Origin of the sequence: Micromonospora sp. NPDC005203, assembly GCF_042872705.1 — a bacterium.
GTDB lineage: Bacteria > Actinomycetota > Actinomycetes > Mycobacteriales > Micromonosporaceae > Micromonospora.
In genome coordinates, this window is the sequence record NZ_JBIAKV010000002.1 from 664659 (window position 1) to 720255 (window position 55597).

General features: G+C 70.4%; 55 protein-coding genes and 1 pseudogene (2 of these 56 only partly in view). 19 read left to right on the top strand and 37 right to left on the bottom strand.

Annotated elements, in window-relative coordinates:
• Positions 1-539, top strand: partial view of a DUF6350 family protein gene (locus ACFYPM_RS08390; RefSeq protein WP_387192569.1) — the 3' end only. It extends 751 nt beyond the left edge of the window; only the last 539 of its 1290 coding nucleotides appear in the window; the start codon falls outside the window, past its left edge; it ends in the stop codon at positions 537-539.
• A 145-nt stretch (positions 540-684) separates the two neighbouring features.
• Here the strand turns inward: ACFYPM_RS08390 and ACFYPM_RS08395 are convergent, their stop codons facing one another.
• Positions 685-1302, bottom strand: coding sequence for a DUF4190 domain-containing protein (locus ACFYPM_RS08395; protein WP_387192573.1), 618 nt, complete (start codon positions 1300-1302; stop codon positions 685-687).
• 289 nt (positions 1303-1591) lie between these two features.
• Between ACFYPM_RS08395 and purN the strand changes: the two genes are divergently transcribed.
• Positions 1592-2212, top strand: coding sequence for a phosphoribosylglycinamide formyltransferase (purN, locus tag ACFYPM_RS08400; protein ID WP_387192576.1), 621 nt, complete (start codon positions 1592-1594; stop codon positions 2210-2212).
• Positions 2209-3780 (top strand): bifunctional phosphoribosylaminoimidazolecarboxamide formyltransferase/IMP cyclohydrolase, encoded by a 1572-nt coding sequence (gene purH / locus ACFYPM_RS08405; protein WP_387192579.1) that lies wholly within the window; start codon positions 2209-2211, stop codon positions 3778-3780. Before purN ends, purH begins: the two co-directional genes overlap by 4 nt.
• 140 nt (positions 3781-3920) lie before the next feature.
• On the opposite strand, the gene ACFYPM_RS08410 is transcribed toward purH, so the two are convergent.
• From ACFYPM_RS08410 to ACFYPM_RS08430, 5 genes are all read right to left on the bottom strand, one after another.
• Positions 3921-4958 carry an ABC transporter ATP-binding protein gene (locus ACFYPM_RS08410; RefSeq protein WP_387192582.1) on the bottom strand — a complete coding sequence of 346 codons (1038 nt, stop codon included), beginning with the start codon at positions 4956-4958 and terminating at the stop codon, positions 3921-3923.
• Positions 4939-5970, bottom strand: a complete 1032-nt coding sequence (locus ACFYPM_RS08415; RefSeq protein ID WP_387192585.1) for an ABC transporter ATP-binding protein — start codon at positions 5968-5970, stop codon at positions 4939-4941. Before ACFYPM_RS08415 ends, ACFYPM_RS08410 begins: the two co-directional genes overlap by 20 nt.
• 65 nt (positions 5971-6035) lie before the next feature.
• Positions 6036-6992: an ABC transporter permease gene (locus ACFYPM_RS08420; protein WP_387192588.1), complete on the bottom strand. Its 957-nt coding sequence runs from the start codon at positions 6990-6992 to the stop codon at positions 6036-6038.
• Positions 6993-7064: 72 nt separating this feature from the next.
• A complete protein-coding gene (locus ACFYPM_RS08425; protein WP_387192591.1) occupies positions 7065-8003 on the bottom strand; it encodes an ABC transporter permease in 939 nt (312 codons plus the stop codon).
• A 192-nt stretch (positions 8004-8195) separates the two neighbouring features.
• Positions 8196-9797 carry an ABC transporter substrate-binding protein gene (locus ACFYPM_RS08430; protein ID WP_387192594.1) on the bottom strand — a complete coding sequence of 534 codons (1602 nt, stop codon included), beginning with the start codon at positions 9795-9797 and terminating at the stop codon, positions 8196-8198.
• 441 nt (positions 9798-10238) lie between these two features.
• Here ACFYPM_RS08430 and ACFYPM_RS08435 point away from each other — a divergent pair, with 441 nt between their 5' ends.
• Together ACFYPM_RS08435 and ACFYPM_RS08440 are read left to right on the top strand one after the other, a co-directional pair.
• Entirely contained in the window at positions 10239-11099 is an 861-nt protein-coding gene (locus ACFYPM_RS08435; protein ID WP_357247009.1) for a bifunctional methylenetetrahydrofolate dehydrogenase/methenyltetrahydrofolate cyclohydrolase, read from the top strand.
• A 139-nt stretch (positions 11100-11238) separates the two neighbouring features.
• Positions 11239-12189 (top strand): malate dehydrogenase, encoded by a 951-nt coding sequence (locus tag ACFYPM_RS08440; protein WP_357247006.1) that lies wholly within the window; start codon positions 11239-11241, stop codon positions 12187-12189.
• A 377-nt stretch (positions 12190-12566) separates the two neighbouring features.
• Here ACFYPM_RS08440 and ACFYPM_RS08445 read toward each other — a convergent pair whose 3' ends face one another.
• Positions 12567-13364 (bottom strand): MBL fold metallo-hydrolase, encoded by a 798-nt coding sequence (locus ACFYPM_RS08445; RefSeq protein WP_387192597.1) that lies wholly within the window; start codon positions 13362-13364, stop codon positions 12567-12569.
• 136 nt (positions 13365-13500) lie between these two features.
• Here ACFYPM_RS08445 and ACFYPM_RS08450 point away from each other — a divergent pair, with 136 nt between their 5' ends.
• Complete coding sequence (locus ACFYPM_RS08450) at positions 13501-14718, top strand: NADP-dependent isocitrate dehydrogenase (RefSeq protein WP_357247000.1); 1218 nt, start codon at positions 13501-13503, stop codon at positions 14716-14718.
• 303 nt (positions 14719-15021) lie between these two features.
• Here the strand turns inward: ACFYPM_RS08450 and galT are convergent, their stop codons facing one another.
• The 3 genes from galT to cysC form a co-directional block, all read right to left on the bottom strand.
• Positions 15022-16098 carry a galactose-1-phosphate uridylyltransferase gene (gene galT, locus ACFYPM_RS08455; protein ID WP_387192600.1) on the bottom strand — a complete coding sequence of 359 codons (1077 nt, stop codon included), beginning with the start codon at positions 16096-16098 and terminating at the stop codon, positions 15022-15024.
• Positions 16095-16919, bottom strand: a complete 825-nt coding sequence (locus tag ACFYPM_RS08460; RefSeq protein ID WP_387192603.1) for a DeoR/GlpR family DNA-binding transcription regulator — start codon at positions 16917-16919, stop codon at positions 16095-16097. Before ACFYPM_RS08460 ends, galT begins: the two co-directional genes overlap by 4 nt.
• Before the next feature lie 110 nt (positions 16920-17029).
• On the bottom strand, positions 17030-18559 hold the full coding sequence (cysC, locus tag ACFYPM_RS08465) for an adenylyl-sulfate kinase (RefSeq protein WP_387192606.1): 1530 nt from the start codon (positions 18557-18559) through the stop codon (positions 17030-17032).
• A gap of 395 nt (positions 18560-18954) precedes the next feature.
• On the opposite strand from cysC, the gene ACFYPM_RS08470 reads away from it, so the two are divergent.
• The 5 genes from ACFYPM_RS08470 to ACFYPM_RS08490 all read left to right on the top strand — a co-directional run bounded on the left by ACFYPM_RS08470 (position 18955) and on the right by ACFYPM_RS08490 (position 23128).
• Entirely contained in the window at positions 18955-19869 is a 915-nt protein-coding gene (locus ACFYPM_RS08470) for an ABC transporter ATP-binding protein (RefSeq protein ID WP_387192609.1), read from the top strand.
• Positions 19862-20767 carry an ABC transporter permease gene (locus ACFYPM_RS08475; RefSeq protein ID WP_387192612.1) on the top strand — a complete coding sequence of 302 codons (906 nt, stop codon included), beginning with the start codon at positions 19862-19864 and terminating at the stop codon, positions 20765-20767. Before ACFYPM_RS08470 ends, ACFYPM_RS08475 begins: the two co-directional genes overlap by 8 nt.
• Positions 20767-21678: an ABC transporter ATP-binding protein gene (locus ACFYPM_RS08480; RefSeq protein WP_357246986.1), complete on the top strand. Its 912-nt coding sequence runs from the start codon at positions 20767-20769 to the stop codon at positions 21676-21678. The genes ACFYPM_RS08475 and ACFYPM_RS08480 overlap by 1 nt, the downstream gene beginning before the upstream one ends.
• 1 nt (position 21679) lies before the next feature.
• Positions 21680-22390, top strand: coding sequence for an ABC transporter permease (locus ACFYPM_RS08485; protein WP_357246983.1), 711 nt, complete (start codon positions 21680-21682; stop codon positions 22388-22390).
• 93 nt (positions 22391-22483) lie between these two features.
• Complete coding sequence (locus ACFYPM_RS08490) at positions 22484-23128, top strand: hypothetical protein (protein WP_387192616.1); 645 nt, start codon at positions 22484-22486, stop codon at positions 23126-23128.
• A gap of 51 nt (positions 23129-23179) precedes the next feature.
• On the opposite strand, the gene ACFYPM_RS08495 is transcribed toward ACFYPM_RS08490, so the two are convergent.
• The 9 genes from ACFYPM_RS08495 to ACFYPM_RS08535 form a co-directional block, all read right to left on the bottom strand.
• Positions 23180-24109, bottom strand: coding sequence for an endonuclease/exonuclease/phosphatase family protein (locus ACFYPM_RS08495; RefSeq protein WP_387192619.1), 930 nt, complete (start codon positions 24107-24109; stop codon positions 23180-23182).
• Between the two features lie 79 nt (positions 24110-24188).
• Positions 24189-26753, bottom strand: coding sequence for a valine--tRNA ligase (gene valS / locus ACFYPM_RS08500; protein ID WP_387192622.1), 2565 nt, complete (start codon positions 26751-26753; stop codon positions 24189-24191).
• Positions 26754-26808: 55 nt separating this feature from the next.
• Complete coding sequence (locus ACFYPM_RS08505; RefSeq protein ID WP_387192625.1) at positions 26809-28689, bottom strand: ABC transporter ATP-binding protein; 1881 nt, start codon at positions 28687-28689, stop codon at positions 26809-26811.
• On the bottom strand, positions 28686-30542 hold the full coding sequence (locus ACFYPM_RS08510; RefSeq protein ID WP_387192628.1) for an ABC transporter ATP-binding protein: 1857 nt from the start codon (positions 30540-30542) through the stop codon (positions 28686-28688). Before ACFYPM_RS08510 ends, ACFYPM_RS08505 begins: the two co-directional genes overlap by 4 nt.
• A 36-nt stretch (positions 30543-30578) precedes the next feature.
• The gene (locus ACFYPM_RS08515; protein WP_387192631.1) at positions 30579-31088 is read right to left on the bottom strand and encodes a methylated-DNA--[protein]-cysteine S-methyltransferase; all 510 of its coding nucleotides are present in this window, start codon (positions 31086-31088) and stop codon (positions 30579-30581) included.
• A complete protein-coding gene (locus ACFYPM_RS08520) occupies positions 31085-32611 on the bottom strand; it encodes a DNA-3-methyladenine glycosylase 2 family protein (protein ID WP_387192634.1) in 1527 nt (508 codons plus the stop codon). Before ACFYPM_RS08520 ends, ACFYPM_RS08515 begins: the two co-directional genes overlap by 4 nt.
• A gap of 78 nt (positions 32612-32689) precedes the next feature.
• Positions 32690-34069: an FAD-binding oxidoreductase gene (locus ACFYPM_RS08525; protein ID WP_387192637.1), complete on the bottom strand. Its 1380-nt coding sequence runs from the start codon at positions 34067-34069 to the stop codon at positions 32690-32692.
• A 231-nt stretch (positions 34070-34300) separates the two neighbouring features.
• Positions 34301-34810, bottom strand: coding sequence for a hypothetical protein (locus ACFYPM_RS08530; protein WP_387192640.1), 510 nt, complete (start codon positions 34808-34810; stop codon positions 34301-34303).
• Positions 34807-35316 (bottom strand): SigE family RNA polymerase sigma factor, encoded by a 510-nt coding sequence (locus ACFYPM_RS08535; RefSeq protein WP_387192643.1) that lies wholly within the window; start codon positions 35314-35316, stop codon positions 34807-34809. The genes ACFYPM_RS08530 and ACFYPM_RS08535 overlap by 4 nt, the downstream gene beginning before the upstream one ends.
• A 141-nt stretch (positions 35317-35457) precedes the next feature.
• Between ACFYPM_RS08535 and ACFYPM_RS08540 the strand changes: the two genes are divergently transcribed.
• Both ACFYPM_RS08540 and ACFYPM_RS08545 read left to right on the top strand, forming a co-directional pair.
• Positions 35458-35949, top strand: coding sequence for a hypothetical protein (locus ACFYPM_RS08540; protein ID WP_387192646.1), 492 nt, complete (start codon positions 35458-35460; stop codon positions 35947-35949).
• Between the two features lie 135 nt (positions 35950-36084).
• Positions 36085-36819 (top strand): Type 1 glutamine amidotransferase-like domain-containing protein, encoded by a 735-nt coding sequence (locus ACFYPM_RS08545; protein WP_387192649.1) that lies wholly within the window; start codon positions 36085-36087, stop codon positions 36817-36819.
• A 36-nt stretch (positions 36820-36855) separates the two neighbouring features.
• Here ACFYPM_RS08545 and ACFYPM_RS08550 read toward each other — a convergent pair whose 3' ends face one another.
• Positions 36856-37425, bottom strand: a complete 570-nt coding sequence (locus tag ACFYPM_RS08550; RefSeq protein WP_387192652.1) for an exonuclease — start codon at positions 37423-37425, stop codon at positions 36856-36858.
• A 97-nt stretch (positions 37426-37522) separates the two neighbouring features.
• On the opposite strand from ACFYPM_RS08550, the gene ychF reads away from it, so the two are divergent.
• Positions 37523-38608: a redox-regulated ATPase YchF gene (ychF, locus tag ACFYPM_RS08555; RefSeq protein ID WP_387192655.1), complete on the top strand. Its 1086-nt coding sequence runs from the start codon at positions 37523-37525 to the stop codon at positions 38606-38608.
• Between the two features lie 53 nt (positions 38609-38661).
• Here the strand turns inward: ychF and ACFYPM_RS08560 are convergent.
• Positions 38662-39159, bottom strand: a pseudogene (locus ACFYPM_RS08560) (nucleoside monophosphate kinase); the annotation flags it as partial.
• Positions 39160-39213: 54 nt separating this feature from the next.
• On the opposite strand from ACFYPM_RS08560, the gene ACFYPM_RS08565 reads away from it, so the two are divergent.
• Positions 39214-39408 carry a hypothetical protein gene (locus ACFYPM_RS08565; RefSeq protein ID WP_387192658.1) on the top strand — a complete coding sequence of 65 codons (195 nt, stop codon included), beginning with the start codon at positions 39214-39216 and terminating at the stop codon, positions 39406-39408.
• A gap of 62 nt (positions 39409-39470) precedes the next feature.
• Here the strand turns inward: ACFYPM_RS08565 and ACFYPM_RS08570 are convergent, their stop codons facing one another.
• The 6 genes from ACFYPM_RS08570 to ACFYPM_RS08595 all read right to left on the bottom strand — a co-directional run bounded on the left by ACFYPM_RS08570 (position 39471) and on the right by ACFYPM_RS08595 (position 44627).
• Positions 39471-40481 carry a hypothetical protein gene (locus ACFYPM_RS08570; RefSeq protein ID WP_387192661.1) on the bottom strand — a complete coding sequence of 337 codons (1011 nt, stop codon included), beginning with the start codon at positions 40479-40481 and terminating at the stop codon, positions 39471-39473.
• Entirely contained in the window at positions 40478-41062 is a 585-nt protein-coding gene (locus ACFYPM_RS08575) for a PadR family transcriptional regulator (protein ID WP_387192664.1), read from the bottom strand. Before ACFYPM_RS08575 ends, ACFYPM_RS08570 begins: the two co-directional genes overlap by 4 nt.
• 351 nt (positions 41063-41413) lie before the next feature.
• Positions 41414-41755 (bottom strand): hypothetical protein, encoded by a 342-nt coding sequence (locus ACFYPM_RS08580; protein ID WP_387192667.1) that lies wholly within the window; start codon positions 41753-41755, stop codon positions 41414-41416.
• Between the two features lie 166 nt (positions 41756-41921).
• The gene (locus tag ACFYPM_RS08585) at positions 41922-42578 is read right to left on the bottom strand and encodes a phosphotransferase (protein WP_387192670.1); all 657 of its coding nucleotides are present in this window, start codon (positions 42576-42578) and stop codon (positions 41922-41924) included.
• A gap of 107 nt (positions 42579-42685) precedes the next feature.
• Positions 42686-43492, bottom strand: a complete 807-nt coding sequence (locus ACFYPM_RS08590) for a hypothetical protein (protein ID WP_387192673.1) — start codon at positions 43490-43492, stop codon at positions 42686-42688.
• Positions 43493-43547: 55 nt separating this feature from the next.
• On the bottom strand, positions 43548-44627 hold the full coding sequence (locus ACFYPM_RS08595) for a helix-turn-helix domain-containing protein (protein ID WP_387192676.1): 1080 nt from the start codon (positions 44625-44627) through the stop codon (positions 43548-43550).
• Between the two features lie 112 nt (positions 44628-44739).
• On the opposite strand from ACFYPM_RS08595, the gene ACFYPM_RS08600 reads away from it, so the two are divergent.
• Positions 44740-44901, top strand: coding sequence for a hypothetical protein (locus ACFYPM_RS08600; RefSeq protein WP_387192679.1), 162 nt, complete (start codon positions 44740-44742; stop codon positions 44899-44901).
• On the top strand, positions 44891-46081 hold the full coding sequence (locus ACFYPM_RS08605; protein ID WP_387192682.1) for a helix-turn-helix domain-containing protein: 1191 nt from the start codon (positions 44891-44893) through the stop codon (positions 46079-46081). Before ACFYPM_RS08600 ends, ACFYPM_RS08605 begins: the two co-directional genes overlap by 11 nt.
• Positions 46082-46105: 24 nt before the next feature.
• On the opposite strand, the gene ACFYPM_RS08610 is transcribed toward ACFYPM_RS08605, so the two are convergent.
• Positions 46106-46480, bottom strand: coding sequence for a VOC family protein (locus ACFYPM_RS08610; RefSeq protein ID WP_387192685.1), 375 nt, complete (start codon positions 46478-46480; stop codon positions 46106-46108).
• A gap of 172 nt (positions 46481-46652) precedes the next feature.
• On the opposite strand from ACFYPM_RS08610, the gene ACFYPM_RS08615 reads away from it, so the two are divergent.
• On the top strand, positions 46653-46967 hold the full coding sequence (locus ACFYPM_RS08615) for an ArsR/SmtB family transcription factor (protein WP_387193404.1): 315 nt from the start codon (positions 46653-46655) through the stop codon (positions 46965-46967).
• On the opposite strand, the gene ACFYPM_RS08620 is transcribed toward ACFYPM_RS08615, so the two are convergent.
• From ACFYPM_RS08620 to ACFYPM_RS08640, 5 genes are all read right to left on the bottom strand, one after another.
• Positions 46951-48222, bottom strand: coding sequence for an MFS transporter (locus ACFYPM_RS08620; protein WP_387192688.1), 1272 nt, complete (start codon positions 48220-48222; stop codon positions 46951-46953). The genes ACFYPM_RS08615 and ACFYPM_RS08620 overlap by 17 nt on opposite strands.
• A 76-nt stretch (positions 48223-48298) precedes the next feature.
• Entirely contained in the window at positions 48299-48499 is a 201-nt protein-coding gene (locus tag ACFYPM_RS08625) for a hypothetical protein (protein WP_387192690.1), read from the bottom strand.
• A 113-nt stretch (positions 48500-48612) separates the two neighbouring features.
• Positions 48613-49344, bottom strand: a complete 732-nt coding sequence (locus ACFYPM_RS08630) for a class I SAM-dependent methyltransferase (RefSeq protein ID WP_387192693.1) — start codon at positions 49342-49344, stop codon at positions 48613-48615.
• A 234-nt stretch (positions 49345-49578) separates the two neighbouring features.
• Positions 49579-49941, bottom strand: a complete 363-nt coding sequence (locus tag ACFYPM_RS08635) for a PH domain-containing protein (protein WP_282256748.1) — start codon at positions 49939-49941, stop codon at positions 49579-49581.
• A 51-nt stretch (positions 49942-49992) separates the two neighbouring features.
• Positions 49993-50301 carry a pterin dehydratase gene (locus ACFYPM_RS08640; protein ID WP_387192697.1) on the bottom strand — a complete coding sequence of 103 codons (309 nt, stop codon included), beginning with the start codon at positions 50299-50301 and terminating at the stop codon, positions 49993-49995.
• Between the two features lie 183 nt (positions 50302-50484).
• On the opposite strand from ACFYPM_RS08640, the gene ACFYPM_RS08645 reads away from it, so the two are divergent.
• The gene (locus tag ACFYPM_RS08645) at positions 50485-50925 is read left to right on the top strand and encodes a (deoxy)nucleoside triphosphate pyrophosphohydrolase (protein ID WP_387192700.1); all 441 of its coding nucleotides are present in this window, start codon (positions 50485-50487) and stop codon (positions 50923-50925) included.
• Positions 50926-51125: 200 nt separating this feature from the next.
• On the opposite strand, the gene ACFYPM_RS08650 is transcribed toward ACFYPM_RS08645, so the two are convergent.
• From ACFYPM_RS08650 to ACFYPM_RS08665, 4 genes are all read right to left on the bottom strand, one after another.
• Positions 51126-52190, bottom strand: coding sequence for a succinate dehydrogenase/fumarate reductase iron-sulfur subunit (locus ACFYPM_RS08650; RefSeq protein ID WP_387192703.1), 1065 nt, complete (start codon positions 52188-52190; stop codon positions 51126-51128).
• Entirely contained in the window at positions 52187-54115 is a 1929-nt protein-coding gene (locus ACFYPM_RS08655) for a fumarate reductase/succinate dehydrogenase flavoprotein subunit (protein WP_387192706.1), read from the bottom strand. The genes ACFYPM_RS08650 and ACFYPM_RS08655 overlap by 4 nt, the downstream gene beginning before the upstream one ends.
• A gap of 12 nt (positions 54116-54127) precedes the next feature.
• Positions 54128-54934, bottom strand: coding sequence for a hypothetical protein (locus ACFYPM_RS08660; RefSeq protein ID WP_357377893.1), 807 nt, complete (start codon positions 54932-54934; stop codon positions 54128-54130).
• Between the two features lie 223 nt (positions 54935-55157).
• Positions 55158-55597, bottom strand: partial view of a TldD/PmbA family protein gene (locus tag ACFYPM_RS08665; RefSeq protein WP_387192709.1) — the 3' portion only. The gene runs 967 nt beyond the window's last position; the window shows 440 of its 1407 coding nt (coding positions 968-1407); its start codon lies beyond the right edge, outside the window; its stop codon occupies positions 55158-55160.

The window sequence follows — 55597 nt, forward strand, 5'->3', positions numbered from 1 at the left end:
CGTACCGGACCGGGGTCGCCGGGCAGGCCGGGATCACCCTGGTCAGCGCCGCGTACGCGCCGAACGCGGCGATCTGGTCGGCCAGCTACCTGCTGGGGCCGGGTTTCGCGGTCGGCATCGACACCGCGGTCCGCACCAGCGAGGTGTCGGTCGGCGCGTTGCCGGCCGTGCCACTTCTCGCCGGTCTGCCGCGAGGTCCGGTGGACGGTCTCGGCGCTCTCCTGCTCGCGGTGCCCGTGCTGGCCGGGATGGTCGCCGGCTGGTTGCTCGCCCGCCGGGTGGCTCGACTCGCCGGGCCGGAGCGGGCCCCGCAGCGCTGGGCCGAGGTGCTGGTGCCGGCGGCGCTGGCCGGGCCGGTGGCCGGAGTGTTGCTCGGCGTGGCCGCCGCGGTGTCCGGCGGGTCGCTCGGCGCCGGCCGGCTGGCGCTGGTCGGGCCGGTGGGCTGGCAGGTCGGAGCGGTGGCGGCAGGTGTGATCGCGGTCGGCGCACTGCTCGGTGCCGCGGCCACCCGAGCGCTCACCCGCGCCCCGGCCCAGTAGGGGCGCTCAGCCCTGCCCCGGCCCAGTAGGAGCGCTCACCCGCGCCCCGGCCCGGGAGGCCAGGCCCCGGCCGCGTCCTCGTGCGGGTGAACGAGCGCGGGGCGCCCCGGACGAATCCGGAGCGCCCCGTCGACAGCGAGCCTGGTCAGGGCTGGCCGGGCAACGTCACCTGTGCCACGACGGACACGATGATCACAACGATGCCGAGCCCGACGGCGACCGCGCCGCAGATCAGGCCGGCCTTGGCCTGCCCGGCGTTGCTGGCCTGGCCCTGGGCGACCTTCTTCCGGGCGAGGTAACCGGTGACCACTGCCGCGATGCCGACCGGGATGCCCAGGGAGAAGCAGCAGAGCAGCGGGATCGCCGCGATACCGAGGATCATCGACACCAGGCCGAGGGTGTTGTTCTGCCCCTGCGCCTGCGGGTACCCGGCGTTCGGGTACCCGGGGGCGCTGCCGTACTGGGGCTGCTGCTGGCCGTACGGGTCCTGGTACGCCGGCGGCTGACCGTACGGCTGGCCCGAGGTGGGCTGCTGGCCGTACGGGGGCTGCGGTGCGCCGTACGGGTCCTGCTGACCGTAGGGCTGGCCGGAGGTGGGCTGCTGGCCGTACGGGGGCTGCGGTGCGCCGTACGGGTCCTGCTGACCGTAAGGCTGGCCGGAGGTGGGCTGCTGGCCGTACGGGGCGGCGGGCGGCGGGGGTGCGGTCGGGTCCTGGTTGGGCTGCTGGCCGTACGGGTCCTGACCGGGGTTACCGGGCTGCATTCGAAGAGCTCCTTGGACTGGTTCCGTCAGTTACTGCTGTGTGTTTCCATCCATGATCGCGTTCAGTCCTCCCGATGCCCAGTGCGGCAACCGGTAGACATTCTTCCCGAAGCGCAGGAAAAGGCAGTTCTTGCTCAACTCCGCGGGTCGGGCCAGCGCCGTGGCGCGGGTGGCGGGACGTTCGGCCCGAGCGAGCGGCAGCGTACCGGGTCGATGCACGTCGACGCTGTCGAAGATCGGCGCACCGCCCAGCGGAGGGGCATCCTGACCTGCCCGATAGGGTGACCCGGTGACCGAGCCCGCGCCTGTCGCCCGCATCGTCGTCCTCATCTCCGGCTCCGGGAGCAACCTTCAGTCGCTGCTGGATGCCGCCGCCGACCCCGCGTACGGCGCACAGGTCGTCGCGGTCGGCGCGGACCGCGACGGCATCGCGGGCCTGGACCGGGCCGACGCGGCCGGGGTGCCGACCTTCGTCGAGCGGGTCCGCGACCACGGCACCCGGGAGGACTGGGACGCCGCGCTCACCGCGCACGTCACGAAGCACCAACCCGACCTGGTCATCTCCGCCGGCTTCCTCAAGCTGGTCGGCCCGCACTTCCTCGCCGCCTTCGGTGACCGCTACCTGAACACCCACAACACCCTGCTGCCGGCGTTTCCCGGCATCCACGGTCCGCGGGACGCCCTCGCCTACGGCGTGAAGCTCACCGGGGCCACCCTCTTCTTCGTCGACGCCGGCATGGACACCGGGCCGATCGTCGCGCAGGTCGCGGTGCCGGTGCTCGACGACGACGACGTCGACACGCTCACCGAGCGCATCAAGGAAGCCGAGCGGCGCCAGCTCGTCGAGCAGGTCGGTCGCCTGGTCCGCGAAGGCTGGACCATCACCGGAAGGAAGGTCACGGTTCCGTGAGTCCCACTCAGGACGGGCGCCGCCCGATCAGGCGGGCGCTGGTCAGCGTCTACGACAAGACCGGGCTGGTCGAGCTGGCCCAGGCCCTGCACGCGGCCGGCGTGGAGATCGTGTCCACCGGCAGCACGGCGGGCACCATCGCCGCCGCCGGGGTGCCGGTGACGCCGGTGGAGACGGTGACCGGATTCCCCGAGGTGCTCGATGGTCGGGTGAAGACCCTGCACCCCAAGGTGCACGCGGGTCTCCTCGCCGACAGACGCAAGGACACGCACGTGGCGCAGCTCGACGAGCTGGGGGTGGCGGCGTTCGACCTGCTGGTCTCCAACCTCTACCCGTTCCAGGCGACCGTCGCGTCCGGCGCCGGCGTCGAGGAGTGCGTGGAGCAGATCGACATCGGTGGCCCGGCCATGGTGCGGGCCGCCGCCAAGAACCACGCCTCGGTCGCTGTGCTCACCGACCCGGCCGGTTACCCGGCGCTGCTCGGTGCGCTCAGCGAGGGTGGCTTCACCCTGGCCCAGCGTCGGGCGCTGGCCGCCCGGGCGTTCGCCGACATCGCCGAGTACGACGTCGCGGTGGCCCAGTGGTGTGCCCAGGAGCTGGCGCCAGCCGACGACTCCTGGCCGCAGTTCGCGGGGCTGGCGCTGCGCAAGTCGACCGCGCTGCGGTACGGCGAGAACCCGCACCAGCCGGCGGCTCTCTACACCGACCCGGACGCCCCCGCCGGGCTGGCCCAGGCCGAGCAGCTGCACGGCAAGGAGATGTCGTACAACAACTACGTCGACGCGGACGCCGCCTGGCGGGCCGCGAACGACTTCGCCGACCAGCCGGCGGTGGCGATCATCAAGCACGCCAACCCGTGCGGCATCGCGGTGGGCGCGGACGTGGCCGAGGCGCACCGTAAGGCGCACGCCTGCGACCCGGTGTCGGCGTACGGCGGGGTGATCGCGGTCAACCGGCCGGTCTCGGTCGAGCTGGCCCGGCAGGTCGCCGACATCTTCACCGAGGTCGTGGTCGCGCCCGGCTTCGACGAGGGTGCGGTCGAGGTGCTGCAGGGCAAGAAGAACATCCGGCTACTGCGGGCGCCGGCCTGGACCCCGGCGCTCGTGGAGGTGCGGCAGGTGACCGGAGGCGTACTGGCCCAGGTCGCCGACCGGGTGAACGCCCCCGGCGACGACCCGGCGAACTGGCAGTTGGCGACCGGCGAGGCTGCCGACGAGGAGCTGTTGCGGGACCTCGCGTTCGCCTGGCGGGCGGTCCGCGCAGTGAAGAGCAACGCGATCCTGCTCGCCAAGGACGGCGCCACTGTCGGCGTCGGCATGGGTCAGGTCAACCGGGTCGACTCGGCGCAGCTCGCGGTCACCCGTGCCGGTGCCGACCGGGCCCGGGGCTCGGTCGCCGCCTCGGACGCGTTCTTCCCGTTCGCCGACGGCCCGCAGATCCTCCTCGACGCCGGCGTCCGCGCCATCGTGCAGCCGGGAGGCTCCATCCGCGACGAAGAGGTCATCGAAGCGGCCAAAAAGGCGAACGTGACGATGTACCTAACGGGAACCCGCCACTTCTTCCACTAAGCCCACCCCCGCCGGCCCCGCCGGGCTGCCTCAAGCGTTGATCATGGAGTTGTTGTCCCGACACGGTCGGACCGGCAATAACTCCATGATCAACAGCGACCGGCGACCGGCGACCGGCGAGGCCGGTCCGGCCGGTCGGGTTAGGCCGGGAGGGTTGGGCGGAGTTCCGCGAAGTGGCAGGCCGACGGGTGCGGGTCGGCTGCTCTCGGGACCGTTTGCGGGTCTTGGGTGGCGCAGATGTCCTGGGCCTTCCAGCACCGCGTCCGGAAGTGGCATCCACTCGGCGGGTCGGCCGGGCTCGGCACGTCGCCGACCAGCCGGATCATGTTGCGCTGATCGCGGGCCTCCGGGTCCGGCACCGGCACCGCAGAGAGCAGAGCCTGGGTGTACGGGTGGGTGGCCCGCTCGTAGATCTCGTCCTCGGTGCCGATCTCCACGATCCGGCCGAGGTACATCACCGCCACCCGGTCGGCGATGTGCCGCACCACGGACAGGTCGTGGGCGATGAAGATGTACGAGAGCCCCAACTCGTCCTGGAGCTGCTTCAGCAGGTTGATCACCTGAGCCTGGATGGAGACGTCCAGCGCCGACACCGGCTCGTCACAGACGATCACCTCGGGCCGCAGGGCGAGCGCGCGGGCGATGCCGATGCGCTGCCGCTGGCCGCCGGAGAACTGGTGCGGGTACCTGTTGATGTGCTCCGGGTTGAGCCCGACCAGGTCGAGCAGCTCCTGGACCCGCTTGGCCTTGCTGCCCTTCGGCGCGGCATCCGTGTGGATCTCGAACGGCTCGCCGATGATGTCGCCGACGGTCATCCGCGGGTTCAGCGACGTGTACGGGTCCTGCATCACCATCTGCATGTTGCGGCGTACCCGACGCAGCTCGCCCCCGGAGGCCTTGAACAGGTCGCGACCTTCCAGGGTGGCCCGGCCGGAGGTGGGCGTCTCCAGCCGCATCAGCAGTCGGGCGAGGGTGGACTTGCCGCAGCCGGACTCACCGACCACACCCAGCGTCTCGCCCCGACGCAGCTCGAAGCTCACCCCGTCGACGGCCTTGACCGCGCCGATCTGCCGCTGGAACAGAACGCCCTGAGTGATCGGGAAGTGCTTCACCAGGTTGTCGACGGAGAGGATCGTCTCGCCGCGGACCTTCGTGGGGTTAGCGGGGGACGCTGTCATCACGGACCTCCTGCGCGAAGTGGCAAGCGCTGGTCCGGCCGTCGCCGAGGACCAGGTCGTGCGGTACGACGTCCACGCAGACCTGCTGGACGTACGGGCACCGGGGGTGGAACGGGCAGCCGGACGGGATCCGCATCAGGTTCGGCGGCAACCCCTTGATCGTCGACAGTTCCGCGCCGCGGACGTCGAGGCGCGGGATCGACTCCAACAAACCCTTGGTGTACGGGTGGGCGGGTGCCTTGTACAGCGAGCGGACGTCGGCGTGTTCGACGATCCGGCCGGCGTACATGACCGCGATCCGGTCCGCGACACCGGCGACCACACCCAGGTCGTGGGTGATCAGGATCATCGCCATGTTGCGTTCCCGGCGCAGGTCGGCCAGCAGGTCCATGATCTGGGCCTGGACCGTCACGTCGAGCGCGGTGGTCGGCTCGTCGGCGATCAGCACCTTCGGGTCCAACGCCAGCGCCATGGCGATCATGACGCGCTGCCGCATGCCGCCGGAGAACTGGTGCGGGTAGTCCCCGATCCGCTTGGCTGCCCCCGGGATCTTGACGAGGTCCATCAGCTCGATGGCGCGACGTCGGGCGTCGGACCGGGACATGCCGGCGCGCTGACGCAGCGTCTCGCCGATCTGCCAGCCGACCGGGAACACCGGGTTCAGGGCGGAGAGCGCGTCCTGGAAGATCATCGCGATCTCCTGGCCGCGGATCTGCCGGCGCTGTTCCTCGGAGCGGGTGAGCAGGTCCTGACCCTGGTAGAGGATCTGCCCGGAGCGGACGAACGCCGGCGGGGTGTCCAGGATGCCCATGATCGCCTGGGCGGTGACGGACTTGCCCGAGCCGGACTCGCCGAGCACGGCAAGCGTCTCGCCGGCGTCCAGGTGGTAGGAAACGCCGTTGATCACCCGGGCGACGCCCTCGTTGGTGCGGAACTCGACGTGCAGGTCCCGCAGTTGCAGCAGGTGGCCGCCCTCGGGCGTGGCGGAGGCGGGCGTCGGTTGAACGGTCATGGCTGTGCCTGCCTTTCGCTCGCGACCGCGGGGCTCGCTTGACTCACTCCTCGCGCTCGCATGAGTCACCGCAGCTTCGGGTCGAAGGCGTCACGGATCGCGTCGCCGAGCATGATGAACGCCAGCACGGTCAACGCGAGGAATGCCGACGGGACGATCAGCGGTGTGGCCGCCTCCCGCATGTGGATACGGCCGGTGTCGATGTCCTGACCCCACGAGATGGTCGGGGCCTTCAGGCCGATGCCCAGGAAGGACAGCGTCGCCTCGGCCGCGATGAACGAGCCCAGCGCGATGGTCAGCACAACGATGACCGGGGCCAGCGAGTTCGGCAGGATGTGCCGCCACATGATCCGGCTGTTGCCGGCGCCGAGCATCCGGGCCGCCGAGACGTAGTCCTGCTCCTTGGCGGTGATCACCGAGGACCGGACCACGCGGGCGGCGGTGGTCCAGCCGAGCAGGGCCAGCACGAAGACGACAGCGCCGATCCGGGCCCACTGGCTGTCGCTGGACACCCGCTTGAGCAGCACAATCGCGGCCAGCAGCAGCGGGATGCCGAGCACCACGTCGATCACCCGGGACAGCACCGCGTCGACCCAGCGGCCGAAGTAGCCGGCGAGCATGCCGATCACCAGCGCGATGATCCCGGTGCCGAGCGCGGCGAGCGCACCGACCAGCAGCGAGGCGCGGGTGCCGTAGACCGCCCGGGAGTACGTGTCGCAACCCTGGAAGTCGTACCCGAAAATGGCCCCGCCGGACGGCCCGGCGTGCTGCCGGGAGAGCAGGCAGTCGTTCGGGTTGTTGGCGGTGAACACCCCGGGGAACAGCGCCATCAGGGTGAAGATCACGACAAGCGCCAGCGAGATCCAGAAGATCGGGTTGCGGCGCAGATCGCGCCAGGCGTCCCCGGCCAGGCTGCGGGGCTTGTTCGCGGCGCCGACCTGGTTGGGTGTGCCCGGCTCACCTGAGGGGCCACGCCGCGCGGCCTGGTTCTCGCTGGCCGCCACAGTCTCAAAGTCACTCATGCCCGCACCTCGCTGCGCTCGGCGCGGGCATGCGAGCCCAGGCACGCTGCCCTGACGATTCGTTCGCTGCGCTCACTCATAGCGGATCCTCGGATCGAGTACGGCGTACAGGACGTCCACCACCAGGTTCGAGACCAGGTAGACCACGACGAGCACGCTGACGATGCCCACCACCAGGGGGCCGTCCTCGGTGCGGATGCCGCGGAAGAGGTTGAAGCCCACGCCGGGGATGTTGAAGACGCCCTCGGTGATGATCGCGCCGCTCATCAGGTTGCCCAGTTCCACACCGAGGAAGGTGACCACCGGGATGAGCGAGTTGCGCAGCACGTGGACGACGACGATGCGGCGCTTGACCAGGCCCTTGGACCGGGCGGTCCGGACGTAGTCGGCGCGCAGGTTCTCCGCCACCGAGGCCCGGGTGAGCCGCAGCGCGGTGGCCAGCGACAGCGAGCCGAGCACGATGCCCGGCAGGAGGAGTGCGTAGAACGTCGGGTCGGAGCCGGCGGTGGGTGGGAAGAGTTGCCACCTGACGCCCAGGAAGTACTGCGCCAGCGGTGCCAGCACGATGGTCGGGATGCCCAGCACCAGCAGGGTGAGCACCAGCGTCGAGTTGTCGAAGATGCTGGCCCGGCGGATGCCGGCGAGCACACCGGCGGTGACCCCGAAGATGATCGCCACAGCGAGCGCGATGAGCGCCAGCCGGACGGTGACCGGCCAGGCCTGCTGGAGGATGTCGCCGATGTTCCGACCGGTGAGCGACTCGCCCAGGTCGCCCTGGAGCAGGTTCTTCACGTAGTCGAAGTAGCGGTAGAAGAAGCCGCCGACGCCGGTGGCGTCCAGGTGGTACCTCTCGGTCAGGTACGCCCGTTGGGCCGGCGTCACCGGCCGCTCACCGGCGAGCGCCTGGATGGGGTCGCCCTGCCCGGCGAATGTCAGCGCGTAGACGATCAGGGTGGTCCCGAAGAACGCCAGGACCATCTGCAGTAGGCGCCGCAAGATGTAGCGGAACATGCTTAGCAGTCTCTCCGGAAATGTGCGAAAGGGTCGCAGGACGGCATCTCTGGTCGTACCCGAAATATCTCCAGACGTGCCGTCCGGCCCGGGGAAGCCGGCACCACCGACGCCGGGCCGCTCCTGCTACCCGGCCCGGTGGTGCGGTCGGGCCACCCGGGCATCGCCCGGGTGGCCCACACCATGGTCAGCTCAGCTGGCCGCTTCGATCTTGACGAGGTTGACTCGCTGGAACAGGTCCATCTGCACGTTCTTGACCTTGGTCGAGTGACCGAACACGTTCTCGCCGAAGCGGAGCGGGATCACCGGCATGTCCTTGGCCAGGATGTCCTCCGCCTGCTGGTACTTGGCAATCGCCTCGTCCTGCGTCTTGGCGGCGGAACCCTCCTTGACCAGCCTGTCGAAGTCCTTGTTGCTGTAGCCGTAGTAGTTCGACGAGCCGTTCGTGCTGTACAGCGGGCCGAGGTAGTCCTCCATGGTCGGGTAGTCCATGACCCAACCCATCCGGAACGCACCCACCGGCTGCTTCTTCTCGACCTTGGTGAGCAGGTCGGCGAACTTCGGCTCGGCCGAGCCGACGGCGTCCACACCCAGGTTGGCCTTGAGCTGGTTGACCGTGGCGTCGACCCAGTCCTTGTGACCGCCGTCGCCGTTGTAGGAGATGACGATCTTCTTCGGGCCGCCCGCGGCCTGGTAGAGCTTCTTGGCCTCGGTCGGGTTGAACTCGCCGGCCTTGCCCGCGGTGTTCTCCCGGTAGCCGGGCAGGACCGGCGAGACGAAGGAGCGCGCCGACGTCTGCGAGCCCTTGAAGACCGACTTGGTGATCTCGTCACGGTCGATCGCCATCGAGATGGCCTTGCGCACGTCCGGGTTGGCGTAGTCCTTGTCGAACGTCGGGAACGCGAGGAACTGGAACGACGACATCGGGCTGGTCTGGTACCTGTCGCCCAGGTCGCTCGGCGCGGTGCTCAGGCTCTCGGTCGGGATCGTCGGCAGCACGTCCAGGTTGTCCGCCTGGACGTCCGCGTAGGCCGCGGTGAGCTGCTGGTAGATCCGGAACTCGATGTCCTTGACCTTGGGCTTCTCACCCGGGTACGCGTCATAGCGCTCGACGTCGATCTTGCTGTCGTGCTGCCAGGTGCCCTTCATCTTGAAGGGGCCCTGCCCGATCGGCGCCTGCTCGTAGGAGTCCTTGAGCACGCCCGGGGCCGAGAACGCGGCGTCCGGCATCGGGTAGAACGCGTTGTAGCCCAGAGTCGTCTTGAAGTCGATGTACGGCTCGGACAGCGTCGCGGTGAAGGTGAGGTCGTCGACCTTCTTCAGGCCGGACATCTCCTTGGCCTTCGGCGCCTTGCCCTGCAGGTCGGCGTAGCCAGCGATCTTCTCGAAGAAGTAGTTGCTGTCCTGACCGTTGGGGGCGTACGCGCCGTAGTTCCAGGCGTTGATGTAGTTCTGGGACGTGACCTTCTCACCGTTGTGGAAGGTGAAGCCGTCCTTGAGCTTGATCGTCCAGACCTTGTTGTCGGACGAGGTGATCGACTGGGCGGCGACCTCGTACGGCTTGTTCTGGGCGTCGTAGTCGACGAGCGGGCTGAACAGGCCGGCGATCACCTGCGACCCGGACGTCTCGGTGGTGTTGGTGGGAACCAGGTGCTTCGGCTCGCCGATCTGGATGCTGACCGCCGAATTGCCGCTGCCGCTGGATCCACCGTCTCCGCCGCTGCCGCAGGCCGCGAGGCCCAGCGTCACCGCGAGCGGGAGGGCGGTCCAGGCGGCGAGTCTACGAACTCGCATTGAGCCTCCTCATCTCCTCACGCTGCGCAGTCAGGCCCGACGCTGGGTTACGCTGCGCAACAAGCGGCAACGGTAGGTCAGCGACCGGCTGTCGGCAACGAGGCGGTTGCGAGTGGGTAACGGTCCGGCACGGCGGGGCTTGTCGAAGGCCGTTCGAGCTGCTAGCGGATTTCGGTAAAAACGTCCTCCACCTGCGAGTGTTCGGCCGGTCAAAGCGCCCACTGGGTCGGCATCGGTCAGCCTGGCACTCTCTCGACCCGCCGTCCGGTACCTGCCGTCCCTCGTCGCCGTGTCTGGTTCGACAGTGACCGAATCCACGATGTGGTGACTGAAAGTGACTAGCGCCACGTGACGGAAAGTCACAAGCGATCGCCGGTGTCGGGACCCGCGCCACCGGAGGTCGTCCGAACGCCGCAGCGGTGGCCGTGAGACGATCAGGGGGTGACGGCGACGCTTCTGGACGGCAAGGCAACCGCGGCGGAGATCAAGGACGAGCTGCGGATACGGGTGAAGGCACTCGCGGAACGCGGCATCACCCCCGGGCTCGGCACGGTCCTGGTCGGGGCGGATCCGGGCAGTCAGGCGTACGTCAACGGCAAGCACCGCGACTGCGCCGAGGTCGGTATCGCCTCGATCCGGCGGGAGTTGCCCGCCGACGCCACCCAGCAGCAGGTCGACGACGTGCTGGCCGAGCTGAACGCCGACCCGGCGTGCCACGGCTACATCGTCCAGCTGCCGCTGCCGGCCCACCTCGACACCCAGCGGGTGCTGGAATCGATCGACCCGGACAAGGACGCCGACGGCCTGCACCCGGTCAACCTGGGCCGGCTGGTGCTCGGCTACGACGGCCCGCTGCCCTGCACTCCGCGCGGCATCGTCGAGTTGCTCCGCCGCCACGACGTGGCCCTGCGCGGCGCCACCGTGGCCGTGGTCGGTCGGGGCAACACCGTTGGTCGGCCGCTCGGCCTGCTGCTCACCCGCCGCAGCGAGAACGCCACGGTCACCCTGTGCCACACCGGCACCCTCGACCTCGCCTCGCACACCCGGGCCGCCGACATCGTCATCGTCGCCGCCGGCGTACCGGGGCTGCTCACCGCCGACATGATCAAGCCGGGCGCGGTGGTGGTCGACGTCGGTATCACGCGGGTGATCGGCGCGGACGGCAAGGGCCGCTACACCGGCGACGTGGACCCGGAGGTGACCGAGACGGCCGGCGCCCTGGTCCCCATGCCCGGCGGTGTCGGGCCGATGACCCGGGCCATGCTGCTCACCAACGTCGTCGAGCGCGCCGAGCGCGGCTGACCCAGACGTCCGCAGCGCCGAACCAGGACGGCGGTGACGTTCGCCCCATCCCGGCGATGGCCGCCGCCCCTGGCCTGATCGGTGCCAGGATGACTGATACGGTCCGGAAAACCGACTGGTATCAGGGAGTGGGACGACCATGGGTAAGAAGGTCACTGTCGTCGGGGCTGGCTTCTACGGCTCCACCACCGCACAGCGCCTGGCCGAGTACGACGTCTTCGACACCGTAGTGATCACCGACATCGTGGAGGGCAAGCCCGCGGGCCTCGCGCTCGACCTCAACCAGTCCCGGGCCATCGAAGGCTTCGAGACCAAGGTCGTCGGTGTCACCACCGGCCCCAACGGTGAGGGCTACGAGCAGATCGAGGGCTCCGACGTCGTCGTGATCACCGCTGGTCTGCCGCGCAAGCCCGGCATGAGCCGGATGGACCTGCTGGAGACCAACGCCAAGATCGTTCGTCAGGTCGCCGAGAACGTGGCCAAGTACGCCCCGAACGCCGTCGTCATCGTGGTCTCCAACCCGCTGGACGAGATGACCGCGCTGGCGCAGCTCGCCACCCAGTTCCCGAAGAACCGGGTGCTCGGCCAGGCCGGCATGCTCGACACCGCCCGGTTCAGCAACTTCGTCGCCGAGGCCCTGAACGTGCCGGTGGCGTCGGTACGCACGCTGACCCTGGGCTCGCACGGCGACACCATGGTCCCGGTCCCGTCGAAGAGCACCGTCAACGGCAAGCCGCTGCGTGACGCGATGCCCGCCGAGCAGATCGAGGAACTGGTCGTCAAGACCCGCAACGGTGGCGCCGAGGTGGTCGCGCTGCTCAAGACCGGTTCGGCGTACTACGCCCCGTCCGCCGCCGCGGCCCGGATGGCGAAGGCCGTCGCCGAGGACTCCGGCGAGGTCATGCCGGTCTGCGCGTGGGTCGACGGTGAGTACGGCATTTCCGGTGTCTACCTCGGTGTCGAGGCCGCGATCGGCGCCGAGGGCGTCAAGCGGGTCGTCGAGACCGACCTGGACGCCGACGAGCGCGCCAGCCTCCTGGCGGCCGCCGAAGCCGTCCGCGCCAAGCAGGGCGACGTCTCCAGCATGTAGTTCCCCGCTCCACCGCACGAAGGGCGCGCCGGCCTCGCTGGCGCGCCCTTCGCCGTCCCCCCAGTCCCCAACCCGGGCCCGCCCCACGCCCATCCAGCAGGTTGATCAAGAGGTTTGCGTCAGGAATCGCGGTTCTGGTGACGCGAACCTCTTGATCAACCGCAGAAGTGGGCGGGACCTGGGGTGGGGTGAGGGGCTCGGGGTGGGCAGCAACTTTGGGGAAGGTGCTGTCTCCGGGGCTCGGGAGGCAGCAGGTTCACCGATGTTGGGCTGATCTTCGGCCAAGGTCGTGCTCGATCCTTGTTGTAGTGGTCTCCTCAGCTCGCGATGCCGCTATATCCAGGATCGAGGGCGATCTTGGTTTCCCCGCCGGGTGGTCACACGGTGGTGAAGGGGGTGGACAGGTGGGGGGTGGCCAGGAGGGTGGGGGAGTGGGTGCTCAGGGTGGTCAGTCGGGAGGTGCGGGCTCGTTCCGGGTCCTCCTCGTGGGCGTACGCCAGCTCGGGGTCGACCAACTGCACCATGTGCACCAGCAGGTCGCCGGTGAGCAGCAGCCGCTCGTCGGCGGAGGTCACCAGCACCGACTGGTGGCCGGGCGTGTGGCCGGGAGTGGAGAGCAGGCGTACCGCCGGGGTGAGGGTGGTCTCGCCGTCGACCACCCGGAGCTGACCCGCGGCGCGCAACGGCGCGACCAGGCTGGCCGGCAGGGCCGGGTTGAGAGTCTCCGCCGCGTCGAGGTCGGCCTGCTGCACCAGGTAGCTCGCGTTCGGGAAGTACGGCCGGCCGGGGGTGCCGGTCACGGCCCAGCCGATGTGGTCGGTGTGCAGGTGGGTGAGCACGACGGTGTCGACGTCCGCGGGGTCGATGCCGGCGGCGGCCAGCTCGGTGGGCAGACGCCCCGGCACGGGCGCCCAGCTCGCGGCCAGTGAGTCGGCCGGGCCGATGCCGGCGTCGACAAGGGTGACCGGCCCGTCCCCGGAACGGATCGCGAAGCTGCGAAACGGCAGCCACCACTGCCCGTCGGCGGTCGCCGCCCCCGGGTCGCGTCGGTCGGCCTCCCGCCAGTGGGCCGCTGTGGCGTGCGGAAACGCCTCGGTGCGCGGTTGGAAGAAAGCCCCCTCGGCGTCGATGAGCGCGGTGACCGTGATAGACCCGAGGGTGCGGCTCAGTGGCATCCGGCGATGGTGCCAGGGAATTCTGTGCCGTGCAGCCCGCTCCCACCGGCCGACCGAGGCCGGGTGGGGGTTGCCCGGCCAATTGCAGTACGCTCGTACTGCTTGAGCACGTGTCCCCCGAGAGGAGCGCCGGCCGATGGCGAAGATCAAGGTAAACAACCCGGTCGTAGAACTCGACGGCGACGAGATGACCCGGATCATCTGGAAGCAGATCCGGGAGCAGCTGATCCTGCCCTACCTCGACGTCGACCTGCACTACTACGACCTGTCGATCCAGCACCGCGACGAGACCGACGACCAGGTCACCGTTGACGCCGCCAACGCCATCAAGGAGCACGGCGTCGGCGTCAAGTGCGCGACCATCACCCCGGACGAGGCCCGGGTCGAGGAGTTCGGCCTGAAGAAGATGTGGCGGTCGCCCAACGGCACCATCCGCAACATCCTCGGCGGCGTCGTCTTCCGTGAGCCGATCATCATGTCCAACGTGCCGCGGCTGGTCCCCGGCTGGACCAAGCCGATCATCATCGGCCGGCACGCCCACGGTGACCAGTACAAGGCCACCGACTTCGTCGTCCCCGGCCCGGGCACGGTGACCATCACCTACACCCCGGCCGACGGCGGCGCCCCCATGGAGATGGAGGTCGCCAACTTCCCCGGCGGCGGCATCGCCATGGGCATGTACAACTACGACGAGTCGATCCGGGACTTCGCCCGGGCCTCGTTCCGGTACGGGCTGGACCGCAACTACCCGGTCTACCTGTCCACCAAGAACACCATCCTCAAGGCGTACGACGGCCGGTTCAAGGACATCTTCGCCGAGGTGTTCGAGACCGAGTTCAAGGACGAGTTCGCCGCTGCCGGCATCACCTACGAGCACCGGCTCATCGACGACATGGTCGCCGCCGCGCTCAAGTGGGAGGGTGGCTACGTCTGGGCCTGCAAGAACTACGACGGTGACGTGCAGTCCGACACCGTCGCGCAGGGCTTCGGCTCGCTGGGTCTGATGACCTCCGTCCTGCTCTCCCCGGACGGTCGTACCGTCGAGGCCGAGGCCGCGCACGGCACGGTCACCCGGCACTACCGGCAGTACCAGAAGGGTGAGAAGACGTCGACGAACCCGATCGCGTCGATCTACGCCTGGACCCGGGGGCTGGCCCACCGCGGCAAGCTGGACGGCACCCCGGCGGTCACCGAGTTCGCCAACACGCTGGAGCAGGTCATCGTCGACACCGTCGAGGGCGGCCAGATGACCAAGGACCTGTCGCTGCTCATTTCGCGCGACGCCCCGTGGCTGACCACCGACGAGTTCATGAACGCGCTCGACGAGAACCTGGCCCGCAAGATCGCCGCCTGATCCAGGCGTACCGCATGATCGGAGCCCGCCGGCGTCTCAGCCGGCGGGCTTCGGCGTGTCCGGCGCTGACGCGACGGGTGGCGTCACCGCCGTCGGCGCGCCTCGTTGACCAGGATGGACGAGATGCCAGTCGCGTCCGAGGAAGGTTGACCACGGTCGACCCGCGGCACCCGTGCGCCGATCAGCCAGCCTTCCCGGCTGTGCCGTGCACAGCCAGCCGTCCCTTCCCTGCGGGGGGCCCTGTCCCGGGCCCCCCGCGCCCTGTTTCCGTCGCTCGCAGGCAGGGCCGGAAAGCAGCCCGGCTCAGACGGCGCGCAGCAGGTCGGCGGCACGCTCGGGGGAGATGTCGTTGATGAAGACACCCATGCCGGACTCGGAGCCCGCCAGATACTTCAGCTTGTCCTTGGCCCGCCGGACGCTGAACAGCTGCAGGTGCAGGTGGCCGAACTCGCGGTCGATGCGCACCGGTGCCTGGTGCCACGCCGAGATGTACGGCATCGGCATGTCGAACAGGCCGTCGAAGCGGCGCAGCAGATCCAGGTAGAGCGGCCCAAAGGCATCCCGCTCGCTGTCACTGAGCGCCGGAATGTCGGGTACCACCCGGTGTGGCGCGACGTGCACCTCGAACGGCCAGCGGGCGGCCGCCGGGACGAACGCCGTCCAGTGTTCGTTTTCGGTGACCACCCGGTCGCCGGTCGCGCGCTCGGCGGTCAGCACGTCCGCGTACAGGTTGCCCCCGCCGGTCCGTTCCGCGTGCCGGCGTGCCGCGGCGAGCAGCGCGCGGGTGCGCGGCGTCACGAAGGGGTACGCGTAGATCTGCCCGTGCGGGTGGTGCAGCGTGACGCCAATCTCGACGCCCCGGTTCTCGAAGCAGAAGATCTGCTCCACGCCGGGCAGTTCGCCGAGCACCTCGGTGCGGTCGGCGAGCGCCTCCAGGACGGTGCGGACCCGGCTCGGCGGCAGGCTGGCGAAGGAGGCGTTGTGGTCCGAGGTGAAGCAGACCACCTCGCATCGGCCGACTCCCGGTCGAACAGGCGTGAACGGGGTGATCTCGCCGGGCTCCTCGGCGACGCGGCCACTGAGCGACGGGAAGCGGTTCTCGAAGACCACCACGTCGTAGTCGGGCGCGGGCACCTCGGTCAGCCGATCACCCACCGACGGGTCGAGGGGGCACTCGTTCGCCGGGGGGAGGAAGGTGCGGGTCTGCCGATGCACGGCCACCGCCACCCACTCGTCGGTCAGCGGGTCGTAGCGCAGTTGGGATGCGGGGGGCGGCGGCGGCAGGTCGCGGCGGTCCGGCTGGTCGCGGACCGCGTCGTCGCGCTCGTCGAAGTAAATCAGTTCCCGGCCGTCGGCCAGGTCGATCGCGGTGCGTTTCACTGCGCCGCCCCCTCACTCGTCGGCGTGCGCGTCGCGCGGCCCGCCCCGGTCGCTTCTACCATGATCAATTCGCCCACCCGTTCGCCGAGTACCCGCCGTGCGGGCGCAGGCAACCGGTCGTCGCTGACCAGTACGTGTGCTGCCGCCAGCTCGACGATCGAGGAGATGCCCACCGTGCCCCACTTGGTGTGGTCGGCCAGTACCACCAAGCGGTCCGCCGCGGCCACGAGTGCCCGGTCGGTCTCCGCCTCCATGAGGTTCGGGGTGGTGAAGCCGGCCCGCTCGGTGATGCCGTGCACGCCCAGGAAGAGCAGATCCAGGTGCAGTGCCCGGATCGCCCCGACCGCGAGTGGGCCGACCAGCGCGTCCGACGGCGTGCGGACGCCTCCGGTGAGCACCACTGTCTGGTCCGGTCGACCACCGGCGTGCAGGATCTCGGCCACCGGCAGCGAGTTGGTCACCACGGTCAGGCCGCGGACGTCCACCAGCTTGCGGGCCAGCTCGGCGGTGGTGGTGCCGGCGGAGAGCGCGACCGCCGCGCCCGGCCGGACCAGTTGGGCCGCCCGATCCGCGATGGCCGCCTTCTCCACCAGTTGGCGGACCGACTTGGCGGAGAAACCCGGCTCGTCGGTCGAGCTCGGCCCGGCTGCGGTGGCGCCGCCGTGCACCTTGGCCAGCAGGCCACGCTCGTGCAGCGCCTCCAGGTCACGACGGATGGTCATGTCGGAGACGCCGAACTCGGCCGCCAACTCACTCACGCGGACACCGCCGGTGGACCGGACCCGATCCAGGATGGCCGCCTGCCGCTGCTGAGCGAGCATTCGCCGTGCCTCCCGGAGGTCCCCGTACTCTCACGCGGTCAAACGTGTTCCAACAAAGACGAACACTAGCGCGGAGCGGGCGGCGGCCGGACAGCGGCTACGGAAACACCTCAGGAAGAGGCGATCTTCAGCTCCACCCAACCGGTCTCGGTGAGCTGGTTCAGCACGGCCTGAACGGCGTCCGCGACGTTGAGATCGGTGGTGTCCAGCACCAGGTCGGCGTCGCTCGGCTCCTCGTACGGGTCGTCGATGCCGGTCATGCCGGTGAGCAGGCCGGCCCGCGCTCGCGCGTACAGGCCCTTGCGGTCCCGGCGCTCACACACCTCCAACGGGGTGGCGACGTGCACCAGCACGAAACCCGCCCCCGCGGCCAGGGCCATCTCGCGGGCGGCGGCACGGGCCGCCGCGTACGGGGCGATCGGGCAGCAGATGCCCACCCCCCGGTGCCGGGCGATCTCGGCGGCCACCCACCCGATCCGCCGGACGTTCGTGTCCCGGTCGGCCTTGCTGAAGCCCAGCCCGGCGGTGAGTTCACGGCGCACCACATCCCCGTCGAGCAGGGTCACCGTGCGGTCGCCGCTCTCCCGCAGCGCGTCCGCCAGCCCGCGCGCGATCGTCGACTTGCCGGAGCCGGAGAGGCCGGTCAGGAAGACCACCAGCCCCCGGTGCCGGCGCGGTGGCCGGGCGCGGGCCAGCTCCCTCGCCACGGCCGGCGGGGTGTGCCACTCCGGCAGGGGGAAGCCCCGATCCAGCAGGTCCTCGATCTCCTGCTGGGTCAGCGCGAGCCGACGGTTGCGCGGAGGGATGTCCTCCCGCCAACGCCACTGCCCGTCCCTGTTGTCGTAGGCGAGTTCCCGTGGCACCAGCACCCGCAACCCGGCACCGGAGAGCATCTCCCCGGTGGAGAGCAGGTGGGTGACCCCGTACGCGGCGGAGACCCGGGCGCGCAGCAGCGCGTCGCTGATCTCCTCCCGGCGATGCGACAGCGGCACCGCGATCACGGTGGCGGGCGGCATCCGGTCCCGGGCGGCGAAGATGATGCGGACCAGTGCCTCGGGCGGAAGCCCTCCGACGCCGCCCTCACCGACCGGGATCATCACGAGCAGGTGCGCGGCCAGCGTGCGGGCTGCGTGGGCGATCTGAGCGAGCTGGGGACGGTGCAGCGGCCGGTCGGCGATCACACCGAGCACCCGGCCCGGGGGCAGCAGCGCGCGGACCTCCTCCGGGCTGCGACGCAGCCGCTGGAACGGGCCGTGGCCGCCGTCGCCCAGCCGCCGGACCTGGCCGCCAACCCCGGCGACGCCCTCGCGGACCGGCCAGACGTCCGCCACATCCAGGGCAGCCGCCGGCGCGCCCTCGCCGTCGGTCAGCACCAGCGCCCGGCGGGCCGGGTCGCGCGGATCGAAGCCCTGAGCCAGGGCGGTCGGGACCTGGAGGGTCACCGCTACCTGCCACGGAGTGCCGTCGGCCAGTTGGCCGCGCCGGCTGACCGACACCAGGTCGGCACGGGTCATGAAACCGGTCAGGGGGGTGTACGCACCGGTCAGCAGCAGCTCCAGGTCAGCGAGCTCACCGGGACGCGGCGTGTACGCCGGTGCGTCCTGCAGCACCTCGTCGGGCAGCACCCAGCCGTTGCTCATCCACACCCCCCACTCGCTGACCGGCACACAGTTTCGCAGCCGACCGTCGATCGGTCGAGGCCGCCACTCCACGATCCGGCCGGGCGGATCAACACCGGATCCGCCGACCCCGCCGACCACTGCCGACCGCACCCCGAAACCGGTTGTGGTCGGTGCGGAGGACGGACTCGCTCGACATCCAGGTGACGCGGGCACGACTCCCGACAGGCCGGGAGATGAATGGTGTCACCCCGGATCGCCGTTTCCCGAGGCGGGGTCGCGCCGGACGCGCTACCGGCGGCAACGGTTCCACCACCCTCGGCGGGGGACCCTAAGGGTCCGTCGGGGCAAGGATCAGGGAAGCGCCGGGGGCGCGCCGGTGTCCGTGGTGGGCGTCGACTCCCTACGCTGGCAGCGTGACACTGATCGCGACCCAGTCGCTCACCAAGACGTACGGAGGTCGGGTCACCGCGCTCGCCGACCTCACCGTCGCCGTCGAGCCCGGGATCATCGGCCTGGTGGGCGCGAACGGCGCCGGAAAATCCACGCTGATCAAGATCCTGCTCGGCCTGATCGCCCCGACCAGCGGTCAGGTCTCGGTGCTCGGCATCGACCCGTCCGCCGACCCGGCGGCGGTCCGGGCCCGCGTCGGTTACATGCCCGAGCACGACTGCCTCCCACCCGACCTGTCCGCCGCCGAGTTGGTCACCCACCTCGGGCGGATGAGCGGTCTTCCCCGCACCGCCGCCCGTGAGCGAGCCTCGGAGGCCCTGCGGCACGTCGGGCTCTACGAGGAGCGTTACCGCCCGGTGGGCGGCTACTCCACAGGCATGAAGCAGCGCGTCAAGCTGGCCCAGGCGCTTGTGCACGACCCCGATCTGCTGCTGCTCGACGAGCCGACCAACGGTCTGGACCCGGCCGGCCGGGACGCCATGCTGGCGCTGGTGCACCGGATCGGCACCGAGTTCGGCATCTCCGTGCTGGTCTGCTCGCACCTGCTCGGCGAGGTCGAGCGGATCTGCGACACGCTCATCGCCATCGACGGCGGCAAACTGCTGCGCGCCGACCACATCTCCGCGATGACCACGGCCACCGATGTGCTCGCCGTGGAGGTCAGCGAGGGCACCGAGGAGCTCGCCGCCCGGCTCGCCGAGCTGAAGCTGCCGGTCGCGCGGGACGGGCGACTGCTGCTCGTGCCACTCGGCGACGACGGCACCTACGACCTGATCCTCGGCGCGGTCGCCGAACTGGACCTGCCACTGCACCGACTGGACCAGCGCCGGCACCGGGTGGCCGAACTCTTCGCCACGAGGGAGCTCTCCCATGCCTGAGCCGACCGCAGCCGCCGTGCGACCCGCGCCGACAGGCGTGATCCACGACATCGGCTACCAGCGCTACGAGGGCCCGAGGCAGGGCCGCCGGCAGGTCTTCGGCGCGCTCTACGGGCACGGGTTGCGCACCGTGTTCGGCTTCGGGCGCAGCGCCAAGGCCAAGATCTTTCCGTGGCTGGTAGTCGGCATCGTCAGCCTGGTCGCGGTGGCCCTGGCCGCGATCCGCAGCCAGATCGGCGAGCCGGTCGCCACGTACGCCCAGTTCGCCGACGCGATGAGCTGGCTGGTCATCTTCTTCGTCGCGGTGGCCGCGCCGGAGCTGGTCTCCCGGGACCTGCGCAGCGGCGTCCTGCCACTGTATTTCTCCCGACCGCTGCCCCGCGGCGACTACGCGCTGGCCAAGCTGCTGGCGCTGGTCACGGCGCTCTGGCTGCTGCTCGGGGGGCCGCAGTTGCTGATGTTCCTGGGTGCCGCGTTCACCACCAAGCAGGGCATGCGCGGGGTCTGGAACGAGCTGCTCGACCTGCTGCCCGGCCTGCTCTACGCCGGGCTCTGGGCGGTGGTCTTCGCCTCGATCGGCCTGCTGGTCGCCTCGCTGACCGGCAAGCGGGCCTTCGCCGCCGGCGGCGTGGTCGCGGTCTTCCTGATGACCACACCGATCGTGGGCGTGCTGAGCATCCTGCCGTCGCAGACGGCCAACGAGCTGGCCGGGCTCGCCTCGCCCTCCACGCTGGTGCAGGGGGTGGGCATCTGGTCGCTGGGCGACCTGCTGGTCGAGGGCGATCCGGGCGAGATGCTGATCGGCGGGTTCGGCCCGGTCTACGCCCTGGCCGCGGTGCTGTTGGTCGCCGGCGCGACCGCCCTCCTGCTGGTCCGCTACCGGAAGGTCGCCTCCTGATGAGCACGCTGAACCTGACCGGGGTGTCCCGGTGGTACGGCAACGTGGTCGCGGTCAACGACATCAGCATGGCCCTGGGGCCGGGCGTGACCGGGCTGCTCGGCCCGAACGGCGCCGGCAAGACCACGCTGCTGCACATGATGGCCGGGTTCCTCTCCCCGTCGCGCGGCACGGTGACACTGGACGACGAGCCGACCTGGCGCAACCCGGACGTCTACCGACGGTTGGGGCTGGTCAGCGAACGGGAGGCGGTGCAGGGCTTCCTCACCGCGTACGAGTTCGTGCTGGCCAGCGCGAAGCTGCACCGGCTGGCCGATCCGGCGGCGGCCGCCCGGCGGGCGATCGACCTGGTCGAGCTGGAGTCGGCGCAGAGCCGTCGGATCGGCACGTACTCCAAGGGCATGCGCCAGCGGGCCCGCGTGGCCGCCGCGCTGGTGCACGACCCGCAGGTGCTGCTGCTCGACGAGCCGTTCAACGGGATGGACCCGCGCCAGCGGCTGCACATGATGCAGTTGCTGCACACGCTCGGCGACGCCGGCCGGACCATCCTGTTCAGCTCGCACATCCTGGAGGAGGTCGAGCAGGTCTCCGGGACGGTGCAGGTGATGGTGGCCGGGCGGTTGGCGGCCTCCGGCGACTTCCGGACCATCCGCCGGTTGATGACCAATCGCCCACACGTCTTTGCGGTGCGTTCCACGGACGACCGGGCGCTGGCCGTCGCGCTGATCGCCGAGCCGTCCGTCAGTGGGGTCGAGCTGGACCCCACCGGCCTGACCGTGCGGGCCGGTGACTACGGCGCCTTCACCCGGGCACTGCCCCGGATCGCGCTCAAGCACGGCATCCGGGTGCGCCAACTGGTGCCGTCCGACGAGTCTCTGGAGAGCGTCTTCTCCTACCTGGTGGAGGCCTGACATGTCGACAATTACCTGGATCACCGCACGCGGGCTGTTCGGTAGGCGTCGGTTCCTGCTGCTGCTTCCGCTGCCGTTGGTGCTGCTCGGGCTGGCCGTGCTCTGCCGGTCGCTGGGGGTGGACCCGGGCGAGTGGGGGCCGCCGGTGCTGGTGGGCCTGGGGCTGGCCGTGGTGCTGCCGGTGGTCGCGCTGATCATCGGTACGGGCGTGTTGGGTGCCGAGATCGACGACGGCACGGTTGTGCACATCCTGACCAAGCCGCTGCCGCGCTGGCAGATCGTGCTGCCGAAGCTCGCGGTCGCCGCCGGGGTCAGCGCGGCCACCGTCGCGGTGCCGCTCTACGTCGCGGGCGTGCTCGCCAATTCGGTACGCCTCGGACTGGCGCTGGCGGTCGCGGCGACGCTCGGCGCGCTGGCGTACTCGGCGTTGTTCCTCGCCCTCAGCCTGGTCACCAGGCGGCCGGTGCTGCTCGGCCTGGTCTACGTGCTGATCTGGGAGGGGCTGCTGGGCAACTTCGTCAGCGGCACCAAGGTGCTCTCCATCCAGCAGTACGTGATCGCCCTCACCGACCGGATCGCCCCCACCGGGCTGTTGGAGACCACCGTGTCGGTGCCGGTCGCCTCGGTGATGACCGCGTTGGTCAGCGTCGGCTTCACCGTGCTGGCCATCGACCGTCTGCGCTCGTTCAGCGTCGCCGGCGAGACGAGCTGAGACCAGTGCCCGACGGTCATCCGGCCAGCCACCCCTCGGCGGTAGGGCTGGCCGGATGGACCGGTCGGCCCCCGTCGGGCCAGGCTGTTGGGTGTGAGCGTCGAAGCGAAGCGGACGTCGTTGGCTGAGCCATACTCCCGGAGCAGCCGGCCGTGGCTGACCAGTCTGGCGGTTGCCGGGCTGGCCTGCGCCACGGTCGCGACGGCGGCCCAGGGCAGCGGGCAGTTCCACTGGTGGGCCGTGTTCATCCTGATCCCGGCCGCGTTGATCGCGGCCAGTGGCGGCCCGTTGCTGGCTCGGGGCGGTGGCCGGGCGTTCGCCGGGTACATGCTCGCCTGCGTCGGCACCATCGTGTTCGCGGTGGGCGCGCTGCTGATGTTCGGCGTCATGGGGCGGGGTTGGCCGTTGCTCGTGGTGCTGCCCTGCCTGGCGGTCGCCGGCACCTACGGTTGGCGGGCGGCCCACCCGCTGGCCCGCGGCCTGCACCGGGCGGTGGCCCTGCTCGCGCTGACCGGCGCGATGCTCGGGCTGACCCTGCAAGCGATCCGGGTGAACCTGGTCGACCTGGAGACCGGTTGGTGGGGTGCGTTCATGATGCTGGCCGGCGTCATCGTGTTGGGCAACGCGGGCGAGCTGACCCGACACCGGATGCCGTACCGCCTTCAGGCGATCACCCTGCTGGTGGGGCCCTCCGTGGTCGCGTTCCTGCTCGGGCTGCGCTTCCTGCGCGGCTGGTGACGGCCGGTCCGCCGCCGCCCGGGGGGGAGCGGCGGCGGACCGGCCACCTGATCAGGCGGTCACGGAGACGGTGACAGTGCCGATGACGATCCGGTGATCCGAACAGGGGCCGCCGCAGGTGGTCGCGATGGCGAGTGAGTCGCCGCTGTACGACCCGGCGATCCGGTCGTTGCGAACGAAGATCAGGTCGATCTTCTTGCCCTGGCCGCAGAGACCCTCGGTGTTGCCGTCGTAGACGGTGGTCTCGCCGTACCCGGGGCAGCGGCTGTCGGTGTCGTCGAGCTCCCGGTAGGCGCCCGTGTTGCCGCCATTGTTCGGCGTGTTCAGAGTGGTCGAGTACCAGGAGTCGAGCCGTCCGTAGTGCGGCTGGGCGTTGAAGTCACCCGCGATCAGGACGGTGTCACCGTTGGCGGCGAAACTGTCGATCCTGCTGCGTACCTCGTCCAACTGGGTCGCGTTGATGTTCTTGCCGTTGATCACCGCGTTCGACGGCGTGATGTGGGTGGTGCAGAACCGCAGGTGTGGGCGCGCTTCGAGCGGGGCGCAGAGCAGCTTGCGCCGCTCGCTGGTGCCGTCCGCGGCCAACGCGTAGCGGTTGGCCGCTCCGAGGGGTGCCCGGCTGAAGAGGGCCACCCCGAACGGTTCACCGCCACACGCGGTCTCGCTGTGCGCCTCGAACCGGGAGAAGTTGGTGTCGTCCTGCGGCCAACCGGACGCGAGCAGGTTCGCCTGGACGGCCTTGTACTGGCCCCAACAGAGCTCGTTGAGGGCGGCGAAGTTGGCGGCCCGGTTGCGGATGGAATCCGAGAGGGCCGGGATGAGGCCGGTGCCGGTGGCGCCTCGGTGGATGGTCCAGCCGGCGACGTTCCACGTCCAACCGGTGTAGGTGGCGGTGACCGTCGCCGCCTGGGCGGGTCCGGCCAGGCCGACGGCGAGCAGTAGCCCGGCCGTGAGCCCGGCGACGAGTGTACGAATGCGCATGATCCCCGTATTCACTGTGCTGGATGGTGGCCGATGATCATCGCATCGGTCAGCGCGACCGTCCAGCACCCGTAACGGGTCAGAAGGCGCAGGCGATGACCAGCTCCGGGGTGCGGTCGGGGAGCAGGTCGAGTTTGTCGATCCGGCCGGCCGCCCGGAGGTCGTCGGCGACCAGGGTGAGCTGCTCCAGAAGGGCCGCCGGGCCGAGCGCCTCGGCCAGCGGCACCTCCGCCCTCATCGACAGCTTCCGCTCCGACTTGGCCCGCCGCACCTGGCTCAACGCGTCCCCGGCGAGCCGCAGCAGCGCCGGGTCACCCGAACCCTCGATCGACCGGGCCACCTCGTAGGTGGTGGGCCACGTCGCGCGGTGCACCGAACCGTACCGCCACCACGACCAGACCTCCTCGGTCACGTAGGGCAGCACCGGGGCGAACAGTCGTAGCTGCACCGAGAGCGCCGAGGCCAGCGCCGCCCGCGCCGAGTCGCCGGCCGCGCCGGTGGCGTACGCCCGCTCCTTGACCAACTCGATGTAGTCGTCGCAGAACCGCCAGAAGAACGCCTCGGCCGCCTGCAACGCGGCCGTGTGGTCGTAGGCGTCGAGGGCGGTGCTCGCGGCGGTGACCACGGTGGTCAGCTCGGCGAGCATGGCCCGGTCCAGTGGCGTGGTCGCGGGGGAGCGCAGCGCGTCCGCCGCACCCAGCCCGAGCGCGAACTTGGACGCGTTGAGCAGTTTGGTGGCCAGCCGACGGCCGATCTTGATCTGCGCCGGGTCGAAGGCCAGGTCCATGCCTGGCTTGCCGCTGGCCGCCCAGTAGCGCACCGCGTCCGAGCCGTGCTGCTCCAACAGGGCCAGCGGGGTGACCACGTTGCCCTTGGACTTGGCCATCTTCTTGCGGTCCGGGTCGAGGATCCAGCCCGAGAGCACGGTGTCCCGCCAGGGCAGCACCCCGTGCTCGAAGTGCGAACGGACCACGCTGTCGAAGAGCCAGGTCCGGATGATCTCCTGCCCCTGCGGGCGGAGGTCCATGGGAAAGACCTGCGCGAACAGCTCCGGATCGGTCTCCCAGCCACCGACGATCTGCGGTGTCAGCGACGAGGTGGCCCAGGTGTCCAGCACGTCCGGATCACCGATGAAGCCGCCCGGATAGCCGCGCTGCGACTCGTCGTACCCGGGCGCCGGATCACTCGATGGGTCGACCGGCAGCGCCGACTCGTCCGGAGTGAGAGGGTGGGACCAGTCCGGCTCGCCGGTGTCGTCGAGCCGGTACCACACCGGCACCGGCACCCCGAAGAACCGCTGCCGACTGACCAGCCAGTCGCCGGTCAGGCCGCCCACCCAGTTGTCGTAGCGGTGCTTCATGTGCACCGGCACCCAGTGCAGCTCCTCGCCGCGGGCCAGCAGTGTGGCCCGCAGGTCGGCGTCCCGGCCACCGTTGCGCAGATACCACTGTCGAGTCGAGACGATCTCCAGTGGTCGGTCACCGCGCTCGTAGAACTTGACCGGATGGGTGATCGGGCGTGGTTCGCCGACCAGGTCACCCGCGTCGGCCAGCATCCCGACGATCTCCCGGCGGGCGCCGTTGACGGTCTGCCCGGCCAGCGCCGCGTACGGCTGTGCCGGCACCCCGGCCGGCGGCTCGGGAAGCAGCCGGCCGTCGCGGCCGATGACCACGCGGGTGTCGAGGTCGAGATCCCGCCACCACGTCACGTCGCTCAGGTCGCCGAACGTGCAGACCATCGCGATGCCGGTGCCCTTGCCCGGATCGGCCAGCGGGTGGGCGCGCACCGGCACCGCGACGTCGAACAGCGGGCTGCGGACGGTCGTGCCCAGCAGGTCGGTGTACCGCTCGTCGTCGGGGTGACAGACCAACGCCACGCAGGCGGGCAACAGCTCCGGTCGGGTGGTGTCGATCTGCACCGCACGCCCGTCCGGCCCGGTGAACCGCAGCCGGTGGTATGCGCCGGGGCGCTCCCGGTCCTCCAACTCCGCCTGGGCCACGGCGGTGGCGAAGCCGACGTCCCAGAGCGTCGGCGCCTCCGACTGGTACGCCTCTCCGCGCAGCAGGTTGCGCACGAAGGCCCGCTGACTGGTGGTCCGGGCGATCCGGCCGATCGTCGTGTACGTCAACGACCAGTCCACCGAGAGCCCGAGCCGTCGCCACAGCGACTCGAAGGCCTGCTCGTCGGTGGCCGTCAGCCGTTCGCACAGCTCGATGAAGTTGCGCCGGGAGAGTGGGGTGGGGTCGCGGCGGGCCGCGTCGTCGACCGGAGTCGCCGGTGGCCGCCACACCGGGTCGTACGCGAGCGCCGGATCGCAGCGCACCCCGTAGACGTTCTGCACGCGACGCTCGGTGGGCAGGCCGTTGTCGTCCCAGCCCATCGGGTAGAAGACAGCCCTGCCGCGCATCCGCTGGTATCGCGCGACGATGTCGGTGTGCGTGTACGAGAACACGTGCCCCATGTGCAGCTCGCCCGATACGGTCGGCGGCGGGGTGTCGATCGCGTACACGTCCCTCCGCTGTTTCGAGCGGTCGAACGCGTACGTGCCCTCCTCTTGCCAGCGGCGTGCCCAGCTCTCCTCGAGCCCGTCCAGGGTCGGACGCTCGGGGACGCCGGCGCGGGCCGTCCTCGCCGTATCGGTCATCCAGCGATCGTAGGCATCTTCGGGGGGACGGACCACGCAGTTGCGGATCGCCGGTTCAGATCAGCGAGTCGCGCCACTGCCGGTGCAGGGCCGCGTACCGGCCGCCGGCCTCGGCCAGCACGGCGGGTGGGCCGTCCTCGACGACCTTTCCGTCGTCGAGGACGAGCACCCGGTCGGCGGTCTCCACGGTGGAAAGTCGGTGCGCGATCACGAGGGCGGTGCGGTCGCGCAGGATCGTGCCGAGCGCGTGCTGCACCAGCCGTTCGGTCGGCACGTCGAGCGACGACGTCGCCTCGTCCAGGATCAGCACGCTCGGGTCGGCCAGGAACGCCCGGGCGAACGCGACGAGTTGGCGCTCCCCGGCGGAGAGCCGGCCGCCGCGACGGTGCACCTGGGTGGCGTACCCCTCGGGCAGGGCGGCGATGAAGTCGTGCGCGCCGATCGCCCGCGCCGCGGCCTGGACCTCGGCGTCGTCGGCGCCCGGGCGGCCGAACCGGATGTTCTCCGCGACACTCCCACTGAACAGGTGGTTCTCCTGCGTCACCAACACCACGGCCCGGCGTAGGTCGGCGTCGCAGACGTCCCGCAGGTCGACCCCGTCGAGCTGGACAGTGCCGGTGTCCGGGTCGTGGAAACGGGCGACCAGTTTGGCGATTGTCGACTTGCCCGCGCCGGTCGGCCCGATCAGCGCCACCGTCTGTCCGGCCGACACGGTCAGCTCCAGCCCGCCGAGGATCGGGGTGCCGGCACGGTATCCGAAGGAGACCGCCCGGAAGGTCACCGCACCGCGAACGGGTCCGGTCGGCAGCGGTGTGGGCCGGGCCGGCTCGCCGACGGCCGGCCGCTCGTCGAGCACCCCGGCCAGCTTCTCCAGCGCGGCGGTGGCCGACTGGAGGGAGTTGTAGAACTGGCTCAGCTCCTGCATCGGCTCGAAGAAGCGACGCAGGTAGAGCAGGAACGCGGCGAGCACACCGACCTCGGTCTGGCCGCCGAGCACCCGCCAGCCGCCGTAGCAGAGCACCGCCGCCACGGTGACGTTGCCGATCAGCTTGATCGCCGGCGAGTACGTGGCGATCAGTCGGAACGTGTGCAGGCTGGTCCGTCGGTAGTCGTCGCCGAGCGCCACGAAGATCCGTTGGTTGCGCGGTTCCCGGCGGAACGCCTGCACCGCCTTGATGCCCCGCATCGACTCGACGAAGTGCACGATGACCAGCGCGACGGCGTCCCGGGTCCGCCGGTACGCGCTCGCCGACGACCGGGCGAACCAGCGGGAGAGCCAGAACAGGAACGGGAAGGCGAGTAGCGTCACGGCGGCCAGCGGCAGGTCCAGCCAGAGCAGGATGGCGGCCACCGACAGCATCGACAGCCCCGCCATCACCAGGTTGTCGATCCCACCGTCGACCAGTTCGGCGATCGAGTCCATGTCACTGGTGAGGCGGGAGACCATCCGGCCGGAGGTGTAGCGCTCGTGGAAGCCCACGGACAGCCGCAGGAAGTGCCCGAACACCCGCTGTCGCAGGTCGAGCAGGACGGCTTGGCCGATCCGGGCGGAGAGGGTGAGGAACCCGCGCCGGGACGAGTACTCGGTCAGCGAGGCGAGCACGAACGCCCCGGCGACGGCGACCAGCGGGCCGGGGTTGCCGGCGCGTAGCGGCGCGATGGTCCGGTCGATGCCGATCATGACCAGGTACGGACCGGCCATCGCGGCGGCGTTCTGGGTCAGCAGCAGGCCGACCGCGGCGGCGAGTCGCCTCCGGTGTGGTCGGAGCTGTTCGGCGAGCAGTGCCCGGCTGAGCCGGCGCAGCCGGGCCACCGCCTCGGGCGCGTTGTCCTCGGCTTGGCTCCGGTCCGCCTCCGGGTCCGTGGCGGTCCCGCGCCAGCGGGTCAGCTCAGGTTCCTCCTCGGGCGGCGGTTCGGCAGGCTTCGGCACGGTCACGAGCGCACCAGCCCCCACCCGTCGGAGGGGAACGGGCTCGGGCCGGCGGCTTCCGTCGCCGGTGGATGCCCGGTGGGTGGGTCGGCGGCCAGCAACGCCCGGTACGTCGGAACTGTGGCCAGCAGGTCGGAGTGCCGGCCCACGGCGGTGATCCGTCCGTCTTCGAGCAGCGCGACCCGGTCGGCCAAAGCGATCGTCGACGGCCGGTGCACCACCAGCAGCGCGGTGCTGTCGCGCAGGACCCGTCGCAGTGCCGCCTCGACCAGCGCCTCGGTGTGCACGTCGAGAGCGGACAGCGGGTCGTCGAGCACCAGCACCGCCGGTCGGCCGAGCACGGCCCGCGCCAACGCGAGCCGCTGACGCTGCCCGCCGGAGAGGGAGATCCCCTGCTCGCCCACCCGGGTGGCCAACCCCCACGGCAGCTCGTACGCGAAGTCCGCCTGGGCGAGCGCGAGGGCCGCGCGGACGTCGTCGTCGCCGGCGTCGGGGTGCCCCAGGGTGAGGTTCTCCCGCACCGACATGGAGAAGAGCGTGGGCTCCTCGAACGCCACCCCGACCAGGCGGCGCAGCGAGGCCAGCCGTAGTTCGCGCAGGTCGTGCCCGTCCAGGGTGATCCGGCCGGCGGTGACGTCGTGCAGCCGGGGCACCAGCGAGAGCAGCGTGCTCTTGCCGGAGCCGGTGGCCCCGACCAGGGCCAGCGTCTCACCCGGCTCGATGGTCAGGTCGATCTCGTGCAGCACCGGTGCGGCGGCGCCCGGGTAGCTGAACGCGACGCGCTCGAAGCGGAGCCGCCCGTGGACCGCGTCGCGGGGGAGCGCGAGCGCGCCGGGGGAGTCCACGATCCGGGGTGGGGTGTCCAGCACCTCCTGGATCCGGTCGGCGGCGGTAGCGGCCTCCTGGCCGTTGGCGATGATCCAACCCAGCGACTGCACCGGCCAGATGAGCATCAGTTGGAGGCTGACGAACGCGACCAGCTCGCCGATGGTGAGCGCACCTCCCGCGGCGGCGGCCGCCCCGGCCACCAGCACCACGCCCAGGGTCACGTTCGGCACCAGGTGGAGCAACGCCGAGGTGTTGGCCAGCAGTCGACCCTTGCCGACGCCGGTGTCGTGCAGCCTCCGGACCCCACCGGCGAAGCGGGCGGCCAGTTCGGGCCCTCGGCCGTACGCCTTCATGGTGCGCAGGCCCTGCGCGGTCTCCTCGACCAGGGTCGCCACGTCACCCTGCTGGTCCTGCATCCGCCGGGACGCGGCATGGTAGTGCCGCCCGAACCGGCGGCTGATCAGCAGCAGCGGTACCGAGTTGGCCGCGACAAGCGCACCGAGCATCGGATGCAGGTTGATCAGCAGCACCACCACGACGACGTAGGTGGCCAGGTTGAGCACCAGGAAGAACACGCCGAAGGAGAGGAACCGGCGGATCACCGACAGGTCGCTGGTGATCCGGGAGAGCAACTGGCCGGACTGCCAGCGGTCGTGGAAGCTGGTCGGCAACCGTTGCAGGTGGGCGTAGACGTCGGCACGCAGCGCCGCCTCCATGCCCACCGACGAGGAGGACTGCACCCACCGGCGGACGAAGATGAGCACCGCCTCGGCCACGCCGAGCAGCAGCGCCAGGCCGCCGAGCTGGAACAACCCGGCCGGTTCGTGTCGGGCCACCGGCCCGTCCACCACCCGCTGCACGACAAGCGGTACGGCGATCCCGGCCGCCGTCCCCGCGAGGCCCGCGACGAGCAACCAGGCGAACTCGGCGGCGTAGGGCCGGAGGTAGGGGCGTAGCCGCCAGAGGTTGTGCAAGGGGTGCCGGGGCGCGGCGACCCGGCTGGCCGGGTTGCCGTCGCTTTCCACAGGCATACCAGACGGTAGCGTCAATGCCAGGCGACGCCGGTGTCAGCTTGCTGTCAGGCGTCGCTCATGACCGAGAAGCCACGTCTTCACGTCCAGCCCCCAGCGGTACCCACCGAGGGTGCCGTCGGTGCGCAGCACCCGGTGGCAGGGCACGAACAGTGCCGCCGCGTTCCGGGCGCAGGCAGCCGCGGCGGCCCGCACCGCCGGTGGTCGACCGGCCAGCGCGGCGTAGCGGGTGTAGGTGACCGGGGTGCCGGGCGGCACCTCGCGCAGCACCTGCCAGGCGTGGGCCATGAACTCCCCGCCGGTGCGCTGGCGGACCGGCACCGCGTCGATGGCGTCGAGGTCACCGTCCAGGTAGGAGTGGACCGCCGCGGTGATCGGGCCGAGGTCGGCCCGTTGGCGTACCGGCGCCCGCAGGGTCGGGTGGATCAGGGGCAGCAGCGCCGCCGGGTCCGGGGTGAAGCCGGCCGCCCGTACGTCGCCGTCCGGGCCGGCGAGGATGCTCAACGGACCGGTCGGCGTGCTCAGTACGGTGCTGTCGATGCTCATGCCGCTCTCCAGAGTCTCATCGTTGCGTAGGACCGCCAGGGACGCCAACGGTCGGCATACCCGTCGAGGGTTGTCGGGTTGTCGGGCAGGCCGAGGGCGGCGGCGCCGCGCCGGACGGCGAGGTCGGTGCTGAGCAGGATGTCCGGGTCGCCGAAGGCGCGCATGGCCAGGTAGTTGGCGGTCCACGGGCCGATGCCGGGCAGCGCGAGCAGCCCGCGAACGGCCTCCTCCCGATCCACTCCCGCCGCCAGGTCCACCGACCCGTCAAGGACCGCCCGCGCCAAGCCGCGCAGGGTCTCCCGCCGCCCCACCGGCATCCCAAACCCCGCGTCCGGCAGCGACAACAACTCCTCTGGACTCAAAAACCCCCGCAGTCCCTGCGCCCCGTCTCGCCGCCCACCCTCCGCGCGTCGGTGATCATGAGGTTGTTGTCCCGACACACCGGAGTCGGTGGCAAAAACCTCATGGTCAACCTGGGCGGGGGCGGGGGCGGGGGCGGTCAGGAGGCGGGTCAGGGTTTTTTGGGCGGAGGCCACCGAGACCTGTTGGCCGACTATGGCGCGGACGGCCATCTCGAAGCCGTCCACCGCGCGGGGGACGCGGATGCCCGGCTCCGCCGCGACCGCCGGGGCTAGCGCCGGGTCGACGGCCAACGTGGCGTCGATGGCAGCCGGGTCCGCGTCCAGGTCGAGCAGCCGGCGGCACCGGGCCACCGCGGGTGCCAGGTCGCGCAGGTCGGTCAACCGCAGCGTTGCCGCCACGTGCCCGGCCGCCGGGGTCAGCGCCACCTCGCCGGTGCCGTGGGGCAACCGCAGACCCCGGTGGTACGTCCCGTCGCGGACCTCGTCCACCCCGGGCAGTGCCCGCACCGCGAAGAAGTCCAGTAGCGCCCGGGCGTGCAGCGGCGGACGGTACGCCAGCCGCAGCGCGAGAGTGCCCGCACCGGCCGGCGCCCGCTGACCGCCGCGCGCCGTCCGCAGGTCGGACGGGGCGCTCGCGTACACCTCGCGGAGCGTGTCGTTGAACTGCCGGACGCTGCCGAAGCCGGCGGCGAACGCGATCTCGGCCATCCCGAGGTCGGTGGTCTCGATCAGGATCCGGGCGGTCTGTGCCCGCTGGGCGCGGGCCAGCGCGAGCGGTCCGGCACCCATCTCGGCGCTCAGCATCCGGTGCAGGTGTCGTTCGGTGTAGCCCAGGCGGGAGGCCAACCCGGGTACGCCGTCCCGGTCGACCACGCCGTCGGCGATCAGCCGCATCGCCCGGCCGACCACGTCCGCGCGGACGTCCCACAGGGGTGAGCCCGGCGCGGCGTCCGGCCGGCAGCGGCGGCAGGCGCGCAGCCCGACACCCTGGGCCGCGGCGGCGGACGGAAAGAAGCGGACGTTCTGCCGCTTGGGCGTGATCGCCGGGCAGGACGGCCGGCAGTAGATGCCGGTGGACGTCACACCGGTGTAGAACCAGCCGTCGAACCGCTGGTCCCGACTGTCCACGGCCCGGTAACACCGCTCGAAGTCCAGCTCCATGTCACCGATGATGCCCCGCTTGATCGGTCACCGGCTGGCGGGAATCGGACTTTGCCGTGTCGGTGAGCAGGGACCTCGTCAACGGGGGCGGCGGCGACGCCGATGCGGCTGGGCGGCGCGGCTCGGCTGGGCGGCGCGGTGGGGCTGACCGGTGAGCAGGGCCGAGCGGAACACGCCGTCCGGGTCGTACCGCTTCCACAGCCGTCGTACCCGGATCCCGGTCTCGCCCGGGTAGATCCGGGCGAACGCGGCCGGGTCCGGTCGGCTCTCGAAGTTGGCGTACGCGCCGTCGGCCCGCGCTCCAACGGCCCGCCAGGCGGCGTCCAACGCCGCCCCACCCTGCGGTGGGAACACCGAGGCGACGACGAGCGTGTCCTGGTGGCGATGGGCGTACGCGGTAGCGTCGGGTGCCACGTCGTTGACCGCGCCCCCCAGCGAGCGGAGCTGCACCACAGCTCGCCCCGGCCCGGTCACCGCCCGTTGCACGGCCCGCGCGCCCGCGTCGTCCAGCCCGGTGAACAGGCCGTTCGTGGTCGTGCCGCGCTGCTGCCCGACGTTGGGGTTGAGGTGCGCGGTCGGCACCAGGGTCGGATAGGGCAGCAGGTCGGTGCGGTGTTCGAGCACCTTGCCGATGGCGAGCAGCGGCTCCACCGCGGGCCGGGCCCGGCGCAGGCTCTCGGCGGCCACCACGGCGGTGATGGACATGAGGGTCGAGCGGCCCTCGGCGTACACCACGGCCGCCGCGGACAACTCCCGTGGGGCCTGCGTGAGGTAGGCCGTCCACTCCCGGATGGTGCGCCCGTCCGGATGCGCCTCGACGACCAGTTGCGTCACGCCGACGTTGCGCTGCTCGACCGCCTCGATCTCGAAGGCCACCACGATCCCCGCACCAGCTCCCGCGCCCCGAACCAGCCAGAACAGGTCCGGCTCGTGCGCGGCGTCCGCGCGGACCAGCGTCCCGTCGGCGAGCACCACCTCGACCGCGCGGACACGGTCGAGGGTGAGACCGTGGGCGCGGACCAGCCAGCCCACGCCGCCGCCGGTGGCCAGGCCGCCGACACCGACGCCACCGTAGTCACCCGAGCTGACGACCAGGCCGTACGGCGCCAACGCCTTCGCGACGTTCGCCCAGCGTGCGCCGGCCTCGACCCGGACCAGCCCGGCCCGCTCGTCGAGCACCTGCACCCGGTTGAGCAGGGACAGGTCGATGACCACGCCACCGTTGTTCGAGGAGGCCCCGGAGAAGCCGTGTCCGCCGCTGCGGACGGCGATCGGCAGCCGCTGCTCCCGCGCGTAGCGCAGCGCGTCGATCGCCTGCGTGGTGGTCTTCGGCAGCAGGACCGCGGCCGGCGAGGCAGTCGTGGTGTACGTGGAGCGCAGCTGCGCGTACCGGCGGTCGCCGGGTGTGACGATCTGCCCGGTCAGCGAGGTGGGCACCCGGGGCATGGTGGTGCTCATCGGCACCCCTGCGGCCCGCACGTCGGATGTCCGGGATCGGTCATGGCCCAAGGATGGGCGGGCTCACCGGCCTCGGCAAACCCGGTGGGCCACCGCCTGCCGTTCCCGGGGACGCGCGGCGCTCGCTGGCGCGGGGAGGACCGCCTGGAGGTGACCGGAATCTCCGGTCAGGCCGGGGCGAGGACGCCGCCGACCTGACCGGTCCTGCTCAGCGCGAAGCGGTCGGTGTGCTCATCGGCTGGCCGGCGCGCCGGGTGCGGTCAACGGTGCCGGCTCACCAGGCACGCCGGGCAGGTCACGCTTGAAGGGATCCCTGGGCTTTCCCGGAACTCCCGGAACTCCCGGCGCACCGGGCGCAGCGGTCCCATCACCGGGCGCACCGGGTTTGCCGGGCGCGTCCGGCCGCTTCCACGGGTCCTGGTGCGCACCGCCGGGGCTTGGTACGCCCGACGGCACCGCGGTCGGCGCGGAGAGGTCGGGTGCGGGTGGGCCGGGCACGGCCGCTGGACCCGCCGGGCTGGGGGCGGCGGGCGGCGCCTCGTCCGAGCCGGTCGAGGCGAGAGCGAGCGGAGTGGCGATCAGGATCGCCGCGAGGGTGCCGACCGCCCCCATCGTCACCGTGGCGCGGCGCCTGTTGCGCACCCGCCGTTCCGCTCCGGTCAACTGGTCATGCACGATCGGTGCCTCCTCGGCGAGGTCGGTAAGGGTGGAGCGGATGAGGTGCTCGAAGGGATCGGTCATCGCCGCACCTCCAGCATTTCGACCGCCGGCAGTAGTTCGCGCAGGCGCGTGACAGCCCGGTGGGTACGGCTGCGTACCGTGCCCACGGAGCAGCCGAGCAACTCGGCCACCCGGGCTTCGGGCAGATCCTCGTAGTAGCGCAGGACCACCACCGCCCGCTGTGCCGGTGGCAGGTGACGCAGCGCGGCGCGCATGGCCAGCCGCACGTCGGAGCCGTCGCTCGGATCGACGCCGACCGGTTCGTCCGCCGGGTTGAGCGGCGTCTCCCGCCATCGGCGCAGTCGCCGCCACCAGCTGATCTGCTCGCGGTACATCACCACACGGAGGTACCCCTCGGGATCGGCGTGCCGAATGGATCCCCACTTCGGGATGGTCCGTGCCAGTGCCGACTGGAACAGGTCCTCGGCGGCGTTGCGGTCCCCGGTCAGCAGGTACGCGACCCGCATCAGCGCCGGCGTCCGGCTGCCGACGAACTCGGCCAGCCGAGCCCGCTCGTCCTCGTCCACCCACCACCCCCGTTTCGTTGTCACAGATACAGACGCCGCAGGTCATCGTCGCTATCCGCGATCCAACGGGTTTTTCCCGGCCCGGAAGTGTCGGTCGTGACGGGTACCGTCCGGCCACCAACTCAAGAAGGGGTGCGACGGATGACGAGCGTGGCGGGTTGGGCGGCGGCGTCGACACCTGACACATTCCCGCCGCTGCCCCGCGCGGTGGCGCAGTCCCTCTACCGCCGGATGCGGGCCGTCGCGCCCGCCGCCCGCGGCGCCATCGACCGGGACCGGGCGACCGACCCCGAGCAGGCCTTCACCGACACCGCCTGCGGCCGGCTGGTCGGCTCGCTGGACGACGCGGGCCTGCGGGCGCTCGGCATGTGGACGCACCACTGGTGCATGCGCTTCTACGACGACGACACCCGGGTCGGCCGGCGGCTGGTTCGCGAGATAGCCGCTCGGCCAGGGCTGGGCTGGACGGCCGACGAGGTGCGCTGGATGCTGCGCGAGTCGATCTCGGCCGGCCCGGCCGCCGCCGACCGGTTCACCCTGCCCCGCGCCGCCGCGGCCCAACTACCCCCGGACGGCCGGCCATTCGACGATCTGCCCGAGGTCAAGGTTCCTCGGCAGCGCCACGGCAACTGACCGCCTCGGCCGACTGGCCGCACCGGGGTTGGCGGTCCGCGGTCGGCCGGCTGCGGCAGGATGGACGCCGCAGGCGGTCCGCGGTCGGCCGGCTGCGGCAGGATGGACGCCGCATCCCCGACGGAAGGACGCCCCATGCCCGCCAGCGCACCTACCATCCTCGCCACCAGCATGGGCTTCTTCCGGGGTGACCGCGGCCCCTACAACCTGCGCCCCAGCCCGGTCTTCGAGTTGGCGGCCGAACTGGCCGAGGCCGGCCCGCAGCCACGGGTCTGCTATCTCGGTCAGGCCATCGGGGACCAGCCCGCCGTGCTGAGCGCCATCTACGGCGCGTTCGCCGACACCCGGTTCCGGCTGTCGCACCTCACCCTGTTCCCCATGCCGAACGTCGAGGACATCCGCGCCCACCTGCTCGCCCAGGACGTGATCTGGGTCGACGGTGGCAGCGTGGCCAACCTGGTCGCCGTGTGGCGGGTGCACGGGCTCGACGAGATCCTGCACGAGTGCTGGCAGGCCGGCGTGGTGCTGGCCGGGGTGTCCGCGGGCTCGATCTGCTGGCATGTCGGCGGTGCCACCGACAGCTTCGGCCCCCGGCTGCGCGGCTTCACCGACGGCCTGGCCTGGCTGCCGTACGGCAACGGGGTGCACTACGACAGCGAGGGACAGCGACGCCCGCTCATGCACGAACTGGTCGGCAACGGGACGCTGCCGACCAGCCACTGCACCGACGACGGGGTCGGCCTGGTCTACCGGGGCACCCAACTGGTCGAGGCGATCGCGGACCGCGAGGGCGTCTCGGCGTACGAGGTCAGCCGGGGCGCGGACGGCAGCGTCCGGGAGGCGGTCATCGCCCCGCGCCTGCTCGGCTGAACGCCGGCGCCTGTCACGCCTGCTCGCCGGCGCCTGTCACGCCTGCTCGCCGGACTGGCGGCGGCGGAGCACCGCGTCGAAGACCTGCGCCAGTTCGGCGGCGTCCTCCCCGGCGTGGTGGGTGTGCGGCACGTCGTGCAGGCCCAGCTCGTGCTTGATCTTGCCCTTGCGGGTCTGGACCCACTCGCTGCCGGTCACCCCCATCCAGTAGCTGCGCAGATCGACACCCGAGCCGGTGGCACCGAACGGGCTGTGGCCGACGAAGCGGACGAAGTACCAGTGCACGAACATGCCGTCCCAGACGGCGGGGGCGGCGAGGAAGACCGGACGGCCGATCCGGCGCAGCCCGTTGACCCAGGCCGCCGCGGCGGACATCGCCTCCGGCGCGGTGGGCGCCTCCCGCAGCAGGCGGTCCCGGTCCAGGCCGGAGACGGCAAGTGCCGCCGGCACGAAGTCGTCGGAGATGGGGCGCAACTCGGTGTAGAAGGACAACTCCGGGTGGCCGGCCACGGCCATTCCCAGCGAGATCATGCTGTACGGCCCGGGGATGGGACCGTCCGCCTCCACATCGACGGCGACGTACAGCTCGGGCAACGTCGAATTCATCCCACCTCCAGCAGCGAGTGATCGAACTCGGCACGGTAGCAACGCGTACCGGGTCCCGTCGCCGACATAAACCGTTCGCCGCGTAAGCTGGGTGGTCGTGAGTCTCTCCATCGGCATCGTCGGCCTGCCCAACGTCGGCAAGAGCACGCTTTTCAACGCGTTGACCAAGAACGACGTGCTGGCGGCGAACTATCCGTTCGCCACCATCGAGCCCAACGTCGGCGTGGTCGGGCTTCCGGACGAGCGGCTGGGCAAGCTGGCCGAGATCTTCTCCTCGCAGAAGGTGCTGCCGGCTCCGGTGTCGTTCGTCGACATCGCCGGCCTGGTCCGCGGTGCCTCGAAGGGGCAGGGCCGGGGCAACGCCTTCCTGGCGAACATCCGTGACGCCTCGGCGATCTGCCAGGTGGTCCGGGCCTTCTCCGACCCGAACGTGGTGCACGTCGATGGCAAGATCTCCCCGGCCGACGACATCGAGACGATCAACACCGAGCTGATCCTCGCCGACCTGCAGACCCTGGACAAGGCGCTGCCCCGGTTGGAGAAGGAGGCCAAGCTCCGCAAGGACCGCTTGGCCGCGGTCGCCGCCGCGAAGGCCGCGATCGAGGTGCTCGACGGCGGCACCACCCTCTACTCCGGGGCCGCCGCCGCCAAGATCGAGCTGGAGCACCTGCGCGAGCTGCACCTGCTCACCACCAAGCCCTTCCTGTACGTCTTCAACGTCGACGAGGCCGAGCTGGCCAACGAGGCGTTCCTCGACGAGCTGCGCGCCCTGGTCGCCCCCGCCGAGGCCGTCTTCATGGACGCGAAGATCGAGTCCGAGCTGGTGGACCTCCCCGAGGAGGAGGCCCGCGAGCTGCTGGAGTCGATCGGGCAGAACGAGCCCGGGCTCAACCAGCTCGTCCGGGTCGGCTTCCGCACGCTCGGCCTGCAGACGTACCTCACGGCCGGCCCCAAGGAAGCACGCGCCTGGACCGTCTCGGTCGGCGCCACCGCGCCGGAGGCCGCGGGTGTCATCCACAGCGACTTCCAGCGCGGCTTCATCAAGGCCGAGGTGGTCTCCTACCACGACCTGGTCGAGCACGGTTCGATGGCGTCGGCCAAGGCGGCGGGCAAGGTCCGCATCGAGGGCAAGGAGTACGTCATGCAGGACGGCGACGTGGTGGAGTTCCGCTTCAACGTCTGAATCCAGGCTGTTCTCGTGGCTGTGTCGGGTGCATGGCCGCTCTGCGCCAACAACTTCGCCTGATCGATCCTGCGCGGGTAGTTGCACAGCAGCCAACCGCCATCCACGGCGGCCAGGGCACCAGCGATGGCCTTCGTGGTCAGCTCATCCGGGACAAGGTGCCCGGTTTGCCTGTACCGCTTCATCTGTTCGCCCAGCGGCGTAGGCAGTTGCACGTGCTCACGGCAGACGTTGCCTGGGCTGATGACCTGGAGGCCGGTCGCTTCAGCCAGGACCGCCGCAGCGGAGGACAGGTCGACCAAACGGCCCGGCGATGAGAGCAACGTTAGGCATGCGTGCCCCCAGATGCGAGTAGCCGGCGCACGGCAGTGTGGGGCTCCGGGGTCGAACTGGGAGCTACAGTGCGCGTCATGGTAGGTGACGGAGTGCGCGAGATGCACGGCGTGACGGAGGACATCTACGGACACGTCATAGAGACTGACGCCGCTGTCGTGCAGTTCATGCTCGGCGGCGGCGATGATTCCGAGACGGTCGACAACGTTGATGCGCACATCTATCTTGCGGACGGCAGTCACCGGTACGCCACCTTCTTCACTCTTGACGCAGTGAAGGAGATCCTGCGGAGACACGCGAGCAGCGGAGAAGCCGGTGGTGGCCGTTACTTCTGGTGTTCGGATCAGGTGATCGTTCCCGAGCCCGGTGTTGCTGCCATGGCAGCGGCAGTTGACGAGATGATCCGGTCTGGCGACATCGAGGTTATGTGCAGCCGGATCGAGGAGCGCCCGGACGACCAACCTTGACAGCCCAGGACGCCGAGTGAGCAGGTGTCGGACGGTGCCGCCGCTGGTTCGGTCTGCCGCGCTCAGGGTTGTCTGGTCAGGGCTGGCTGGCCAGTGCCGTGGACGATGTTGCGGTAGACGGTGAGAGCGGGCTTGGGCCGATAGGTGTCGGTGACGATGCCCAGTGTCCCGGTGGGTTCCGTGGAACTGCTGTCGGCGTCTCTGAGGCTGAACAGTTCGTAGTGGGTGATGTTCACCAAGTCCTGTTCGGCAAGGATGACGCTGAGCATGTCCGACAGTGAGTCGCTCTGTGCCTGCTCGGTGCGCGGTGACCCGCTCGGGGTGCCGTTCTCCACGATGTGGATTGGTGTGGTGGGCGGGATGTGCGCGCGGGGCAGCGACCCGTCCCGCAAGTGGTGCAGGGCGTGGGTGGTCAGGGATGCGGTGTCTCCCGGGTTGCCCCGCGGGGCGACGGGCGAGAAGGCGTCGGGGTACAGGCCCAGGCCGACGTAGTCGACGTGGGCCGCGAAGTCCTGGTAGGGGATTGCGGCAAGGTACGACCAGAATTGGTCGTCGCCGCCCAACCATTCGGGTGGTTCGGCGACGGAGAAGCCGATTCGCACGTGCTGGAGACCCTGCCGGTCCAGTGCCGTGCGTGCGTGTGGGATGCCGAGGGTCAGGGCTTCGAGCACGCCGGGTGCACTTCCGTCGATGAGCGGGATGGGGAAGTTCGGCTCAAGCGTCACCTGAAGGTACCGCGTCAGGTGACCGTAGCGGTCGATGACGGTGTCGAGGAAGGTCAGCCATCCGGAGACGTCAGCGGCCCGGGGGATGTAGCTGACCACGAGGTCCAGCTCGCGGTTTCCCTCGACGTACCACTCGTCGGGCATCGTGAGGTGCGCGAGTTCGTGTTCGGCGCCGAGTGAGGTGACCACGTCCGGCGGCGTCGCGTCGCCGAGGAAGTGCACGTACTCGCGGATGACGAAGGGGCGACCGCCCGAGAGGTCGTCGACGAGGTGGCGGATCGCGGCGATATCGGGTGGGTGGGAGCAGACGGTACCGGCCCGTCCGCCCGGATAGATACCGAACTTCACGCTTCTGTCCTCCTGTTTTCGTCGGTTTGCTGGGTCGGCCAGCCAATCTCCTGTGACCGGATCCGGCGCACCAGGGTCCTGATCCAGGTGGCATCGGCGGCGACGATGGTGCGCCAGTAGGCAACTTCGAGCATGTGCACTTCGAGTACGTCGCCGTCGGGTAGCTCCGAAAGGACAGCCAGTTCCTGGTCGAGCCGGTCGGCTCGACCAAGCAGGATGGACGCCGCCCGGTCGATCGGAAGAACTCCGACGTAGGCGACCGCCATGACGAAGTCCACGGACGCGGCTTGGGTGTCGCGCACCCCAGCCTCGACCTTGAGGCGGAAGTCGGCGAGACCTGCGGCGGTCAACTCGTAGGCCGTACGTGGTGGCCGGTTGCCTACTCGCTCGGGGAGCCGGGAGGAGACCAGGCCTGCCTTCTCGAGCGCCTTCAGCAGGGACGTGACGGTGCTGCGGGTGACCGATAGGTGTCCGTATCGCTCGCGTAGGCGTGTCGTGATGTCGTAGCCATGCGCCGGCTGCTCGACGAGGAGCCCGAGGATCGGCAACACCAGGCTGTTCCGTGACGCATTCAGAGGCACCCCGGCAACCTATAGGCGTATACGTCTAAGTGCAAGATCGAGCCGCGCATCCGAGGTGACGCTCGGCGTCTATCAACTACCCTGAGTGACGCCGCGCTTGAGATTCTGACCATGAGGTGGGGCCAAGTCAGACTGTCCCCTCTTCCGCTGCCTCAGTCGCGGTGGAGCCAGCGGCAACCGTCACGGTGGGGCCACCCATGGCCGGCAGGATCAGTCGGCTGTTGAGGTGGGCGGTCCAGTCGGCATGTGCGTAGCTGCTCCAGGCGCTGGCCGTCAGTTGGACCCTCGACGACATGATCCACTCGGCTGCACTGAAGTCGCGGTGTCCCGTCGACCTCGATGGCGCGGTGTTCAGGAGGACGAGTGCGCGCCGTTGTGCCCGGTGGGAAGCTCGCGGGCGGCGGCAGCAGCGGTCCTCAGCAGGCCCTCGTAGAACTCGACATACTTGTCGTTGCTCTGGTCGAGCGTCCGCATTCGGCCGACCACACCCGCACTCAGAGCGGTGATGATGCGCCGCGCTCGATCCGGTTCCCTGGCCTGCAGATCGAGCAGCCCCATCGCTCGGCCCGGCCGCAGGTGCTCGTCCACGTCATCGTCCCGAAGCATCCCGGTGGGCACGGAACCGACAATTTCGTCGAAGACCCATCCCTGGATGTACCAGTCGCGATCTTCGTCGAAGGCCACGATCATCATTGCCGTTCCCCCAAGCCCGCTTCGCCCTGCCTCGACCGCATGCTAGCTGCGTCATTCGGTGCTTGGACAAGGGTTTTACGGGGCAGACAGAGGGCACAGGACGTGCCGCCACGAAAGACGCCCGCCGCGACCGCGAGCACGAGCGCCACCAACGTCCGTTGAGGCCTTACCAGTGGCTCGTGATCAGGGCGGCAGCGGCGTCGAGCTGCTCCCGCTCACGTGTGGTCAGTGCCGGATCGTTCCGCCGTACCGCCAGGGCGCGGTCCCGCACGGTCAGCAGGCTGCCGCCGACGCGGTCCAGGAAGGCACCCAACAGCGTTGCGGCCGGCGGGGCCAGGGGATGCTCACCATCGACAGCCACCTGGGCGATGATGACGGCGGAGAGCGCGAGATCGAGGTCTGGCGGCCCCTCGGTGGCGTTGCGCCAGTCGATGAGGACCGGTCCCCGTGACGTCAGCATGACGTTGTCCGGGTGCAGGTCGAGGTGCAGGATCCGGTCCTCGTCGCGTTCGCCGAGCCGGGGCGGCAACGCGTGGAGTCGGCGATGCAGATCCGCCAGACAGTCGGCCGCTGCCAGGGCATCGAGCTGACCGGCGATGAGCGCCGACAGCATGGTGCCCCCGTCCAGGCGTTCCATGACGAGATCGGTCCCGCGCGCCTCGTACACGGCGGGCACCGGAAAACCCAGACCTCCCACGTACGCCATGACAGCCGCTTCGGCGGCCACGTCTCCACCGTTGCGGTAGCGGCGCAGGACGCGCCGGTCGTCGATGGCGAAGACGTCGGCATCTCGCCCCGACGCCAGCGGAACCGGATCCACCACGGCCCGACGGTAACCGAGGCGTCATCCGCCTTCGATAAGGTCGGGGGCGCGTGTCAGCCGCATAGGGTCACCGAATGGACGACCAGTTGAAAAGGCGTGGTGCACCGTCAGGGACGAACCGCCTTCTCCCCATGAATGGCCGCGTACTCCACCGCGAGCCATGGCCCCAGATCGTCGATGAGGTGGCGTAGTACCGCCGGATCCGCCGAGGGCGCGCGCCCGATCCTGGCGGCTGAGTGCATCTGCTCGGCGCGTTCGGGGTAGTAGGGACCGAACGCCTCGGCGGACTCGATGAGGTCGCTTGTCCAGCCACCCCAGCGAGGCATGACCAGCGTGAATCCCGTCCTGACGACGCGACGAGCGACGAGTCGGCAGAGGCTCCTACGGTGCTTGTCGGTGCTCGCTTCGGCCGCTTGCCGCCGCCAGTGCGGAAGCGCGATCGACAGATCGCCGTTCGTCTCGCGGGCGAGCAGGGCAGTGGGCCGGTAGCCGGGGAGTTGGTCGGCGAGGTCGTCGCCCAGCAGGGGAGTGCACAGGCACGCGACGAAGAAACCGAGATCGTGGCGCTCCAGCTCGCTGAGTAGGGTGCGTGCACTGAACAGCAGGATGCCCACCCCGTCGACCTCGTCGAAGGACTGGTCGAGGGCTTGCTCGATCCGCGTGGCATCCCGCCGGTCGGCCTCGGTCGGCTCGGCGTGCAGGGCGAGCAACAGATCAAGATCAGAGACTCCGGGTACGGCGGTGCCACGCGGGATGCTGCCGTAGAGGTAGGCGCTGTGCAGTCGGCCGCCGCCGAAAGACTCGACTATCCGGGTGCGTGCCGCGTCGACGACACCGGCGAATTCCGGTGGGACCCGACTCAGCGCACCTTCCCGCGCGATCGATCCGTCGACGGTCAATCCTCTGCCGGTCATGGGATCACTCTGCCGCAGCAGGTGATCTTCAGCGAGTGGCCCGCCGCGGGATCGTTCAGAGGCGGTGCCGCGCCGCCCTCTCGACTTCGCGTAAGACGAGTCCGAGGGTTTGTGAGCGGCGGTCTGCTGGCAAGGCTGCCCATGCGCGTTGTGCGTATTGCACCCCTCCCGAGCGATCGCCAGCTTTGGTCATCATGAGCGCGCGGTGCAGCTCGATGTGGGTAGCGAAGCGGGTCAGCGCGGCTGGGCGGAGCCGGTCCGCGTCGGTTTGGGCCTGCTCGCCGGGGCCAACCATGCCGAGTCGGGCGTAGAGCATCGAACGGAAGGTGGCCATTCGCCAGGCCGGTACGGCCGCGTCGGAGATCTCGTTGTCGGCTGAGGCGCTGCGGTCGAAGACACGTTGTGCCTCCTCGTCGGCGGCGATGGCTCCGGCCGCGTCGCCTCGCCCGGCGGCAATGTGCGCACGGGCCATCAGAGCCTGGAGGCGACCCAGCGAGGGGCGGTCCGACAGGGCGATCGCCTCCTCGGCATACCGCTGGGCGACGGGCAGCGCGGCACCTTCGTAGGCCAGGGCGATGGCGGCACGCCCTCGTACCCAGATCCGGACTGCGAGATCGTCGCCGCGGTCGGCGGCGATCCGGGCAGTGTCGTACCAGCGGATCGCCTCGGCGGGATCCTTGGTCGTCTTGCCGTAGGTGGTCAGGGCACGGGCTGCGGTGGCCCACATGGTCGGACTGTCGAGTTGCTGCTGCATGACGACAAGGTCGTTGGCGAGCCTGGTTTGCAGGGCGTCCGCGCCGATCTCCATGTAGTCACGGCCGTACTGGTCGGCGCGGTCGCGCCAGTGGTCGGCGCTGTCGCGGTGGCCGGCGAGTGCGGCGGTGAAGCCATTGCGAATAAGGTCGTTGGCGGCGATCGGGCCAATGGTGGCGGCGGCGAGCAGGTCTCTGCGTCTCACGTCCGCTTCTCCCAACGCTCGCGCGTAGGCGAGCACGATGTCTGGCGTCGCGGTTCGACGTCCTGCCTCGACGTTGCTCAGATGCGAGGCCGAGTAGCAGGTGCGGACCGCGATGGAGGCCAGCGTCACGCCTGCCTCAACACGAGCGTGCCTCAATTGAGCGCCGAGGTCATCCATCGGATCCCCTGTGAAAGGTCCTGAAAGCATCGAGATGCTTCCGAGCGTAGTCGCGCGGTCACCAGAGTAGATCCCAGGCGTTGCAGAAGCGGAAGCACACCGGGAGGTAGCGATGGGCGACGACGTTCCAGTGCACGGCAGTGGAGAGCAGGCGGAGGCGGCCGAGCGGGAGGCGGCGAAGGAGCGCCTGCTCGCCCAGGCCGAGGCCGAGCGGATACCGGTCGAGGAGACAACTCGGGCGGTGCCGGATCGGCGGTGGAGTCGTGAGCGGTGACCACCTGCCGATCGGGCGTCGGGTCGCCTACCTACGTGTCCGGCGGAGGCTGTCGCAGCAGACCTTCGCTGACCGGCTCGGAAAGTCGAAGAGCTGGGTCGACAAGGTGGAGCGTGGGGTGCGGTCGCTGGAGCGGGTCTCGACGATCCGGGACATCGCCGCCGTCCTGCGGGTCGATGCCGCAGCGCTGCTCGGGCGGGATGCCCAACCGGTCGACGCGACCGGGCGGGCCGAGGGCGTCGCGCGGATTCGGGCCGCGCTGTCGACGTACGCGATGGCGCTTGGCCCTTCGGCGGCGGGCCGTGACGTTCTGCCGGCTGATCGTCTCGCGCGGCAGGTGGGGCACGCCTGGACCACGTTTCAGCATGCGCGATATCCGCAGGTGGTCGACCTGTTGCCGAGGCTGTTGGTTGATGTCCAGCGCGCGCACGTCCAGGACCCGGAGGCTGGCCGGACGGCGTTGGTGGAGGCGTACCGGGTCACGGTGTCGGTGCTGGTGAAGCTCGGCGAGGCGAGCCTCGGTTGGTTGGCCGCCGATCGGGCGATGGCCGCCGCGACCGGTGAACGGGTGTTGGTGGCCGCCGCGGCGGTGCAGCTCGGCCAGGTGCTGCGGGCATCGAGGCGGGCGCGGTCGGTGCTGCTGGCCGCCGCGTACCGGATCGCTCCTGATGATCGTGTGGAGGGCACGCCGCAGGAGTTGTCGCTGTGTGGGTCGCTGTTGATCCAGGCGGCGTTGATGGCCGCGAGGTCCGGCGACGACCGGGCCGCCGCCGAGCTGCTGGACGAGGCGGCCGAGATGGCTGCTCAGGTGGGCGATGGGTGCGACCACCACCGGACCGCGTTCGGACCGACGGCAGTCGAGCTGGCCCGGGTCGCCGCTGCTGTAGAGCTGGGCAACGGGCCCGACGCGGTGGCGTTGCACGAGGTGGCGACCAGGCGGGAGGGCTGGCGGTGGTTGCCCGCCGAACACCGCGCCGCGCACCTGCTCGACGCGGCCCGCGCCTACCTGCTGGTCAACGACCCCGCCAACGCGGCCCGGGTCCTGGTGCGGGCCGACAGCATCGCGCCCGCAGAGGTGCGGCACCGACCGGCGGCCCGGGACGTGGTGGCGCAGGTAGCCCGCGACCCGGCCGCGCCGACGACGATCACCCACCTCGCCAGTGACCTCAGAGTCGTTTGACCGGCGTGCGGGACCCGGACACGGTTACTGCTCGGCCCAGGCGCCCAGCTCGTTGCCGCTGGGGTCGGTGAAGTGGAACCGGCGGCCCCCGGGAAACTCGTACGGCCCCTTCACCACCTGTCCGCCGGCCTCCTTCACGGCCTGCACGGATCGGTCCAGGTCGCCTGAGTAGAGCAGCACCAGCGGACCTCCCGCCTGGACGGCCTGGTCCAGGCGCAGGCCGCCGACCTCGGGGCCGGAGTCGCCGTGCGGGCTGCGGATGCCCGCGTATCCGGGGCCGTAGTCGTTGAACTGCCAGCCGAACGCGTCGGCGTAGAAGCGCTTGGCCTCGGCGAGGTTGGTCACCGTGAACTCGACGTAGTCGATGGCGTGGTGCCGGTGCGGCGATGACTCAGACATGCACGGCATTGTGCGCCCCGGGTACGACGAGACCGCGACATGCCACGAAAGGTTGCGCGTGAAGTGACAGGTGTCGTAGGTCCGAGAACGGTTGGGACCACTACCTGCCCAGGCTGGGCGGGTACGTCGCACGGCTGGTCGCCACGCCGTGAGCACCGCTGTCGACGACGAGATGTGGTCGGCGATCGGTGACCCCACCCGTCGTACGATGATCGATCTTCTGCTCTCCGACGGGCCGGGCACCGCGACGTCGCTGAGCCGGCGGCTACCCGTCACCAGGCAGGCCGTCGCGAAGCACCTGGCAGCGGATCGCCGAGACGATCGAGCGCGACCGCCACCACGACGAACGGGAATGACAATGGTCAACATCCTGCACCAGGTCGGCGTCGTCGCCCCGCTCGACGACCTCTACCAGGCGGTGGCATCTCCCGGGGGCGTTGCCGGCCGGCCGGCGTCGGACGACGTGCAGATCAGCGCCGGGCACTGACCTCGGTGACGGTCGGCCCGCCGGGGGTTCGCGCGCTCCGCCGGGAGAGCGCGAACCCTCCGGCGGTCAGGCCGAGGGCCACGATCGCCACGGCGCAGAGCAGCAGCGTCGGGCGCGCGCCGAGGGCACCCACCAGAGGTCCGCCGAGCATGGTGCCCAGCGGCACCGCCAGCACGAGGACGGCGCCGTTCGCGGCGAGCACCGCCGGCAGTTGCTCGGTCGATGTGCTGCGCTGGAACAGCGCCATCGAGATGGACGTGTACGGCGCCCAGATCAGGCCCGCCAGGGCGAAGGCCGGCAACGACACGCCGAGCGGCGCGCCCAGACCGAGAGGCAGCATGGCGATCCCGAACCCGACGACGATGCCGATGGTGGTGACCCGCAGCGGCCAGCGGCGAAGGTTACCGGCGACCAGACCGCCGACGAGACCGCCGACGCCGAAGGCGGCGTAGTAGATGCCGAACAGCGTCGCGGTGGCGTGCAGGTCGTTGGTGATGTGGATCGGCATGGCCACGTACACCGGTCCGAAGAGGAAGAAGAACCCGAGGCTCAACACCAGGAGCCCCAGCAGGGCGGGGTCGCGGCGGATGACCGCGAGGCCGGCGGTCCGCGAAGCGCCGCGCTCGGCCCGCTGGGCGCCGTCGTTGGTGGGAAGGGCGAAGCGGTACGTGAGGGCCAGCGCGGCGAAGGTGGCGGCGTCGATGGCGATGACCCACACCGGTCCCGCCCAACCGATCAGGATGCCCGCCAGTGGTGGGCCGACGATCGTGGCGAACCCGGCGATGGTGCCGAGCACCGCGTTGGCGGGCAGGTGGTGGCGCTGCGGCAGCAGTTCGGCGATCAGGGTGAAGCGCCCGGCCGAGCCCCACGAGTGCAGCAGGGCCGACGCGGCCAGCAGGACCACGTACAGCCCGAGGGTGAGCACGCCGGCGAGGTGGGCGAGCGGGATCGCCGCGAGCGCGCTGGCCCGCAGGATCGCGTCCCACCCGGCGAGCTGGGCGCCGCCGCGTCCGCGCAGCAGCCGGCCGAAGACGACGGTCCCGACCGCGCTCGGCACGGTGTACGCGGCCATGGCCAGCGCGATCCAGGTGCCGTGCTGGCCCGGCGGGGCGAGGTCCCTGGCGAGCCAGGGCACCGCGACCACCGCCATGCCGTCGCCCAACGCGGACACGGCGAGCCCGGGTAGGACGCGCCGGAGTTGCGGGTGACTGACCACCGGCCAGTAGGGCGAGCTGCGTGGAGAACGGGCTGTCATCTGGCCAGCAGACCCGGCGCTGGCCCTGCGGACCAACAAAGACTGCCCACAGCAGAATCAGCCGAGGGCGAAAGACCTACCGGTCCGGGCCGTCGTTCTCGCGGGCAGCGCGGGAGGACGAGCCGACACTCGCCACGATCGAACCCACCGAGGCGAGCGCCACCGCCACCGTGCCGACCGTGTCGGCGTCGCCGTCCCCGGTCACCTTGAGGATGATGCCTGCGGCCATCAGGACGACCGACAGGGCCAGGACTGCCTGGATGGCTCGTCTGCTCATGGCGACACCTCACTTTCGGGGGGAGGCGGAGATCAACTCCGGTTCCTTGAAGTCGGCGGGTCAAGGAGACCTCGACACCCCGGATTCCCGGAACCGGAGTCGACCAACCGCCGTTACTTCGCGCGGTAGACGGAGATGTGCGACGGGCTGTCGGCGGTGAACGGCTGCCGGTGCCAGTCCGCGTACCGCTCGGTGAGCCGGAGCCCCGCCTGCTGCGCCATCTCGTCGATCTGGTGTGGCCAGGCGTACCGCATGGCGAACGGCAACAGGTGCACACCGTCGGCGTCGAAGGTGATGGTCTGCCGGATGAAGGACTGCGCCGGTCGGTCGTACCGATGCAGCCTTATCGTCGCGGAGTCCTCGGTGACGCCCCAGACCTGCACCTGCTCATGGCGGTCGAAGTCGCGCGGGTCGGGCACGAACGTCTCGATGACGAACGCCCCGCCCGGCGACAGCACCCGGGCGACGTTGCGGAAACAGTCCGCCTGCCGCTCGGCGTCCACCAGGTTGAACAGTGTGTTGAAGACCAGGTACGCGAGCCGGAACTCACCTGTCACCGGTACGTCCGCCATGTCGGCGACGACCACGGGGATCCGCTCGCCGCCGGGCTTGGCCCGCAGCTGCGCCAGCATCTCCTCGGACGCCTCGACACCGTGCACGTCGAGACCGCGCTCGGCCAGCGGCAGCGCGACCCGGCCGGTGCCGATCGCCAGCTCGAGAACCGGCCCACCGTCGGCCAGATCAGCCAGGAAGTCCACCGCTGGCACGGGGTCGGGGTTGCCGGGGCTGTCGTAGCCGGCGGCCCACAGCCGGCCGAAGAGGCCGGGATCGTCGAAGACCGACATCAGCGGCCTCCGCGGTTGGTCAGGGGGTCAGTGGCGCGCTCCCGCGCCACCGGAGTCGGAGCAGATCTGCTCACGAAGCCTCGATTCCTCAGGTCGGATGACGTTCGGTCGGAGGGACTTCGTCGTGTCGGGCATGGTGGCTGCTCCCTTCGCGCGGCTGTGGACCGAGCAGACCAGAGACGGCCGCGGCCCGGCAAGGCATATACGCCGAGCCGGGCCGCAGTGATCGGGCGGTCAGGAGATGTGGTGCAGGATCACGTTGTGCACGTGGTGGCTCTTCTGCGCACCCCGGAACTCCACCTCGTAGGTGTGCGTCCCCACGTGGATCGCGATCGACCCGGTGGAGAAGAACGAGCCACCCCAGGACTTGTTGCTGACCACACTCACGCTGGTGATCTTCGAGTACGGGATGCTGGTGATCGCGAACCGCTTCCCGACGAACGAGCGGTCCTGGATGATCACGCGACGGTCCGTCAGCCCGATGAACCCGGTGCCGGTGCCGACCGCGTCGTAGACGGCGATGATCTGCTCGCCGTCGAGGAGGCCGCTCTCGATCTGCTGGACCTGCTCTTTGCGGTCGTACGCGATGTTCGCCATGGATCCAAGGCTAGAAAACCGGCGCCAGTCCGCCGCGGGCACCGCCGGACGTCAGGACTCGGTGACCGCCCGGTACGCGTCCTCGATGCGGGCGGCCAACAGGACCTCACCCTCGGTCAACGGCTCGCCGTTTCCGTGCCCGACCCGGATCTGGGTGCAGTCGGGCAGGCGGCTGATCTCGGGGCGCAGGTGCAGCGCGTCAGCGACGACCTTGACCCGTTCAGTCAGGGCGGCGTGTTGGGTATCGTCGATCGCGAGCGTCCGTCGGATCTGCTCGCCCTCGCGCGTCCAACCAGCTAACAGGGTCAACGCGTCGGAGAGGTAGTCCTGCTTGGCCCTGCTGTTGAACAGCACGCGCATCACCGCACCCCCCATGCGCCGTTGTCGGCTCGTGGCCAAATCGTCGCCATCCCGTGTCTTGTCGGTGTCCTCTAGTTTGTCGTCGCTCGGAAGGGGTGTCCACGCCCACACTTCCGTGTTCTGTTGGCCTAGCGGACGGCTACGGTACCCAAACCGCCGATTGATCTGGCACCCTGGACGCCCGTGCGGACCGAACGGGCGAATGGCGACGGACAGACCGAACGACGGGACCTGAAGGTGATCGTCGGTGCGGCGATCATCCGGGACGGGCGGGTGCTCGCGTGCGCGCGTGCCGCCCCGCCGGAGGTGGCCGGAATGTGGGAGTTTCCCGGCGGCAAGGTCGAGCCGGGGGAGACCGAGACCGACGCGCTGATCCGGGAGTGCGCCGAGGAGTTGGCCGTACGCGTCGAGGTTCGCGATCGGGTCGGCCGCAACGTACGGATGGCGCACGGCCGTTCCGTGCTCAAGGTTTACGCCGCCCGCCTGCTCCACGGCGACGAGCCCCAGGCACTGGAACACGAGGCGCTGCGGTGGCTCTCGGCCAACGAGTTGGACTCGGTCACCTGGCTCCCCGCCGACGCACCCATCGTGGCCGCCCTCCGCCCCCTCCTCAGAACCCCCTAAACCCGCCCCGCCCCCTCCCGCCCTCCCGCCCCACCCCCTCCCGCCGGTGATCAAGAGGTTGGCGTCATGCGGCGCGGCGTGTCGTGACGCAAACCTCTTGATCACCGGAGCGGGCGGGAGGGCGGGGTGGGAGCAGGGGTGGGTGGGGACAGGGACGGGGGCCGTGGCGATCGCCACGGCCCCCGTCTTCGTTTCGGTTCTTAGTGCTGCTTGTCCTGGTCGGGGTGCGCGAAGTTGAGGTGCTCCGGAGGCAGCGGGAAGGTCACGTCGTCACCGAACGGCGACGGCGCGGCGGCCCGGTCGAACGTGAGCTCGGTCAGCGGCAGCTTGCCCCGGTCGTCCACCGCCGGAGCGGTCGGGTGGGGCACCTCCCGGTCCCAGTTCACGCCACTCTGCGCCTGCGCCTCGGCGCGCGGGTTGTGGGAACCACCCGCGTGCGAGTGCACCCCGCCCTTGGCCGAGCCCGACGTCGTCGAGCCCTGACGGGCGGTGGTCACGCTGGTCTGGGGAGTCTCGCCCCGACGGAAGATCTTGCTACCAAGCCACACAAGGGGATCGTACCTGCGGTCGACGACCCGTTCCTTCATGGGGATGATCCCGTTATCAGTGATCTTGATGTGCTCGGGGCAGACCTCGGTGCAGCACTTGGTGATGTTGCAGAAACCGAGGCCCTGTTCGGCCTGCGCGTACTCCTTGCGGTCCGTCCGGGTGTCCAGCGGGTGCATGTCCAGCTCGGCCGCCCGAATGAAGTACCGGGGGCCGGAGAACGCCTGCTTGTTCTCGTCGTGATCACGGATCACGTGACAGACCGTCTGGCACAGGAAGCACTCGATGCACTTGCGGAACTCCTGCGAGCGCTCGACGTCGACCTGCTGCATCCGGTAGTCACCCGGGGCCACGTCCGCCGGTGGGGCGAACGCCGGGGTCTCGCGGGCCTTCTGGTAGTTGTACGACACGTCGGTGACCAGGTCCCGGATGACCGGGAAGGTCCGCAGCGGGGTGACCGTGACGGTCTCCTCGTCGCCGAAGGTCGACATCCGCGTCATGCAGCCCAACCGCGGCTTGCCGTTGATCTCCATGGAGCAGGAGCCGCACTTGCCGGCCTTGCAGTTCCACCGGCAGGCCAGGTCCGGCGCGTCGGTGGCCTGGAGGCGATGGATGACGTCGAGGACGACCTCGCCCTCGTTCACCTCGACCATGTAGTCCTGGAGGTCCCCGCCGGTCTCGTCACCCCGCCAGATTCGGAACTGACGCTTCGCGCTCATCGGTTGTCCGCCTCTCCAGCGTCGGCGACGAGGGCATCGAAGTCGGCCAGCTCCTCGTCGGTGAGGTACTTGGAAAGCTCCGTACGGTCGAAGAGGCCGATCAGCTCCGGCCGCATCTTCGGCAGCGGCTTACGGGTGAGCCGTACGCTGTCGCCGTCCAGCGAGCAGACCAGGTTGACCTGCCGCCACTTCGGCTCCATCGCCGGATAGTCCTCCCGGGTGTGCCCGCCGCGCGACTCCTGCCGCTCCAGCGCCGCCTTCGCGGTGCACTCCGAGACCACGAGCATGTTGCGCAGGTCCAGGGCGAGGTGCCAGCCCGGGTTGTAGCGCCGGCCGCCGAACGCGCTGACCTTGGCGACCCGCTCGCGCAGCTCGGCCAGCCGCACCAGCGCGTCGGCCAGCTCACCCTCCCTGCGGATGATGCCCACCAGGTCCCCCATCACCGCCTGGAGGTCCTGCTGGAGGGTGTACGGGCTCTCGCCGGTGTCCCGCTGCAGCGGGGCGAGGGCGGTCTCCACGGCGGCCTCGACCGCGTCCACGGCCACCTTCGGCCGGGCAGCGAGCCCGTCGGCGTAGCTGGCCGCGTGCCCGCCCGCCCGCTTGCCGAAGACCAGCAGGTCGGACAGGGAGTTGCCGCCCAGCCGGTTGGAGCCGTGCATCCCGCCGGAGACCTCACCGGCGGCGAACAGTCCGCGTACGTGGCCGAAGGCGGCACCCGAATCCGGGTCGACCTCGACGCCGCCCATCACGTAGTGACAGGTCGGCCCGACCTCCATCGGCTCGGCGGTGATGTCGACGTCGGCCAGCTCCTTGAACTGGTGGTACATCGACGGCAGCCGCCGGCGGATCTCGTCGGCCGAACGTCGGCTCGCGATGTCCAGGAAGACGCCACCGGCGGGGGAGCCCCGACCGGCCTTGACCTCGCTGTTGATCGCGCGGGCCACCTCGTCCCGGGGCAGCAGCTCCGGTGGACGCCTGTTGTTGTCCGGGTCGGTGTACCAGCGGTCCGCCTCCTCCTCGGTCTCCGCGTACTGCTTGCGGAAGACGTCGGGGACGTAGTCGAACATGAACCGCTTGCCCTCGGAGTTCTTCAGGACGCCACCGTCACCACGCACCGACTCGGTGACCAGGATGCCCTTCACCGAGGGCGGCCAGACCATGCCGGTCGGGTGGAACTGGAGGAACTCCATGTTGATCAGCGTCGCCCCGGCACGCAGCGCCAACGCGTGCCCGTCCCCGGTGTACTCCCAGGAGTTCGAGGTGACCTTGTAGGAGCGCCCGACGCCACCGGTGGCGAGCACGACGGCCGGCGCCTCGAAGAGGATGAACTCACCGGACTCGCGGTAGTACCCGAACGCGCCGGCCACCCGGTCACCGTCGAGCAGCAGCTCGGTGATCGTGGTCTCGGAGAACACCTTGATCCGGGCGTCGTACGAGCCGAACTCCCGCTGGTCCTCCTGCTGAAGCGAGACGATCTTCTGCTGGAGGGTGCGGATCAGTTCCAGGCCGGTCCGGTCGCCGACGTGCGCCAGGCGCGGGTACTCGTGGCCACCGAAGTTGCGCTGCGAGATCTTGCCGTCCTTGGTGCGGTCGAAGAGCGCACCGTACGTCTCCAGCTCCCAGATCCGCTGCGGCGACTCCTTCGCGTGCAGCTCGGCCATCCGGAAGTTGTTGAGGAACTTGCCGCCACGCATGGTGTCGCGGAAGTGCACCTGCCAGTTGTCCCGGCTGTTCACGTTGCCCATGGCGGCTGCCGCGCCGCCCTCGGCCATCACCGTGTGCGCCTTGCCGAAGAGCGACTTGGAGATGATCGCGGTCTTCTTGCCGGCGAGCCGGGCCTCGATCGCCGCGCGCAGACCGGCGCCGCCGGCCCCGATGACGACGACGTCGTAGTGGTGTCGTTCGATGCGAGTGGTAGTGGTCATGTCAGGGGCCCTTTAGTTGATGAACCGCAGGTCGGAGAACCAGCCGGCCGCGAGCGCCATGATGTAGAAGTCGGCCAGCGCCAGGGTGCCGAGGGTGATCCAGGCGAGCTGCATGTGCCGGACGTTCAACGCCGAGACGACAGTCCAGGCCTTGTACCGCACCGGGTGCTTGGAGAAGTGCTTGAGCCGGCCGCCGATGATGTGCCGGCAGGAGTGGCAGGAGATCGTGTACGCCCAGAGCATCACCACGTTGAGCACCAGGATGATGTTGCCGAGCCCGAAGCCGAAGCCCTTGGGCGAGTGGAAGGCGAGGATCGCGTCCCAGGTGTTGATCAGCGAGATGATCGCGGCGGCGTAGAAGAAGTAGCGGTGCAGGTTCTGACCGAGCAGCGGGAAGCGGGTCTCCCCGGCGTACTCCTTGTGGCCGTCCGGGACGGCGCAGGCCGGCGGCGACAGCCAGAACGACCGGTAGTACGCCTTGCGGTAGTAGTAGCAGGTGAGCCGGAACAGCAGCAGGAACGGCAGGGTCAGCGCGGCATCCGGGATGACCCACCAGCCGGGCAGGAACCGGCCGAAGTGCGAGGCCGCCTCGACACACCGGTCCGTCACGCACGGGGAGTAGAACGGGGTCAGGTAGTGGTACGCGTCGACCCAGTAGTTGTCATGCTGGAAGACCCGGACCGTCGCGTACGCGACCCAGGCGCTGAGCCCGATCACGGTGATCAGCGGAGCGAACCACCAGCGGTCGGTACGCAACGTCTTCGCCGCGATCGCGGCGCGCGCCCGCGCTCCCCGCGGCTTCGTTGCCGTTGAAGTCATTCGAGTCGTCTCCTCGACGGGCCCGTACGGGCGGGCTGATCTTTCTCCGGTCGGCACGCGGACCGGCAAACCCGCACCCGCTGCCACGTCCTGCGCACACCAACGACCACGCCGGATCGACCGACGCAGCTAAGTGACACACGTTACGCCGATCTCTGCGAGCCGTCCGCGCAAGGGAGTGTCCCGTGTGTCTGGCCTGCGGAAAAGCCGCGATCCGCGGCGGTCAGCCCGAGGCGCCTCCGCTGAAGTGCCAGGATGCCAGTCGCAGCGAGGGAGCCGTCCACCAGGCACCGTCCACCCGATCCGGTTGCCGCACCGCCCGCGCGCCCACCCCGAGCACCGCCCCGGGTCCGAGCGCGCGCGGGTACGACTCGGTGAACCGCAGATCGCGGACCGCCCGCACCACCGTGCCGTCCTCGATGAGCCAGACGCCGTTGCGGGTCAGCCCGGTGACGACGAGGCTCTTCGGGTCGAGGACCCTCGTGTACCAGAGGTCGCTGACCAGTAACCCCCGGCGTACGCCGGCGACAAGCGCGGCGGTGTCCGCGTCGACCACCGCACCGGCCGCCCCGCCGGTGGTGCTCCGGCCGGTCGCGCTGGCCGGGCCGGCCGCCGCGCCAGACAGCCGCAGGTTACGGGCCATCGGCCCCCAGGTGGCGCCAC

Coding starts and splice junctions, on each gene's coding strand:
- ACFYPM_RS08395 (WP_387192573.1), bottom strand. CDS start 1,302: ATGCAGCCCGGTAACCCCGGTCAGGACCCGTACGGCCAGCAGCCCAAC.
- ACFYPM_RS08410 (WP_387192582.1), bottom strand. CDS start 4,958: ATGACAGCGTCCCCCGCTAACCCCACGAAGGTCCGCGGCGAGACGATC.
- ACFYPM_RS08415 (WP_387192585.1), bottom strand. CDS start 5,970: ATGACCGTTCAACCGACGCCCGCCTCCGCCACGCCCGAGGGCGGCCAC.
- ACFYPM_RS08420 (WP_387192588.1), bottom strand. CDS start 6,992: ATGAGTGACTTTGAGACTGTGGCGGCCAGCGAGAACCAGGCCGCGCGG.
- ACFYPM_RS08425 (WP_387192591.1), bottom strand. CDS start 8,003: ATGTTCCGCTACATCTTGCGGCGCCTACTGCAGATGGTCCTGGCGTTC.
- ACFYPM_RS08430 (WP_387192594.1), bottom strand. CDS start 9,797: ATGCGAGTTCGTAGACTCGCCGCCTGGACCGCCCTCCCGCTCGCGGTG.
- ACFYPM_RS08440 (WP_357247006.1), top strand. CDS start 11,239: ATGGGTAAGAAGGTCACTGTCGTCGGGGCTGGCTTCTACGGCTCCACC.
- ACFYPM_RS08445 (WP_387192597.1), bottom strand. CDS start 13,364: ATGCCACTGAGCCGCACCCTCGGGTCTATCACGGTCACCGCGCTCATC.
- ACFYPM_RS08450 (WP_357247000.1), top strand. CDS start 13,501: ATGGCGAAGATCAAGGTAAACAACCCGGTCGTAGAACTCGACGGCGAC.
- ACFYPM_RS08460 (WP_387192603.1), bottom strand. CDS start 16,919: ATGCTCGCTCAGCAGCGGCAGGCGGCCATCCTGGATCGGGTCCGGTCC.
- cysC (WP_387192606.1), bottom strand. CDS start 18,559: ATGAGCAACGGCTGGGTGCTGCCCGACGAGGTGCTGCAGGACGCACCG.
- ACFYPM_RS08475 (WP_387192612.1), top strand. CDS start 19,862: ATGCCTGAGCCGACCGCAGCCGCCGTGCGACCCGCGCCGACAGGCGTG.
- ACFYPM_RS08480 (WP_357246986.1), top strand. CDS start 20,767: ATGAGCACGCTGAACCTGACCGGGGTGTCCCGGTGGTACGGCAACGTG.
- ACFYPM_RS08485 (WP_357246983.1), top strand. CDS start 21,680: ATGTCGACAATTACCTGGATCACCGCACGCGGGCTGTTCGGTAGGCGT.
- ACFYPM_RS08495 (WP_387192619.1), bottom strand. CDS start 24,109: ATGCGCATTCGTACACTCGTCGCCGGGCTCACGGCCGGGCTACTGCTC.
- valS (WP_387192622.1), bottom strand. CDS start 26,753: ATGACCGATACGGCGAGGACGGCCCGCGCCGGCGTCCCCGAGCGTCCG.
- ACFYPM_RS08510 (WP_387192628.1), bottom strand. CDS start 30,542: ATGCCTGTGGAAAGCGACGGCAACCCGGCCAGCCGGGTCGCCGCGCCC.
- ACFYPM_RS08515 (WP_387192631.1), bottom strand. CDS start 31,088: ATGAGCATCGACAGCACCGTACTGAGCACGCCGACCGGTCCGTTGAGC.
- ACFYPM_RS08520 (WP_387192634.1), bottom strand. CDS start 32,611: ATGGAGCTGGACTTCGAGCGGTGTTACCGGGCCGTGGACAGTCGGGAC.
- ACFYPM_RS08525 (WP_387192637.1), bottom strand. CDS start 34,069: ATGAGCACCACCATGCCCCGGGTGCCCACCTCGCTGACCGGGCAGATC.
- ACFYPM_RS08530 (WP_387192640.1), bottom strand. CDS start 34,810: ATGACCGATCCCTTCGAGCACCTCATCCGCTCCACCCTTACCGACCTC.
- ACFYPM_RS08540 (WP_387192646.1), top strand. CDS start 35,458: ATGACGAGCGTGGCGGGTTGGGCGGCGGCGTCGACACCTGACACATTC.
- ACFYPM_RS08545 (WP_387192649.1), top strand. CDS start 36,085: ATGCCCGCCAGCGCACCTACCATCCTCGCCACCAGCATGGGCTTCTTC.
- ACFYPM_RS08550 (WP_387192652.1), bottom strand. CDS start 37,425: ATGAATTCGACGTTGCCCGAGCTGTACGTCGCCGTCGATGTGGAGGCG.
- ACFYPM_RS08580 (WP_387192667.1), bottom strand. CDS start 41,755: ATGATGATCGTGGCCTTCGACGAAGATCGCGACTGGTACATCCAGGGA.
- ACFYPM_RS08590 (WP_387192673.1), bottom strand. CDS start 43,492: ATGACCGGCAGAGGATTGACCGTCGACGGATCGATCGCGCGGGAAGGT.
- ACFYPM_RS08595 (WP_387192676.1), bottom strand. CDS start 44,627: ATGGATGACCTCGGCGCTCAATTGAGGCACGCTCGTGTTGAGGCAGGC.
- ACFYPM_RS08600 (WP_387192679.1), top strand. CDS start 44,740: ATGGGCGACGACGTTCCAGTGCACGGCAGTGGAGAGCAGGCGGAGGCG.
- ACFYPM_RS08610 (WP_387192685.1), bottom strand. CDS start 46,480: ATGTCTGAGTCATCGCCGCACCGGCACCACGCCATCGACTACGTCGAG.
- ACFYPM_RS08615 (WP_387193404.1), top strand. CDS start 46,653: ATGTGGTCGGCGATCGGTGACCCCACCCGTCGTACGATGATCGATCTT.
- ACFYPM_RS08620 (WP_387192688.1), bottom strand. CDS start 48,222: ATGACAGCCCGTTCTCCACGCAGCTCGCCCTACTGGCCGGTGGTCAGT.
- ACFYPM_RS08625 (WP_387192690.1), bottom strand. CDS start 48,499: ATGAGCAGACGAGCCATCCAGGCAGTCCTGGCCCTGTCGGTCGTCCTG.
- ACFYPM_RS08630 (WP_387192693.1), bottom strand. CDS start 49,344: ATGTCGGTCTTCGACGATCCCGGCCTCTTCGGCCGGCTGTGGGCCGCC.
- ACFYPM_RS08635 (WP_282256748.1), bottom strand. CDS start 49,941: ATGGCGAACATCGCGTACGACCGCAAAGAGCAGGTCCAGCAGATCGAG.
- ACFYPM_RS08640 (WP_387192697.1), bottom strand. CDS start 50,301: ATGCGCGTGCTGTTCAACAGCAGGGCCAAGCAGGACTACCTCTCCGAC.
- ACFYPM_RS08650 (WP_387192703.1), bottom strand. CDS start 52,190: ATGAGCGCGAAGCGTCAGTTCCGAATCTGGCGGGGTGACGAGACCGGC.
- ACFYPM_RS08655 (WP_387192706.1), bottom strand. CDS start 54,115: ATGACCACTACCACTCGCATCGAACGACACCACTACGACGTCGTCGTC.
- ACFYPM_RS08660 (WP_357377893.1), bottom strand. CDS start 54,934: ATGACTTCAACGGCAACGAAGCCGCGGGGAGCGCGGGCGCGCGCCGCG.